The organism is Coprococcus sp. AF51-11b1, assembly GCF_027682785.1.
GTDB lineage: Bacteria > Bacillota > Clostridia > Lachnospirales > Lachnospiraceae > Allocoprococcus > Allocoprococcus comes.
The window spans coordinates 57,672-115,342 of record NZ_JAQCZB010000015.1; the positions used below are offsets into that span (position 1 = coordinate 57,672).

The following is a 57,671-nucleotide window of genomic DNA, read 5'->3' on the forward strand; positions in this document are numbered from 1 at the left end:
GATCACTCCAACCTTTGTTCCTTCCATATTTTCCAGCAAATTCCGGAGGATCGTCGTCTTGCCGGATCCCAGAAATCCCGTCAAAAAATACAATTTAATCTTACTCATGATTCATTTCTCCTTTTTCTATACTGCAACTGCACCCTGATTTGCTCTGCTGCCGCTGCAACTTATTTTTCTTCCTTTTCTGTATTACAATTGCAATTTAAAAGCCCTGCATAATCTCCCGGGATCATCAGCCGCCCAACCGTCTTGTAAACCTCATTCATCACATCCAGATCCAGAGAATACTGCATCCATTTTCCTTCCTTGCGTGCCTTTACGATTCCCAGATCACACATCAGCTTCATATCATGCGATAAGGTCGGCTGTGTAATATGGAATTCCTCCAGGATCTTACAGGCACATAATTCTCCTTCGGATAACATGTCGATGATCTTCAGGCGTTTCGGATCCGACATCACTTTGAATATACGGGCATATTTTTCATAGTCTATCTGCATTTCCTTCGTAAATCGCTCCTTCCTCATATCCGGCGGGTAGCAAATTCATATGCCTTTTCGTGCAAGCACGAATGATATTTAAATTCGCCCCACTACTTTTGATAATATTACGGATTGCTCCGCAGCGTTGCTGCTCCCGCAATCCTTCGTCCATTCGGAATCCGCTGATTTACTTTGTGAATCGCTCCTTCCTCATGGCCGGCGGGTAGCAAATTCATATGCCTTTTCGTGCAAGCACGAACGGCATATGAGTTTGCTACCCTATATTATCACATTAAACCCATACCCCACAATGATGATTCCGATACACACGATTCCAATGAATGTTCCGAGTAACTTTTTCTTAATCGCTTTGGACAGCATTACCATAGATGGAAGGGAAAGTGTAGTCACTCCCATCATAAAGGATAAAATCGTTCCAAGTCCTGCCCCTTTTGCGAGCAGGCTTTCTGCAACCGGGATGGTTCCGAAAATATCTGCATACATCGGAACGCCTACTGCTGTCGCCAGTGGCACGGCGTACCAGGTCTGTTTTCCAAGAATGCTTCGGACGATATGCTCTGGGATCAGATTGTGGATAGCTGCCCCGATGATGACTCCGACAACGATATACGGAGCTACCTTTTTGACGGTAGCCACAACCTGATTTTTTGCATAATCCATACGGTCTGCTATTGTAAGCGACGGCGAAGCTACCTCCACATTCGGCGCCTGCCGGATAAAATCTGCTACCTGGTCTTCCATATGCAGCCGCTCAATGATCGTTCCCCCTATAACAGCTATGACAAGTCCAACAATCACATAAGCAAATGCGATCTTCCCTCCAAAGACACTCATCAGAAGAATCAGAGATCCCAGATCCACCATCGGAGATGAAATCAGAAACGAGAAAGTAACTCCCAGCGGCAATCCCGCACTGGTGAATCCCATAAAGATCGGAATCGATGAGCAGGAGCAGAACGGAGTCACTGTTCCAAGAAGTGCTCCGATCAGATTCGCCCAGATTCCATGAAATCTTCCCATAATCTTTTTGCTTTTCTCTGGCGGAAAATAGCTTTGAATATAGGATATCACAAAGATCAGCACCGCAAGTAGCACAAAAATTTTTATGATATCATACAGGAAAAAGTGAAGAAATTCTCCTGGAAACCTCCCCTCTCCAAATCCGGCTTTAACAAGAAGTTTTCCGATCAGATCTTTCAGCCAGTGCATTCCAAGAATCTGGTCCTGAAAGAAATCCCATCCGTTTTTTATGATTTTCATTCTCTCTCCCTTCCCATAGAAATATAGAAATATTTCTATATATTTTTCATTTTTTAACCGGTGCAATCTATTTCTCACACCGGTTTTCTAACTGCATCTTACTCTTCATATAGAATTTTGTCAATATGTTCCCGCTTTTTTCTAATTTATCCCCTTCGCATTTGGATAGATTTTCTTCATCTTTGCGTCATCATAATGTGCATCCGCCCACTTCTGGACGGCATTTGTCGCCTGCACACCATTTCCTCTCTCATCATATCTTACCAGTGCCACACAGGATACCAGAATGTTGCAAACCATAAATCCCAGTAAAATCCAGGTCAAAATCTTTCCTGCAACTGCCGGTATTTTTTCTATCCATTTTTCCACAGGTGGAAATAATATTTTAAACCACACAACCGCAGCAATTCCCCAGAAAAAGCAGTAAAGCAGATTGATTCGACCTCCCAGGTTAAACGGGATCTTACTGTAATCCCAGAACACTTTTCCAAATACAAGTTCCGTAAACACACTGCAGAAATACTCATAAGCACCACCAAGCAATGTTCCTGTAAGGAAAAGAAAACGATCCCCTTTATCCTTATATTTATACAAAAGTGCTGTGACAAGCGCAATTGCAAGCCCCCAGACAATGCTGAACGGTCCCCAGACCACACTGCTTCTGCTCATCCATACTCCAGCCGTCACACGACAGAAAATCGTTTCTGTGATATCTCCCAGAAAAGCACCGATCATAAACAGCATCACGATCTTATAAAAGCCGCACCCTTTTGCAAATACCTTTTCTTCGTTCTCTTCCCGGATTTCCTCTTCAATTTTTCTTGCCTTTGGATATGCTTTTTTCAGACGCTTTTCCAGACTTCCGGCAATCTTTCCCGCAATTTTTGTGCTGATCTTATCCATCCCGGCATCCGTTGCGATCCAGCGCTCCGGCTTCTTACTCTTTCCGGTAAGAAGCATAAAGGAACCAAAGATATCCACAAAAAGTACACCGATCAGTGTCAGCAGCACAATATGCATCAGAAGCTTCGGCAGAATATGTAATAAAATCAACGTGATCCCATTGCACCATCTCACTGCCAGATAACCGAGCACACCCCAAAATAGTGAAGCCGGAAGACAAATATATCCATCCAGGTTCCATTTGATATTTGAATAATCCCACCATCTTGCCTTGAATGCTTTTTCGATCAGATGTCCACTGACCCATTCTGCAACTGTTGCATAGACCGTTGCAAAGATAAATAGCCAGATTCCCCGAAGTTCCTGTAATCCCACTGTCATCGCAATTGCGGTCAGACCATAGAGAACACAGAACGGTCCATTTACCAGACCTCGGTTAGCAAACTTTCTCTGTTTCAAAGTTGCCGATATCGTTTCCAATACCCAGCCACCAAAAGAATAAATAAAAAAGAGCCACAGTAATTCATATCCAGTATAGTAATTCATAGTCTTCTCCTTTGTAAATTCATGGTATCATCTTATCATGCCAACCATGAACTTACAATTGGGATTTTATCCGTAAAGATATTATATAACACCAATCGTTTTTACAACCGGTTAAACCGGTATCCGACTCCCCATACCGTCTCGATGATCTGCGGATTCCGCATATCCACATCGTCATTTCATTTCTTATAGTCGAAATTCGGACTGCGCCTTCTGTTTTTTTCTGTATATTTATTTGTTTATCTTATATATTTTTCTATTTTTCATTTGTATTCCTAATTTATTTCATATATTTAAAATTATTTTATTTTTTTCAGAATTTTTATTGACATTTTGCATTTTATGAGATATTATAATATCAACAAAACAAAAGGAGGACGGACCACCAGAAACTTAATCTTAACTCCAAAGTCTAAGAAAGTAAGAGGTATGGACCAAAGGACACTTAATTTAAAACTCGGACAAATCTAATGAAAGTAAGAGGTACGGACCAAAAGGAACATAATTTAAAACCAGAACAAAATCTAATGAAAGTAAGAGGTACAGACCACCGGAAACTTAATTTAAAACCAGAACAAATCTAATGAAAGTAAGAGGTATGGACCAAAAGGAACATAATTTAAAACCAGAATAAATCTGATGAAAGCAAGAGGTACAGACCAATGGCAAGATAATTTATACAATATCAAATCAATGAGAGCAAGAGGTGCAGACCAATGGCATAATAATTATTGAAATTTACATAGAAAAAACTATTTGAGATAATAGTTTAAGATAGATAAGAAGTGAATAAGGAGGATAATCCAATGGATGGATCAAATTAAAATCCACTGTAGCTGAAAGATCAGATACAGTGGATTTTTTATGACATATTTTCTGTTCCAAAGTTCAAGAGCGCGCCTGCTGACGCGCTCAATTTCTGCTGATTCATAGTACAGCGGATTCTATGAAGTCTTCCGGTCCATATCCCATACTGCCTTACCATCATCACAGTATTCCAGATCCGGGCATTCCCCCTGTACAAAGGAATAAACCGGTTCTTTTCCTTCATATTCCTGAATGATACCATTTAATTTGGCAAGCATTTTTTCTTTATCACCCGGAAGATGTCCTCTGACTCTCACATGGATAAAGTCATGAAAACCATCATATAAAATATTTGCTCCTGCTTTTTCCGGTGCGATCCTCTCGATCAGATGATATTCTTCCCGAATTGTTTCCAGCTCATCTGCCGGAACAAAAGTACCTTGCCGTATATCTTGATACAACGGAACTTCTTTATGCAGAAACATGGAAAAATTCACTACATGCGCCGGATTGGTCCTGTTCAGGAACTGCGCCAGTGCTTCTGCATTTTCCATTCCTCTTCCTTTTCCTGCGACTCCGGTCATAATATGTGCATCATAAATCAGTCCTGCTTCATGAAGCCTGTCGATTGCCTGATATGCCTGTGCCAGATCATGATCTTTTTTCATAAATTTCAGCACATCATCCAGTCCGCTCTCGATTCCAAGATACAGATGCTTTACCTTTTTTCTGGCAAGCATTTCCAGCTCTTCCTGGCTTTTATGTAAAATACTCGTAACAGTCGCATCCATATTAATCCCTTCACATTCCGGGAAGTAATATGCGATCAGATCCAGAATCTCATACAATTTTTCTGTCTTCAGACCAAATGCATTACCATCCCCCAGAAAGATCTTCTTCGGCTTCCCATGCAGTTCCCGCACTCTCTTTAGTTCCGCTTCAATCTGTTCCATCGGAAGTTCCCGATACTTCAGATGCCGGAATAAATTACAGAATTTACACTGATTATATGAGCATCCAACCATAACCGGAAGCATGAAAGAGCTTCTTTCCATCGGGGCCCGGCAAATCTGTCCTTCGTAATCCATATGTCACACTCCTATGCTTCTACATAATAGACATAATTTTCTTTTCTTGGTTTTGCTGCAGGAAGTTCTGCTGCCGCATATCCAAGTACGCAATGACCGATTCCTTCATAGTCTCCTTCGATTCCCCATTTTTTCAGAAGAGCCTTTCCTTCCTCGGATTCAAATTCTTCTTTTGCCCGGTGGATCCAGCAGCTTCCGATTCCAAGCGAATGCGCTGCATTCATCAGATTTCCCATCACAAGACTTCCATCATAAAGATATGTCGGTCTTGCCTTATCTGCAAGTACAATAAGAACTACCGGTGCACCATAAAACGGATCTGTATCGGTTCCCATAATTTTTGCATTCATTGCTGAAAGCTGATCTCTTGTTGCTTTATCCGTCACTGCCACGATGATCGGTGACTGCATTCCCATTCCCGTTGCCGCATAAGTTCCGGCCTCAATGATCGTATCCAGATCCTCTTTTCTGATCATATCCGGTTTGTATCCACGGACACTTCTGCGTTCTTCCATATTTTTGATTACTTCATTCATAAATTTTCAGCTCCTTTCAAATCTGCTTCTATTGTAGCACGATTTGAAAGGAGCTGTATGTATCTTATTTATTAAATTTTTATATCTGGCTTATTTTTCTTCGCCCCAGACTTCTTCCGCGATTTCTTTTACCAGTGCAAGCTTCTTCCACTGTTCTTCTTCTGTCAGTTTATTTCCGATTTCACAGGAAGCAAATCCACACTGTGGACTCAAATACAGTCTGTCGAGCGGGACATATTTCGCTGCTTCATGGATTCTCTTAATTACGTCTTCTTTATCTTCCAGCTTTGGTGACTTGGTTGTGATCAGACCGAGAACCACTTTTTTATCACCACTTACACTCTTCAACGGCTCAAATCCACCAGAACGTGCATCATCAAATTCCAGATAATATGCACTTACATTTTCACGGGCGAATAAAGCTTCTGCCACACGGTCATATGCACCACTGCTTGCATAAGTAGAATGGAAATTTCCACGGCATACATGAGTGTTGATCACCAGATCCTCCGGCGCTCCCTCAATTGCACGGTTATTGATAGCAAGAAGCTGTTCCATGATTTTCTGAAGTCCTGCTTCGTCCGTTCCGAAAATTGCTGCAGCATGTGGATCTACACACATTCCCCATGAACAGTCATCCAACTGAATGTTTCTACAGCCTGCATCATACAGGTCACGAATAACTTTCTTATATCCATTTGCAATATCTTCTGCCAGTTCTTCCACATCCGGATAATACTGATTGGTATTTGGAAGGGACATCGGCATAATAAACTGTTCCAGGAACTGTGCCGGTGCCGGAATCGTCTGCTTTGCTACTGTATTTTCATCTTCCAGTGCCTTTACAAATTTAAAATGTTCTACAAATGGATGCTGATCTACGAAAATTTTTCCAGTCAAATAAGTATCATCGATCATTGCAGCTTCACCGTGGAACGGAAGTCCGGTCTTAGTCGGCTCATGTCCTACCCCGTTAAATCCCCACATGAAATCAAGATGCCAGGTTGCTCTTCTGAACTCGCCGTCTGTGATCACATGATATCCGGCTTTTTTCTGCTTCTCTACCAGATCAAGAATTGCATCATCCTCAACCTTTGTCAGTTCTTCTTTTGAAATCTTTCCTTCTTCAAAATCTCTTCTTGCTCTTTTCAGTGTTTCCGGTCTTAAAAAACTTCCTACATAATCATAACGAAATGGTGTATTTTTACTCATAATATAACTCTCCTTTTCTCTTTCGTACTGTCTGTCTTTTATGTTTGAAAGTATAGCAGAGTATTCTGCATCTGAAAAATACAAAAAAAATGCAGTTTGCCATAGTTTAAAACTATAGCAATATCAAAAAAATGTTTCACGCTCCCTGCTTCCATGCTACAATATTACCAGGATATCTGGCCAGAAGTATTTTTCGCTAAGATACATTTTCCAGATACTTTTCTGATATCCCAAACCCAAAAACAATATTCTTTATAGAAAGTGAAAAATATGACTCTTCAACAATTAAAATACGTCGTAACTGTTGCTGAAACAGGAACAATTACCGAAGCCGCAAATCGTCTTTATATTTCCCAGCCAAGCCTGACAAACGCAATCCGTGAACTGGAAAAAGAAATGAAGATTACCATTTTTCTCCGGACTAATAAAGGGATCATCCTTTCAAAAGAAGGCGAAGATTTCTTAGGATACGCCAGACAGGTGCTGGAACAGGCCGCTATTCTCGAAGATAAATACAAAGGAACTTCCGGCGGGAAAAAGAAATTCTGTGTATCCACGCAACACTATTCTTTCGCTGTCAATGCCTTTGTCGATCTGATCAAAACCTACGGACAGGATGAATATGATTTCAGTCTCCGCGAAACCCAGACATACGAAATCATCGAAGATGTAGCAAAAATGCGCAGCGAGATTGGAATTCTTTTCTTAAATAATTTTAATGAAACGGTTCTGGAAAAAATTTTAAAATCCAACGGGCTTATTTTTCATCATCTGTTTGTTGCAAAACCACATGTATTTATCAGCAGACGTCACCCTCTCGCCGATCACAAAATAATCACCAATGAAGAACTGGACGATTATCCATATCTTTCCTTTGAACAGGGTGAACACAATTCCTTTTATTTTTCAGAAGAAATCTTTTCTGTATCTGAACGCAAAAAAAATATCCGTGTACGGGATCGTGCCACCTTATTTAATCTTCTGATCGGGCTAAATGGCTACACAGTATGCAGTGGTGTAATTGACAAAAAGTTGAATGGAAAAGATATCATTGCCGTTCCTCTTGCTGACGAAAGTGATATGCGGATTGGGTATATTACACATAAAAAAAGGATGTTAAGCAGATTAGGGACAACTTATCTGGATGCCTTGAAAAAATATCTGCAATAAAAAACTTCTGGAAGCAGTTTTCCTGTTTCCAGAAGTTTTTGTTTTAAAACAAACATACAATTCCATGCACAATAAATGCAGCAACCCATGCAATCACGCACTGAAAGATCACAACACCGATCGCCCATTTACCACCAAGTTCTCTTTTAATAGAAGCAATCGCTGCCACACACGGTGTATACAAAAGACAGAAAATCAAAAGTGCTGCTGCACCGGCTGTATTTATCACCGCTGTCAGTGCTGCTGTTGACCCAAACAAAATCGAAAGAGTGGAGACGACACTCTCTTTTGCCATAAATCCGGAAATCAGTGCCGTTGATATTCTCCAATCACCGAATCCAAGTGGAATGAATACAGGTGCGATCATACCTGCTACCGTTGCAAGGATACTTGTCTGTGAATCTGTCACCATATTCAGATGCAGATCAAAGCTCTGCAGGAACCAGATCACGATCGTTGCACCAAAAATAACGGTAAATGCTCTCTGCAGGAAGTCCTTTGCTTTTTCCCAGAGAAGCTGACCAACATTTTTTGCTCCCGGCATACGATAATTCGGAAGCTCCATAACAAACGGAATAGGTTCTCCTTTGAACATCGTCCCTTTCATTGCAAGTGCAGTAAGGATTCCCATCAGGATTCCGAAGAAATAGAGACCAATCATTACAATTGCACCCTTCCCCGGGAAAAACGCCGCTGTAAAGAATGCATAGATCGGAAGTTTTGCTGAACAACTCATAAACGGAGTCAGCATAATCGTCATTTTACGATCACGCTCTGAAGAAAGTGTCCGGCTCGCCATAACTCCCGGTACTGTACATCCAAATCCGATCAGCATCGGTACAATACTTCTTCCGGAAAGACCAATCTTTCGCAAAAGTTTATCCATAATAAACGCAACCCTTGCCATATATCCACTGTCCTCCAGCATCGAAAGGAAAAAGAACAGTGTAACAATGATCGGCAGGAAACTCAGCACGCTTCCAACCCCCTGAAAGATTCCATCTACAATCAGTGACTTTAATACGCCATTGACTCCTGCCGCATCCAGTGCCTGACTGCAGGCTACAATCACCTGGTCAATTCCCTGTTGCAGAAGATCCTGCAAAAATGCTCCAATCACATTAAATGTGAGCCAGAATACCAGTCCCATAATTGCGATAAATGCCGGAATCCCGGTATATTTTCCTGTCAGAATCTGATCAATCTTCCTGCTTCGCACCCGCTCCCTGCTCTCATGTGGCTTTAAGACCGTATCTTCACAGGCACGCTGGATATAGTTAAAACGCATTCCCGCTACTGCCGATGAACGGTCTACCTTGCATTCTTCTTCCATCTGCAGATTGATATGTTCCAGAAGTTCCTTTTCATTCTGGCTCAGCTTTAATTTTTCCAGGACAAGCTCATCATTCTCTGCCAGTTTACTTGCTGCAAATCTGACCGGGATCCCTGCTTCCTTTGCATGATCTTCAATCAGATGCATGATCGCATGAATGCATCTGTGAACCGCACTTTCCTGACCTTCAGCAGAGCAAAAATCCACTTCCTCCGGTGCTTCCTGATATTTTGCGACATGCAGTGCATGTTCTACCAGTTCGGCAATTCCTTCTCCCTTTGCTGCCGAGATTGGTACAACCGGTACTCCGAGAAATGCTTCCAGCTCATTCACACGCACAGAACCTCCGTTCACACGCATCTCATCCATCATATTCAGCGCAACAACCATTGGGATCTCAAGTTCCATAAGCTGCATCGTCAGATACATATTCCGTTCAATATTGGTTGCATCTACAATATTGATGATTCCTTTCGGTTTATCCTGAAGCAGAAATTCTCTTGTAACAATTTCCTCACTGCTATACGGAGACATAGAATAAATTCCCGGAAGATCGGTAATACGGGTATTGGGATGTTCCTTGATCACACCGTCTTTTCTGTCAACCGTAACACCTGGGAAATTTCCCACATGCTGATTCGATCCGGTCAGCTGGTTGAACAGCGTTGTTTTTCCACAATTCTGATTTCCAACCAATGCAAACGTAAGTGTCGTATTCTCCGGTAACGGATGCTCTGTTTTCTTCTCATGAAAAATGCCTGCTTCTCCATACCCCGGATGCTGTGCATCTCCTAACGGTTGTCTGCCTTCCTTCTTCTTATAATGTGGCTCATGGGCCGGCGTAATTTCAATCTGTCCGGCATCCTCCAGACGGATCGTAAGTTCATAACCATGGATCCTGATCTCAACCGGATCCCCCATCGGCGCATACTTTACAATCGTTACTTCTGTTCCCTGGATCAATCCCATATCCAGAAAATGCTGCCTGAGTGCACCATTTCCTCCTACGGAAAGAATCGTAGCTGTCTTTCCGACTTGTAATTCTTTTAATGTCATTCCTCTATCTGTCTCCTTTGGCAAAACCATTTATTGATAATTTATATCATTATCATATCAGTCCTGTAGGTAGTCATTCAAGAATAACATTCGTTTTTTCTAACTAATTTCATCGTCTGCAAATTGTTTTATTCCGTAGCCTCTCTAAACCGGTACCCTACTCCGATTTCTGTCAGAATAAATCTGCAATTTCCGGGATCCTTTTCTATCTTCCTTCGCAGTGCTGCCATAAATACCCTCAGGTTGGCTGCTTCTACTCCCTGTGCACTGCCCCAGATCTGACCGAGAATATAATTATGTGTCAGTACCTTTCCCCTGTTGTCGATCAATAGTTTCAAAATTTTATATTCCATCGGAGTCAGATGAACTGCTTTCCCATCTATCGATACCTGATGTTTTTCCCAGTCCACTTTCAGATAATCACACTGAAAGATTTTTTCTTTCTTTTCCTCCGGAATCTGGTTACTCTTTCTGAGCGCCACACGGATTCTGGCCAGCAGTTCGCCCATATAAAACGGTTTTGTCACATAATCATCTGCCCCCAGATCCAGTGCCTGTATTTTTTCTTCCTCTTCCTGTCTTGCACTGACCACAATGATCGGTATCTTCGAGATTTCTCTTACATTTTTTATAATCTCAATCCCGTCACCATCCGGAAGTCCAAGATCCAGAATGATCATATCTGGTCTGTTTGCATAGAACAGTGCATTTGCTTCTCCACATGTCTTCGCAATCACATAATCATAGTCTTCTTTCTTAAGACTCATCGAGATAAAGTTAATAATATATTTATCGTCTTCCACAATTAAAATTTTATGCTTATCTGCCATCTGTACTTACCTGCCTTGCCTCCAACCAGAACATGAACCTTGCTCCGCCTTCTTTTCTGTTCTCTGCACAAATATTTCCACCATGTGCATTTACTACCGCTTTACATATAGCCAATCCCAGTCCGATTCCTCTTTGTCTGTCCCCTTTTTCGTCTGACCTTGTAACAAATTCGTCAAAAATATTTTCTTTCAGATCTTCCTGAATCCCGTCTCCGTCATCTTCTACACTGATCCACACTTTCCCTGCATCATATCTGGCTTCTATACAGATCCATCCATTTTCCCCTGTATGCTTCATCGCATTATCCAGAAGATTGACCAGCACCTGGACCATCAGTTTTCCATCTACATTTACAACAATCAGCTCCGACGGAAGTTTAATTTCAAACCTCCTCTTTTCCCGGAGTCCTATGATATGTGATACGGCTTCATAGATCAGATCATCCACTACTTCCTGGTTTTTCCGGATCTCAAATTCTTCACTTTCCAGCTTTGTCATATTCAAAATATTTTCCATCAGGCGCATCAGCCATACAGACTGCTCCTGTATCTCTCCTGCCAGTTCCTTTCTGACTCTGGCATCCAACTCATCCGCCTCTTTTAAGAGTCCTGCAGCTCCCATAATTCCGGTCAAAGGTGTCCTGAAATCATGGGATATACTTCTCAGCATATTGCTTTTCAGCTTTTCTCTTTCCATCTGTGCCCTTGTTTCCTCTGCAATACGCACCTGATTATGAAATCGTACCATAATACTTGCAGAAATGAATCCTGTGATAAGGAAAAATACCAGACGTACCACATCATTCTGATCCGTCATCGCAAATGTATGCACCGGCACTGTAAAAAAATAATTAAACAGCAACACACTGCATACAGAAGCCATCATTCCATACAGATAACCGGTAGTTGTAACTGTTATGACCAGTACACCCACAATATAGATCATCAGAATATTTTCTTTTCGAATTCCATAACTCTGGAGAAAAAAAGACAAAAATGTTGCAACCGCCATGATCGCAATCGACTGCACCATATATTTTACTCTCTTTTTTGTCATTTTCTTTCCCCCATCATTCATCATTTTATACTTGCAAGCAGACGGTCAATATCCTTTGTAAGACCTACTACAAGCAGATGATCCTTCTCATGCATCACATAATCCGCTCTCGGAAGGACCACCAGCTCTGTATTTTTCTTTATTCCAAATACAGTTATATGATAGTTTGCCCTTATATCCGCTTCTTCTATCGTCCGCCCGATCCATGCAGCCTTCGGCTGGATTTCAAAAATCGAATAATCCTTACTGAGTTCAAAATAGTCAAAAACATGATTTGCACTGTATTTTACAGCCAGTCGCTCTGCAATATCCCGATCCGGATAAAAAACTTCATCCGCTCCATTTCTCAATAAGAATTTTGCATGGATATCCCTGTTTGCCTTACTGACAACATGTTTAGCTCCAAGCTCTTTTACCAGGCTTGTTATCTCCAGACTGCTCTGGAAATTTGATCCGATGCACACAAAGCAAAGATCGAAATTTCCTACTCCAAGACTTCTTAATACTTCTTCATTTGTACAGTCCCCTACCCGTACTGCTGTTGCGTATTCCAACAAATCCGGTGTCTTTTTTTCATCTTTATCGATGACCATTACCTCATTTCCCCGATTTGCCATATCCATACACAGATGATGGCCAAATCTTCCAAGTCCAATAATCAATACTGATTTCATTTTTCTACTCCTTATTCTATCCTATCGTAATTTCTTCTACCGGTTTCCGGATCGGTGCTTCATGTCTGTGCCCTTTCAATGAAAGCGCAAATGTCAGACTTCCTATTCTTCCGCAAAACATCAGAAATACCAGCATCATTCTTGATGCCATGCATACATCTCTTGTGATTCCCGCAGACATTCCCACTGTTCCCATTGCAGAAAAGACTTCAAACATCACATCCGCCAAAGAAAACGGCTGCATAATTTCCATGAAGATCGTTCCTGTTAGTATAAGGAACAAATTCGTACACATTACAACACTGGCCTTTCTGATCGCAGTTTCATCCAGTCTTCTGTTAAATACATTACAACCGGCTGCTTCCATCAGATTTGCACGCACAAATACAATAAGAACCACTACGGTTGTCGTCTTAATTCCACCTGCTGTAGATCCCGGGCTTCCTCCTATGAACATCAGAATCATAGTAACAAGTTTACTGCCTTCCGTCAACGCTCCTGTATCGGTTGTATTAAATCCTGCCGTTCTGGCTGTCACCGAGTGAAATAAAGAACAGAGTATCTGTTCTTTCACAGGCATCCCTGCCAGTACATTATTTTTTTCCAGTATCAGGAATAAAACTGCTCCTCCTATAATCAGAAAACCTGTTGTTGATAATACAATCTTTGTATGCAGATGATATTTTTTCCATTGAAATTTTTTCACAGACAGATCATCCCACACCAAAAAACCGATTCCACCGATTATAATCAGCAGCATGATCACTGTATTTACCAGCCAGTCATCCGAATATCTGATCAGTGACTGATAGGCACCATTTTCTCCCATAAGGTCAAACCCGGCGTTGCAAAAGGCTGATATAGAATGAAAGATCCCGTACCAGATTCCTCTTCCTATTCCGAATTCCGGAATAAACCGGATCATCAGCAATACAGCTCCAATGCTTTCAAAAAAAAGTGTTCCTTTTATAATCTTCTTCGTAAGCTTTACAATTCCACCAATTTGAATACTATTGATACTCTCCTGCAAAATTCCACGGACTTTAAGCCCTATCTTTCTTCTTAACAGAATCGCCACACAGACACCAATTGTCATAAATCCCATACCGCCGATCTGGATCAGGATCAAAATGATAAGCTGTCCAAAAAAAGACCAGTGCAGATATGTATCCTGTACAACCAGCCCAGTCACACAGGATGCGGATGTCGAGGTAAATAATGCATCTGCAAAAGATGTCATATTTCCATCCCTTGATGAAACCGGAAGCATTAAGAGAATACTTCCCAAAAGGATCAACAACAAATACCCGACAACAATCATCTGTGTCTGTGTCATCTTTTTATATATTACTGTCATTTGTTTCGTTTCCTTTCTCCTCTATATCTTTCTTCCTCTCTCTCTTTTTTATCCTTCTTCAGAAAAATGTCGAGTTCACGCATCAGATGCAATCCGGCGATCAGCAGAAAGCTCAGGATCCCTGTAAATAAAATAATACTCTCAATCTCGAACATAACCTTTCCTTCCTCTCACTGTTTTTCCTCTCCTGTTTTGTAAATCAATGATAGTATTTTTAGTATAAAGATTGTATAAAGATTCCTGATTTTATGTAAATATTCCGTTATGATTTCCTGCTGAAAAATGGGATTAGGAATTTCATTAAATAGAAAGAATGTGCATCTCCGGCACGCAGTGCCTTTTGTTTCATAGGAAGTTCCTTCGGGATTTTCTATGAAGCAAAAAACGGGCACTTTGCAGTTCTTTCTGCAAAGCGTCCGCCTTTTTTACAAAATCTTTTTATTCAACTGCTGCTTCTTCCTCATCTGTTTCCGGAACATCATTATGAACGGCAGCCACACCTGCTACATCTGCTTCCGGATCTGTGATCAGTTTGACATCTTTATCCTTTGCGATGTCAAGGTCTTTGACTTTAATGGTTTCTCCAACCTTCAAATCTCCAACATCAACAATTACTTTTTCAACAAGTGCAGATGGAAGTGCTTTGTATTCAATTTCATCAAGCAGTTCCTCCACAACACCTGTGACAACCTTTGACTGATTGTGGATCACAACTTCTGCTACAGAATGTACCATTTCTCCACTTACCAGTGCCTGAAAATCTATTTCAAGTACTTTTGAACCCATAGAATCATAATCGACTTCTTTTACCAGCACATCCATCTGCTCTCCGTCCAAATCCAACATGATCTGGCTTCCTTTGCCATTAGCTTTCAGGAACTTTTCCGCTTCTTTCTGTGTCATCTGTACCGGAATGGAGCCTTCAATCTCACGTCCGAATACATTGCCGGTTACATAACCTTCTCTTCTGAGTTTTTTGGCTTTTGTCTGCATGTTTCTTTTTTCAGCTTTTAAAGTATTCATTTATCTTTTCCTCCAATCACTGACTTCTGGTAAAGTACCTATTTCCTTGTTACAGCTGTATTATAACACTCATGGATTATCAAGATTAACCAAAATCGCATCTTTTTTGATCAATATTTTTGCTGTTTTTCAAACTTTTTTCTTTGTTTTGTGCAATTTTTTATTTTTCAGTCCTTATAGATTTCCATAATTTTTCATATTTTCAGCTTTTTATTGTTCCAGATATTCTTTGATCCTGTCGATATTATACAAAGGAATATTTGTCATCCATTCCTGTTCCCGGTAATCTGACATTGACGTTCTTACGGCATATTTAGGCTTATATTTTTCACAGAACGCTTTCAGGCTTTTTGCCCTCAAATTTTCCTCCGCTTTCACTTCCAACGGAATAATCGAAGTTCTTCCCTGCTCTTTGTACCTTATGAATCAGTCCACAGTCTAAAAGCCATTGTATTGCCAGCTCAAAATCTTTTGCCCTTGATCCTTTTCTCACCTGTCCATAGATATATTTTTTATTTTTCTTCGCCAGCTGCATCGGAATCGAATTCCATACAAGATTCAGTCTTGGAACCAATGAAGTCTCGGCGTGTTTTGAAAAATCCTGTTGATAATAATTCAACAGGTTCTTCTGTATCTCTCTGACCTGATTAAAATCCTTCGTTTCTACATACGTCTGTACTACTTCCGGCATGCCACCTACATAATAATATTCGCGTAATCGGTCTATATATTTAGATTTGAATGTTGTCACCATATCGGTATCCGTTCCCTGAAGAATATTTACGAAGCGTTCCTCTCCTAATGCGCACAAAAATTCCTGAAATGTCAATGGATAAAGATCCATAAACTCTACCTTTCCGACCGGAAAAGAAGTTCCTTTATGCAATGCCACACCCAAAAGAGAACCTGCTGCCACAATTGCATATTCACCTGCAAAATGCTATACTCGGATAAGAAATGTTAATGAAAAGAGGTTTGATTATGAGAGCATATGAACGACTTTTAAATTATGTAGTAGTCCGTACTCCAAGTGATGAACACAGTACGACTTCTCCTTCTTCCCAGTGTCAGTTCGACCTGGCACGTATTCTGGCAGATGAGATGACTGCCCTCGGGATTTCTGACGTAAGTCTGGATGAATTCTGCTATGTATATGGAAAGATTCCTGCCACACCGGGATATGAGAATAAACCATCTATCGGATTTATCGCACACATGGATACCGTTTCCGATTACTGTGACCATGACATCATCCCGGTCGTACACAAGAACTACGATGGCGGTGATCTGCCGCTTGGCACAAGTGGACGTACCCTTACCGTAAAAGTTTTCCCGCATCTTCCATCTCTTGCCGGACGCACCCTGATCACAACAGACGGTACAACTGTTCTTGGTGCCGATGATAAAGCCGGAGTTGCCGAGATCATGACCATGGCCGAAGCACTGATCAAAGAAAATATTCCTCATGGACCGGTCTCAATCGCTTTTACACCAGATGAAGAAGTCGGTGGTGGAACTGATCATTTTAATGTGGAAAAATTTGGTGCACAGTTTGCCTACACTCTGGATGGCGATACCGAAGGAGAAATTCAGTATGAAAACTTCAATGCATGCAAGGCAGATTTTGAAATTACCGGCTTTGCTGTGCATCCGGGTTCCAGCAAGGATACGATGATCAATGCGTGCCTGGTTGCTGCTGAAATCAATAACATGCTCCCAGGACTTGAAATCCCGCGTGAAACGGAGGATTATGAAGGATTCTACCATCTGACCGGTATGAGTGGAGATGTGGCAAAAGCAGAGCTTCATTATATTGTAAGAGATCATGACAAGAATCTGTTTGAAGCCAGAAAAGAAACTCTTCGCCATATCGAAAAAAATCTCAATGAAAAATGGGGAGAAGGCACTGTGAAGCTTATGATTACTGACCAGTACCAGAATATGGCTGAGATTATTGCCGGATGCATGCATCTGATTGAGAATGCAAAGAAAGCCTGTGAAAATGCGGGTGTTGCACCGCTTGTGCTTCCGATCCGTGGCGGCACAGACGGATGCCAGCTCAGCTTTATGGGACTTCCTTGCCCGAACCTTGGAACAGGGGGACATGCATTCCATGGACCATATGAACACATCACGGCAGAGGGAATGGACAAGGCTGTGGATATCGCAGTTGAGCTTGTGAAATTATACGCGGAGATGTAAAGGGTTGTATTTCGTCTTTAATCCGATTTAACAAGTAAACAAATATTTTAAGCAAAACCGGAGTTGACGCATATCACTAAAATCTATGCGACAACTCCGGTTTCTTAAATTTGAAAATATTCTTTTATCTGTCCCAGTATTATCCCCATCAGCTTTGTCCTTGCTTCTACACTCGCCCATGCTACATGTGGTGTAATCAGCAGTTTTTTGCTGTCTTTTATTTTTCGCAGCGGATTCGTCTCACTCATCGGCTCCTGACAAAGTACGTCAAGTCCGGCTGCAGCTATCTCGTCATTTTCCAGTGCCTCATACAGATCCTGCTCGATTACGATCGGACCACGTCCGAGATTCAGGAAAATACAGGTTTTTTTCATTTTTGCAAATGCTGCTTTATCCATTAAGCCCTCTGTATGTTCATTTAACGGTGCATGAATGGATATAATGTCAGATTTTGCAAGCAATGTATCCAGATCTACCTGTTCGTAACCTTCCTGCGCCGAACGCCCTGATGCAGAGTAATAAATAATCTGTGCTCCAAATGCTTTTGCGATATCCGCAACTCTCCGTCCAATTGTTCCCAGACCTATGATCCCCCACGTTTTGCCACTGATCTCCGTAAAATGCTCTGCAAAATGCGTAAATATTGTATCATTGATGTAACGCTCTTCTTTTACATAATCATCGTAATAACGTATCTTTTCCAGCAGATAGAGAAGCATTGCAAAAGTGTGCTGTGCCACCGTTTCTGTCGAATAGCCAGCTACATTTCTCCATGCAACTCCTCTTTTTTCCAGATATTCTTTATCCAAATTGTTGGTCCCCGTTGCCGTCACACATACCAGCTTTAAATTCTCTGCTTTTCCAATCGTCTGTTCATTGACCTGTACTTTATTTAAAATAATCACATCTGCATCCTGAACTCTTTCCGGTACTTCTTCTGATGTAGAAAAATCGTATTTTACGACTTCACCTAACCTGTCAAATCCAGAAAGATCAATATCTTCTCCAATTGTTTTTACATCCAAAAAAACTATTTTCATAATCTGTTCCTCACTTTATCACTGTAATTTGCAACTTTTTCTGTTCATTATCATAACAAATTTATTTTACGAATACAACCTAAACAACCGTTGACATCCTTATCCTATGGCGCGTATACTAAAGAAATGAAGAGCATTTGCGATTATATCCAGATATAATTAGCAGGTGTTTTTTTTGGTCTTTCTGGCAAGCCTTTGCTTTTTATAAATCACATTCCATCAACATCAAGGAGGTTATTATCATGAATCAGAACAAAGCTTTGGAACTTACAAAAGATATCGCAACTGACATTATCGGAGGAATCCTGATCGCTGTCGGTGTCTATAATTTTGCTGCCGCCGCAAAATTTCCGATGGTAGGGGTAAACGGAATCGCCCTGATCTTTTACCAGTTGTTTGGACTGCCGATCGGTACTGTTGCCTTGATCCTTAACATCCCGATCGCCATCTGTTGTTTTCGGCTTCTGGGACGCAGATTTTTCCTGAATTCAGTCCGGACGATCATTATTACTTCCATAATCATGGACGTGATCGCACCGCTGTTCCCGGTTTATCAGGGTGACAGACTTCTTTCTGCCATCTGCTGCGGTGTCCTTTCCGGACTTGGTTATGCAATGATCTATATGCGTGATTCTTCAACCGGCGGCTCTGACTTTATCATGATGTCGATCAAAGCACTGAACCCTCACCTTTCCCTTGGAAATATTGCATTTGCACTGGATGCAGTAATTGTGATCCTCGGAACCGTAATTGTATCCCGTGACGTGGACAGTCTGATCTACGGTCTGATCGTCAGCTATCTGCTCTCTCTTGTTATGGATAAAGTTATGTACGGAATTGATGAAGGAAAGCTTGCCCTGATCGTAACCGATCCCGAGCACAGCACTGAAATCTGCTTTAAAATCGATGAGGTTCTCGGACGCGGCTCTACAATTTTAAATGGTATGGGAAGTTATTCCAAAGATGATAAGCACATCATAATGTGCGCCTGCAACAATAAGCAGATGTACGGAATCCGCAAGCTGATCAAAACGATTGATCCAAAGTCCTTCCTTGTAATCATGGAATCGAATGATGTAGTGGGTGAAGGATTTAAAGATGAGTAAATTGCGGTCAGCTTTTTCAGACAGCTAAGCAAATCATCCGTATCACTTGTTGGACACTTTGCATCAAAAATAGAATTTCTGATAATAAAAACCGGAGGCTCATGTGTCTTTTTACACAAGCCTCCGGTTTTTCTATAATCTGCCAAGCCAATACTTCGCTTTTATACACACTCTGATTCCCTGTCCTTTTTAAGTCCGGCTCTTCCTATGAATTCAGATCTTCTGTGATTGATTTAAGGTTCATGAAGTTTGTCAGATAATCTGCTGTACCAGTCTTCGCATCTGTTCCGGACATGTTAAATCCACCAAATGGATGCTGAAGTACAACTGCTGCTGTAGATTTTCTGTTAAAGTATAAGTTACCTACCTGGAATTCTACTTTTGCTCTCTGGATATTTTCACGTGTCTCACTGTATACAGATCCTGTCAGACCATATTCTGTCTGGTTTGCTACATCAAGTGCTTCATCAAAAGAATCTACTTTGATAACAGCAAGGACTGGTCCAAAGATTTCTTCATTGGCAATTCTTGCATCTCTCTTGATATCGCGGATTACAGTAGGATCAATATAATATCCTTCTGCGTCACTGTATGTACCACCGAATACAACATTTCCTTCTTTACGTCCGATCTCGATGTAATTGGTAATGCTGTTATAAGCGCCCTGGTTGATAACCGGTCCCATCGCTGCATTGCTTTCGCCCGATCCCTGGTTCGCCTTCAGTTCTGCTGCGCATTTTACAACTTCATCTACAAACTCATCATATACATCTGCCAGAACAATTGCTCTTGAGCATGCAGAGCATTTCTGTCCCTGGAATGTAAATGCAGAGCTTGCAACTCCATTTGCTGCTTTCTTGATGTCTGCTGTTGAATCTACGATAATTGCATTCTTTCCACCCATCTCAGCCACAACACGTTTGATCCATCTCTGTCCGTCAGCGATCTTGGCTGCATGTTCATTGATTCTGCATCCAACTGCTTTTGATCCTGTGAAGTTTACAAATCTTGTAAGCGGATGTTCTACGATGAAGTCACCAATCTCTGATCCTGATCCAGGAATGTAACTTACTACGTCAGCCGGAATACCGGCTTTCTGGCAGAGTTCTACGAATTTGTATGCAACGATCGGAGCGTCTGAAGATGGTTTGCAGCAGATCGTGTTACCGGTAACAACTGCAGATACGATCATTCCACCAAACAGTGAGAGTGGAAAGTTCCATGGAGAAACAGCCACACCTACACCGAGCGGGATGTAAACGCATTTTGTAAGTTCATCTGTAGGAACCAGCTCTTTTCCTTTTTCCAGATTCTGGATATGCATTACATAAGAATTGATAAAGTCAAGCTGTTCGCAAAGTTCTCCGTCAGCTTCTCCCCAGTTCTTTCCACTTTCAAGGACATTCCATGCATCCATGATGAAACGGTTCTCGATCAGAAGTGCTGCAAGTCTTCTTAATACACGTACTCTTTCTTCTACAGATGTCAGGCTCCATTTTTTGAATGCTTCGTAAGATGCCTTGATTGCCTCATCAGCCTGTTCTTTGCTGCATGAGCATGCATATCCGAGTACTTCCTTTGTAGCCGGTGATACAGAAGCGATCTTCTTTTCTGTCTCAACTTTTTTTCCACCGATGATCAGCGGGTAAACAGCACCTGCTTCTGCATGAGCCTGTTTGAATGCTTCTTCTATTTTCTTTTTATTTTCTTCCAATGTGAAATCAACTTCTACTGCGTTTTTAAATCCTGTAAGCATGTACTTATGTCCTCCTTGAACTATGGTCTATAAATTGTTTATTATTGTAACAGCAAATTTTCTCCACGTCAATATGTTAAAGTAAAAAAATGTATTTTCGTATACAATTATACCGTTTATATTTAACAAATAACTTGCATATTTTCGTTCTATTGACATTTTATCTCAATTGATATAAGATATTATTTAAATGGTTCTTTTTAGAACCATTTTTTTCAAGTGACTGCGCTCGGCGCGAGAATGTGTCAAGGCACATTCTTTTTTATTAAAAAACGGAGGTGTATGGATGAACATTACATATCTGCTTGTATTAATGCAGCGAATTGGTAAAATGCATGAACAGAAGTTGAAAGAATTATGCCGCCAGTATGATCTCTCGCTGATCGAGGCTAAGATCATTGCTTTCTTACATAATAACCCCACAAAAGATACCGCAGGTGATATCGCCGAGCTACGGATGCTCTCTAAAGGGAATGTATCCCAGGCAGTTGATCTTTTATGTCAGAAGGGGCTTCTTTCAAAAACAGCAGACCAGACGGATCGCAGGAAAACGCATCTTTCCCTGCTGCCATCATGCGAAAATATTACCGGAGCAATCGACACGTTCCAGTCTGCTTTTTACCACAATCTGTTTGACGGATTTTCATTAGAAGAATTCCAGATGTTCGCCTCGCTGAATGAACGTCTGGCATCCAACGTAGCAACTATTTATCACAAAGGAGATTATTAGACATGAACAAAGACAAAGATTTTCTGGGTACTGAACCCGTCGGAAAGCTGATGTTCCGGCTGGCGCTTCCGACGATCACCGCACAGCTCATCAATATGCTGTACAACATTATTGACCGTATTTACATCGGACACATTCCTGGTAATGGGGCACTTGCCCTTACCGGAGTCGGCGTATGTATGCCACTGATTATGATCATTTCCGCTTTTGCCGCACTGGTTGGAGGCGGTGGTGCACCGCATGCTTCGATTGCAATGGGAAAAAATGATCTTAATACTGCAGAACATATTCTGGGTAACTGCTTTTTCCTGCAGATTCTGATTTCTATAATCCTGACAGTCATCCTGCTGTTTGGTAACCGTACTTTTCTTCTTGCCTTCGGTGCCAGTGAAAATACAATTGAATACGCTGTAAATTATATGAACATTTACGCTGTCGGCACTATTTTCGTCCAGCTTACCCTTGGCATGAATATGTTTATCACCACACAGGGCTTTGCCAAAACAGGTATGCTCTCTGTTCTGATCGGAGCAGTGATGAACATTGTTCTGGATCCGCTGTTTATCTTTGCATTCCATCTGGGTGTCAGAGGTGCTGCGCTTGCCACAATTCTGTCACAGGCAGTCTCCTGCATCTGGGTTCTTTCTTTCCTTTGCGGAAAAAAGACGATCCTGCACATCCGGAAAAAGAATCTCATCCTGAAACCGGAGATTATTCTTCCTTGTGTCGCTCTCGGGCTTGCCACATTTATCATGCAGGCTAGTGAGAGTATCATCTCTGTATGTTTCAACTCTTCTCTGCTGAAATATGGAGGAGATATCGCAGTTGGTGCCATGACGATCCTTACCAGTGTCATGCAGTTCGCAATGCTGCCACTGCAGGGTCTTGGACAGGGTGCACAACCAGTCCTGAGCTATAATTACGGTGCAAAAAACAGAGATCGTGTAAAAAAAGCTTTCAGGCTTCTTTTAACAGCAAGCCTCTGTTATTCCACAATTCTGTGGGCATTTATTATGCTCTTCCCTCAGGTGTTTGCAGAAATGTTTACTTCCGATTCTGCACTGCTTGGTTTTACTAAATCAGCACTCCGGATTTACTGTGCCTGCCTGCTGCTTTTCGGAATCCAGATCGCATGCCAGATGGCATTTACATCATTCGGAAAAGCAAAGGCTTCGATTGCTGTCGCTGTTACACGTAAATTTATCCTGTTGCTGCCACTAATCTATCTGCTGCCGCATATTCTGACCGGTAACAAGACCAATGCAGTGTATATGGCTGAACCGATTGCAGACTTCCTGGCTGTATCCTTCACGACGGTTTTGTTTACGTTTCAGTTTAGGAAAGTGTTGAAAGAACTTGAGGGGTAGTCGCAAGAGGGCATAAAAAATAATCCCTGGTAGCTGCTAAGTTGCACGAACCATTCCAACGAGCCTTTCAAAGCATCAATTGTGTCAGCAATGGCTTCCACAATTGATTAAGTCTCGTTTCCATCGTGCAAAGACGCATCTACCAGGGATTATTTTTTATTTACGTTGTTGACTGAGTTTTACTTCTTTGACTGGGTGTTGAACTGGAGCCGTAAATCATTGTTTTATATTTTCAAATGGATTTACACTTTACCTCAATTAGGCTTCCTGACCATCAGCGATTTTGGATGTTTCTTTTTCTGGGAATAATAATGTGAAAATCTTTCTTACCAGTGGACCGGCGAAGCAGAGCTGCCAGAAGAATGCCATCGGGAAGTTGATTGCTGTGGTCTGGAACCAGACGGATATGAACTGGGTTCCCGCATTCTTGAAGAGCAGGGTTGCTGCAAGGCTCATAAGTGGACACATTCCGATGATGGATACTACGGAAATGGCGATCACCAGGTGAAAGTTATTATCTCTTTCCAGATTAACAATGGAAAATGCTTTTTTCTTTGCAAATGGTCCGATCAGGAAAAAATCAAGGATGAATGCAATTGGTCCCATAATGACCAGCTCGTGGAATGCATTTAAAAATACCTGGTTGTTCATTCCTCCTACGTTGAGAGCAATGTTGTAACAGATCATGGTATAAACCATCACGAACACCATGATAATTGTGAAAATAACGTCTTGAAATTTGTTTTTTGGCATAAAAATATCCTCCTTCATAATAAGCGTAACAGAAAATGTGTTGTTCGTTCATCATTCCGGAGGAATGTATCGTTTCCAATATAACCGAGATTCTATTCTTTTTTCTATATGGCATATGCCAGACAACGCCATATCAGCAAGGTTTATAATACCTCAACTCTTTAAAAACAGTCAAGTATTTTTTCAGATACATTGAATCATTTTTATCTCTTTTTTCCAAATAAAGAACTCCATACCGTCAGGATCGCTCCTGCAAAAAGAGCCAGATCCGAGAGATTAAAAGTGATATCCGAGAGTTTCCTGTTCTTTGTTTTCAGAGACAGATAATCGACCACATAACCTCTTTTGAAACGGTCATAAGTATTACCAACTGCTCCGCCCAGCATCAGCGATGTTCCAAGCTTTGCCAGTTTGCGTCCCGGTTCTTTCCAAAGAAGGTGCTCCCAGAAAAACAGGATTCCAAGTGCTGCCGCCGACATGCCTTTTACCAGCTTTGGTCTGGAATCCAGATGATTCATCATCAGACCTTTGTTGTGGACTTTGCGGTAGATTCCTTTTCCTTTCCAAATCCGGCGTTCTTCCCCGTCTCTTACATTTTCTTCAGTATATTTTTTAATTCCAAGATCGACCCCGGCAACAAAAGCTCCGGTTAAAATGCTCAGGATTTCCATAATTATTCTCCTTTGATGCGCGCGATTTCCTGCTCGCATACCTCTGTCTGTTCTTCACGCTTTTCGATTGCTTCGCAGAGTGCGATAAAATCGGTATCTACCACTTCCCCCTGTTTGAAACGCTCATATACCAATCGTCCGATCTCTGTCATATCCCGCTCGCTGTCTCGCTTCAGACCATAGATCTCATTTTTCTTTTTCTGGATATCGATCGTATCTCCTGCCTTCTTTCCAAGATCATCCACGGTATCTGAAATCCGCTTTCCTATTGTATCAAAAAAATCACTCATTTACTTTTTCCCCTTTCGCATCTGCGTATTTTTCAGAACCGCCTGATCTGCTCAAAAGTACGGTAAAGGTTCAATGCTCCATATCCCCATTCCTGGTTCGGATAATTCATGTCTGTCTTCCGTGAAGCTCCCAATATCAGCAGATTCTTCATCTGTGATGCATCCAGATTCACTCCATGCCTATCCAGCCACTCCATAAAAAGTGCCAGTGCTCCGGAAGTGATCCCAACTGCTATACTGGAACCAGATCTTGCAACAAACTGCCCCCTTAAATTGATCCCTGTCACATTGATCCCCGGCGCAGCAAAATCCGGTTTGATTCTGTTATCTCTAGTATAACCTCTTCCCGAACTGACTGCAATGCTATTTTCCTTTCCATTATAGTACGCTGCACAGACCACCGCCCCGGTATCCCCTGGTTCCATCACCGTATATTCCGGATTTGCACGGATAAAATAGACATTTCCCGTCAGAAACTCTTCCATTGGAAGCCAGATATGAAAGATTCCATTCCCCAGCTCCAGTGTTTCCGGTATAATCTTCCAGATTCCGCTTCCCGGTCTTTCAAACTGAAAAAATGCCAGCTGCGCCCCGGTCGTCTCTACCAGAACCCGGTAATTAAATATTACCCTGGTCTGCTCGAATACAAACACATACTCTCCTATTCCCCGTTTGAGCGAGATCGGTCCTACTGTCTGTCCTGTTGGAGATGCAATAGAAAGAGCCAGAAGATTCGGAAGTTCTGTCCATAGTTCCATCACAAAACCTCTGGTATTATTCCCTACATTAATCTCGACCGGCAGATTATTTTCCTGTTCCAGAATTCCCAGATAATGATGCCTTTTATCTGCCTCGTTGCCACTTCCGGTCACAATCCCGATTCCTTCGCTCGCCGCTACATTTTGCAGATACTCTGACAGGATTGAATATCCTCCATGTCCTCCAAAGCTTGTTCCAACTGCCAGACAGATCACCAATGGTCTTTTCAGCTCTTCTTGTACCTTCTGCAGATAAAAAACCGCCGCTACCAGATCATTTTCCTGATAGCATCCGGCATCCCGGTCTACAAAATAGTACTCCCGTAAATATTCTTTTGCCTCTTTCAGCTTCACGATCACCATCTCTGCCTCCGGCGCTGCCCCGATAAACAAATTCTCCGGATTTGCCCCTCCGCATGCCACACTTGCAACAAAAGTGCCATGTCCGTCCGTATCAAATGACGGAACGGTTTCCTTGGGATTCTCACTTAGGATTGCCTGATTGATTTGTTCCTTCGTATATTCACTTCCATATCCGATTTCCCGTGGCGCTGTTCCACTTTGTTCTTCCTGATCCCAGATTCGCTGGATCCTGGTCGAACCATCCAGATTCCGGAAAATGGGATCCAGATAGTTGATCCCAGTATCAATGATCCCAACCAGAACTCCTTCACCACTCAGTTCCAGACCAGGTATATTCTGAACCGCAGCAATTCCCGCCTGCTGGATTGCTGCCATATCCAGTGTTGTATAACACTTCGGAACCATTGTATAAGGATAATCGGCAAGTGACTTTTTTCTGTCTTCACTCTGGTCAATATAAAAAAGCTCAAAACCGTATTTCAACGGTATCCGGCATCCGTTTTCCAAAGGAAAGTTTTTCCCAAGAGCACCGGTATCCCTCATCATAAAATCCCTGTATTCTTCTGACAGGATCTTTTCTTTACATTCTTCCTGTAGCATAAAAATCCCTCATATACTTTCTTTTGGAAAATATATGAGGGATTTTTCTTTCTTATTACTATGATACTGGACGGTTACGCATTTTGCACTCCATATCCATTCTTTATTCGGTACGTTTCTTTTCAATATCCTCGTAGAAGGAAGTCACTTCTTTTCCTTTTTCCAGGGTACTTACATTCGGACCGCTCTTGAATACGATCTTCAGAAGAATTGGTGTGATGATCGTTGTGATCACTACCACGATGATAACCGGTCCGAGGAAATTGCCGCCCAGCATACCGAGTGCTTCTCCCTTGCTGGCAACGATCAGCGCAACCTCACCACGGGAGATCATTCCGACACCGATTCGTGCACACTGATAATTCTTATATCCACACATCTTCGCACCAAGGGCACAGCCAACGATCTTTGTCAGGATCGCAACAATGGTAAGCGCCACTGCAAAGCCTACAATTGCAGCACTCATCTTCGGAAGTTCTACCTTCAGCCCGATACTTGCGAAAAATACCGGTGAAAGCAGCATATAAGACATGGTATCAAATTTCTTCAACACGAAATCAGATTTACTTGTATTGGAAATGATCAGTCCGGCGATAAATGCACCGGTGATATCTGCAACACCGAAGAATTTCTCTGCCACATAAGCCATCAACAGACAGAATACAAATGCCATAATCGCATGACGTCTGAGTCCCTTTTCCGCCTGATCTGTCCACTTTTTAAATATCTTGTAAAAGATCAGTCCGATCACACCTGCAAATGCGAAGAATGCAACGATCTTCAGTAATACAACTGAAATCTTTACTGATTCATCTGCCATACTTGTTACCAGTGTCAGTGCAATGATACCAAGCACGTCATCAATGATCGCAGCTCCAAGAATCGCATTTCCGGATTTGGTTTTTAATTTACCAAGTTCTTTTAATGTCTCTACCGTAATACTTACGGAAGTTGCTGTCAGGATAACACCGATAAAGATATTCTGCAGAAATACGCTGCAGGATGCATCGGATGTGATCACACCCGGACGGTTAAAGAACATTGCAGTCGCATAACCGCCGATCAGTGGAACGATAACACCTATCAGTGCAATAACGAAGGATGCTTTTCCGCTTGCCTTCAATTCCTGTATATCAGTTTCCAGACCTGCACAGAACATTAGCACGATAACACCGATCTCCGCAACGTTATGTATAAAACTTGTCTCTGTCAGGATTCCAAGCATCGCCGGCCCTAGAAGAACTCCTGCAAGAAGTGCTCCTACAACCTGTGGCATCTGTACCTTTCTGGTCGCAAGACCAAGTGCTTTAGTACAAAGTAAAATAATTGCAAGATCCAGTAAATACTTATAAGTCTCCATTCTCTCTCACTCCTGTTTATATCTTGTTTTTTTAGACACATTGTCTAATGTACACCTTTTAATACAATTTTTCAACAAAAAAATACCCGTAAATCTTAAATTTACGGATATTTCCCATTCTATTTTTGTATGATCGCCATGTTTTTTTGATATATGAAGGTTATGATGTTGGGGCAAAAGGTATTTTGACCCCTTTGATACCAGATTGCTACGTGCTTTGCACTCTCGCAATCCTCAGGTTATTGTTATACTTAGTGATGCTCAAGCCTTGGTACAGACTGGCTTCTCAGCTCGATCAGCGGTCCTCCGGTTCCTTCGATATATGCCTCCGTGATCGTCACTTCCCCGATGCTGTCATCCTTCGGAATCTCATACATAATATCCAGCATGAATTCTTCAATGATCGCACGCAGTGCACGGGCTCCGGTATCCTTCTTCATTGCCTTTCTTGCGATCGCATGAAGTGCACCATCATCGAATTTCAGATTGACCTCATCCAGTGCCAGAAGCTTCTGATACTGCTTGAGGATCGCATTTTTCGGCTCTTTTAATATCTGAACCATCATCTCTTCATCCAGTCCCTGAAGCGTAAATACGATCGGGAGACGTCCCAGAAATTCCGGAATCATTCCGAAGTTACGCAGATCTTCTGTCGTCACCTTCTCCAGTATTTTCTTATCATGATCATATTTGTCTTTCAGATCCGCTCCAAACCCGATAGAAGAATTCTTCATCAGTCTTTCCTTGATGATCTGCTCAAGATCCGGGAACGCACCGCCACAGATAAAAAGAATATTCTTTGTATTGACTGTAGTGAGCGGAACCATCGCATTCTTACTATTGGCTCCTACCGGCACTTCCACTTCGCTGCCTTCTAACAGCTTTAACATTCCCTGCTGTACGGATTCTCCGCTGACATCTCTCTGGCTGGTATTCTTCTTCTTCGCAATCTTGTCGATCTCATCGATAAAGATAATTCCCTGTTCCGCCTTATCTACGTCGTTGTCCGCAGCTGCAAGGAGCTTTGATACTACACTTTCAATATCATCCCCTATGTAGCCGGCCTCGGTAAGAGAGGTCGCATCTGTAATTGCAAGCGGCACATCCAAAAGTTTTGCCAGTGTCTTTACCAGATACGTCTTTCCAGAGCCGGTAGGTCCGATCATCAGCATATTGGATTTCTCAATTTCAATCTCATCCATTGTATCCGTTGCCACTCTTTTATAATGATTGTATACAGCAACCGACATTACCTTCTTGGCGTATTCCTGTCCTACTACATATTCATCCAGTTTCGCTTTGATCTTATGCGGAGCAGGAATATCCTTGATATTCAGGATCGGTTCTTTTTCTTCTTCCGGCTTTTTCTTTTTCACACGCTGGCTCTTCGGGATCTGTGCATCCATGTCTCCAAATCCCATCATCGGTCCCATGTTCATAAACTGGCTGTAATCCATCCCGCCAAAATTCATATTGTTCATTGCATCAAAGCTTTTTTGCATACAGTCCGGACACACGCAGATATTGTTCGGAAGATCGATCATCTTTCCGGTCACACTCTCCGGTCTGTGACAGATGAAGCAGACCTTTTCATAGCGATCTTCGTTATTTTCTTTTTTGTCTGTATTTTCTACCTCACCGGTTACTTTCTCAACTGTCTTGTCCTTCTGGTCATTTTCTGCCATTGGCTGGTCCTCCTTTTCTCGGTCGTATTCAGACAGATTCCTCTGTCCTTCTTATTCGATTTCCACCCCTGCAAGTTCTATAAACTCTTCCTCTGAAATGATCGGCACTCCAAGTTCTTTCGCCTTTCTGTTCTTGGAAGAAGCAGACTCTACATCATTGTTGATCAGATAATTTGTCTTCTTCGTTACAGATCCGGTCACTTTTCCACCCATCTTCTCAACCAGTTCTTTTACCTCATTCCGGTTTGCAAAATGATTCACGCTGCCAGTGACAACGAAACTCATACCTGCAAACTTCTGTTCTTCTGCCATCTCTTCCGGCTGGATCTCCAGTTCTCCGAGAAGGAGCTTAAATTCCTTTTTTCTTTCCTCTGATATAAAATATTTTACAAATGCCGCCGCAAGCACCGGACCTACCCCCTGGATATTACTCAGTTCTTCTTCCGATGCTCCTGTCATTTTTTCCACATCATTTTTAAAATGGCGGCAGATCAGTTTTGCATTTGCGAGACCGATTCCTGCAATCCCAAGTCCATATACCACTTTAGCAAGTGTTGTGCTTCTCGCCTTATCCACGCTTGCGATCAGGTTCGCATAGGATTTTTCTCCAAAGCCTTCCATCGTCTGAATTTCTTCCTGATAGGAATCCAGATGGAAGATATCTCTGTATTTGTGAATGAATCCTCTCGCAATAAATTTCTCCAGTGTCGCCTCAGAAAGCCCGTCAATATTGAGTGCATCCCTGCTGACAAACAATGCAAAGGATTTGATTCTTTTTGCCTGACACATCGGATTTGTGCAATACAACGACTTTGCATCATTCATCTGACGGATCTCCGTAGCTCCACCACAAACCGGACAGACTTTCGGGATCTCAATATTATCACTGCCGGTCAGATTCTTTGCAATCTGCGGAATGATCATATTCGCCTTATAGACTTCGATCGTATCCCCGATTCCCAGATGCAGCTCCTCCATAATACTTAAATTGTGTACACTTGCACGGCTTACCGTTGTTCCTTCCAGCTCTACCGGTTCAAAGATCGCTACCGGATTAATAAGCCCTGTTCTTGATGGACTCCATTCAATTTCCAGAAGGTGCGTCTCGCGGATCTCATCTGCCCATTTGAAAGCGAAAGAATCACGTGGGAATTTTGCCGTTCTCCCAAGCGACTGCCCATACGCAATGTCATCATATACAAGAACCAGACCATCTGACGGAAAATCATTTTCTACGATCTTTTCTGCAAAAAATGCAACCTTCTCATCCAGTTCTTCCCTTGTCACCAGATAATGCTCCACCACATCAAATCCCTGATGTTCCAGCCAGTCAAGCTGTTCTTTTCTGGAATTGTGGAAATCCACATTTTCTGCACGTACCAGGGTAAATGCATAGAATTTTACGTTTCTCTGTGCCGTGATCTTGTTGTTCAGCTGGCGGACAGAACCACTGCACAGATTCCGTGGATTCTTATATTTTGCATCCACGTCAGCAATTTCTTCATTGATCCGCTCAAAATCTTTGTAACCGATCACCGCTTCCCCTCGCAGGATCAGTTCTCCTTTATACGGAATATGAAGCGGCACGTTTTTAAATACTTTCGCATTGTTGGTAATGACCTCACCGACTTCCCCATTTCCTCTTGTAACTGCCTTAAAAAGTTCGCCGTCACGATAGGTCAAAACGATCGTCAGACCATCCATCTTCCATGAGATCACAGCCATCTGGTCTCCGACAAATTCCTTCAGCCTTGCCACTTCTTTTGTCTTGTCAAGAGAAAGCATCGGTGACTCATGACGTTCTTTCGGAAGCTCACTTAATACTTCATATCCTACATTCACCGTCGGACTGGAAGCCATAACGGTTCCCAGCTCTTCTTCCAGACCTTTCAGTTCATCATACAGCGCATCATACTCATAATTGCTCATAATTTCCTGCGCATCCTGATAATAAGCTTTTCCGGCTTTATTCAGAAGCTCTACCAGCTCCTGCATCCTTTTCATCTTATCCATATCCAAATCCACACTTTTAATTATTGTTCCACGGTGTCGGCTCTGACTTTGAATCCCTGATCAGCTCATAGAGTTCATTCAGTTCCTGATCCGTAACCTTCCGGTATTCTCCCGGCTTTAAATTACCAAGTTCGATATTCATGATCCGCACTCTCCGCAGCTCCTTTACCTCGTAGCCAAGTGCCTCACACATCCGGCGGATCTGCCGGTTGAGTCCCTGTGTCAGAATGATCTTAAATTTATATTTTCCAAGCTTTTCTACCTGGCATGGTCTTGTGACAGTATCCAGGATCGGGACACCGCCTGCCATCTCCTTGAGAAATTCATCTGTCACGGGCTTATCAACTGTAACTTTATATTCTTTTTCATGTTTATTTGCCGCACGCATCATCCGGTTGATAATGTCGCCGTTGTTCGTCATCAGAAGCAGCCCTTCCGAATCCTTATCCAGACGTCCTACATAAGTAATCCGTACCGGATAGTTAAGGAAACGTACAATACTGTCTCTCTCCCGTCTTTCCTCAGTACAGACAATTCCACGCGGCTTATTGACCGCAAGCACGATCATCTCTTCCTGTCTGGATACCTGCTTTTTCCCAATCCGGACAACCTGCCACGGCTCTACCTTCATTCCGGTCTCTGCACGCACACCGTCAACCGTCACCTGTCCGGCTGCTATCAGTTTATCCGCTTCCCTTCTGGAACATACACCAGCTTCACTTAAATATTTGTTCAGCCGGACCGGTCCTTTATTTTCCGTGTCCAGAAACTGCTTTTCTATTTTATTTGCCATGTTTTTCTCCTGTTAATTCTCATCCAGTACCCCCGCCAGCATCCGATCTTCAAAGAATGTATTGGCATTATACAGGAACAGCACATCATCAAACTGTTTATCTGACATCACAGAACTTAATTTACCGGTATAATAACGAGGGTCGATCACAACGATTTCCCGGTAATACGGAGCCAGAAGCGGAAGAAAACAGTTTGCATATGAATCTTTGAACACCAGAAGTCTGCGTTTTTCTGTCTGTGTTGACTGGATATCGATCATTGCATGATTTCCACCGAAGAATACGGAATATTGATCTCTCTCATCCAGTTTGGATGAATCATACATAGAAGCACTCTTTTTCTGTTCTTCCACATAATTGACTGCAACCTGTGGTGCATCCGCACTCTTTGGCAGATAAATATAGATTGGTTCCTTATAATCTGTCTCATATCCACTCTTTGCGGATAACGTTCCGTTAAAAGAATCCGATACCGCATAGGCTTTCATCTTAATTTCTTCACTCTTATCCAGTCCAAGCTGTGTCTTTGCTCCCTGGAATGCATACCATGCACCAAGAGAAGTCCAGTGATGATCCGTGTGATAATAAATTGCTTCATCCTTGTGAGCATCCAGTACTTTTTCTGCATCGATCCAGTCATAAGAATCTCCAAGTTCTGCCTTTACACGGCTGATCTGTCTGCTCTGACTGGCAGTCACCGCAAATGCCGGAAGCTTGTCCTCCATAACATTTGCCGCATTCGGAACCAGCATCATATGCATCTGGATATCCGGATAACGCTCTTTAAAATTCTTCATTGCATCCAGATTCTCTTTCAGATCACTTTCATCTGCCACAGCAACATCTTCCATCAGATAATGATCCTTTCCTTTGAAAACACCACCTTCTTCTGTCCTCCCCGCCACACTGTCCGCAAATGTCTTGATTCTTACCCAGGTATCTCTTCCTGCAAACTGATCCGATACATACTCCTCGTACTGCTCCATAAACCTTCCGGAAGCAATTCCGGAAAGAGAAATTTCCGGTTTCTGCGCCAGCATACGCATTTCTTTTTCTGACATCTGCCTGTCTTTATGCATAAGGTTTACTCCGCAGCTGAGAATAAGGACTCCCAGAAATAAAAACGCACATACTGCCTGGATCTGTTTTTTCCCTCCTGGCAGAAAATACTTTGTTCTGTTTTTTTGTTTATTATTCTTTCCTTCTACCATTGTCTTTCCTTAAAATCTAAAATATAAAAATGGATTGTAACTTTCTGTCACCAGATATGCCACACACAGCACAAACAGTCCTGTCATCAGGCAGCCTGCCAGAACCGTATGCGGTCTTTCCTCATTAAATACCAGCCGCTTTCCGAGCAGATGCATAAACGGTGTACTTCCTATGATCCCTGCCACCCAGAAGAGCCAGTTTCGCATGATCAGGTACAATGCCTGGCTGTCCATAAATCCGGTTGCACCCTGTCCGAACATATTGCCGATCCAGGTAAGTGCACTTCCGAGTGTCGGGCTGAAGAACAGTACCCAGCCGAGCATGACCAGAATCATTGTGTAAAGTGTCTGGACTGCCTCCGGCAGCTTTGCAAGTATTTTTCCTGTAAAATATTTTTCAGTAATGAGGATCACTCCGTAGAAGAGCCCCCATACTACAAAGTTCCAGCTTGCCCCATGCCAGAGACCGGTCAGGAACCATACGATCAGAAGATTCAGTAAATGCCGCGGAACCGTTACCCTGTTTCCTCCAAGCGGAATATACACATACTCGCGGAACCATGATCCCAGCGAAATATGCCATCTTCTCCAGAACTCGGTAACACTTTTGGAAATATACGGATAATTGAAGTTCTGCATAAACTCAAATCCGAACATCTTTCCAAGTCCGACTGCCATGTCCGAATAACCGCTGAAATCGAAATAAATCTGGAAAGTGTAGGCAAGACATCCAAGCCATGCAGTCACTACTGACATTCCATCCATCGCCGCGATATTTTCATAAATCGAACCAATCGTATTCGCCAGAAGCACCTTCTTTGCCAGTCCTATCACAAAGAACCAGGCACCGTATCCAAACTTCGTCAGTGATTCCTTTCTTTCACGCAGTTGTCTCTCCACATCTGCATACTGTACGATCGGACCTGCGATCAGCTGTGGGAACATTGTAACATAGGTTCCGAAATCAATCAGATTTACCTGTACGTCTACATTTCCCCTATATACATCAATGATGTAAGACAATGTCTGGAAAGTATAGAAAGAAATTCCGATTGGGAGCTCCAGTTTTCTATATGGAATATAGAACGGAAGGATCGCATTTAAATTTGTCACGATAAATCCGTAATATTTGAAAAATCCAAGAATAAACAGGTTTACAACGATCGTAAAGATCAGACTGCGCACCTGCGATTTTCTTCCTGCTTTTAATGCAATGTCCATTCCGCAAAAATAATTGAACAGAATGGAAATCAGCATCAGGAAGATATAGACCGGCTCTCCCCACGCATAAAATATGAGGGAAGCGATCAAAAGTACCACATTTTTTACCTTACGCGGCACCAAATAATATACCAACAGTGTAATTGGCAAAAATGTAAACAAAAATACCAGACTACTAAATAACATAACTTTTTCGTTTCCTTTTATCTACTTCAGGCTCTTTGTAAACGCCTTTTCTACAGTTTCAGCTTTTGGTGAAATAACAAAAAGCACGTATGTACCTTTCGTCTTAATGATCGAAGCATCCAGAAGCTTTACCTGCTCGGCCCCATATCCTTCAAAATTATCGAGCTGTGTCTTTTTTCGCTGTTCTGCGGCTTTCTCAACTGCCTCTGCCTCATTCTCGTCCTTTGTTTTCACCAGAAGGAGCTCGTTGACTCCCATTGTTTCATTCGTATAATACAGTGTTATATCTTCATAATCCTTTGGATTGATCCCATAGAATCTCTTGATCTCCTGGGTTCCGGCAAGTGTCATGTTCTTGTCATCTGCCGCATCCACAACCGCTTTCTGTACATCTGCAAACGGTGTATCGCTGTCTCCCTTAGACTGAAAGATCAGACCGATATAGATAAGCAAAATAATTACCATCCCAGCTCTGATATTACGCAGAACTGTGAATTCCCCTTTTTTCTTTGTCATATTCCGGCCACCTCCGCCATATGTTCTGCCCAGATTGGATAATACTCCGCCTTCATATGCTCGCCATCCTGCTCATAATACTCATCTTTTACGATCTCTGTATTATCGATAAATGTAATTCCTTCTTCATCACACATTGCTTTAAGTGCGGTATTATAATCCGGAATCTTGGCATAAACCGGCTCTTCTTCTTCTTTTTGAGCGGAAACAGGAAGAACACAGTTGATATAGAGCACTGCATCGGGCATCTGCTCACGCACATTTGCAAGTACCGCTTTGTATTTTTCAATAAATGCATCTGTATCTCCATCTGTTCCGGAAATGTCATTCAGTCCAAGTGCCAGAAAGAGGACTTCCGGCTTTAACTCTGCTGCTGTCCTGATCAGATCACCGGTCTGATCAAGGTGCATTCCTTTTTCCGCTACAACCTTAGAAGTATCAAGCACATCATATACGGTAAAACCGGTTGTGATCGAATCTCCGAGAATCACCGCATGCGCAAATTTTTCGGACAACGGACGGTTCTGCCAGTCCTCTGTCGCCTGTTTTTCTTCTTTCTCAATATTTGAAATTTTGGTCTCCACCTCAGATACATCTGCTTTTTCCAGCTTCTTGATTGCTTTTACTCCTGCTGATGTATTCACCTTATCTGTTCCAAGATGCGAAAGACCAATACTTACGATTACAGTCAGTACAACAACCGTTCCTGCAATTTCCATCAGAATTTTTTTTCTTCTTTCTTCTGCCTGATTTTCTTTCTCCATCGTTCTTTTCTTCATGCTATGCATCCTATCTTTTATTAAAATATGAGTTTCATTTTCATTGAATCATGTGATAAATACTCTAACCTATTCATTTTACTTTCTTCTATTATAAAAGTCAAATCTTTAATAATGCCAAAATCACCAAATGTGCAGGGTAAAACACGTAAAAAAAATACTTTTTCACAAGAAAATGTTTCTGTGATTTTTTTCCGTTATAAAATACCAAAACACAGCCTCCCGCTGCCAGTACTGCAATCATTGCCCCTGCTCCAGCTGCGATTCCTGCAACTCCCGGAAGTTCTGCTGTCACCGTAATCCCCAGAACAAGTGCTGCAATAAAAAAAGCCTTTTTCCGGCGCTTTGGATCCTCTCCTGCCCGGTAAAACCAAAGCGTATACAATGGAGCCAGAATTGCCCAGTCACAAATACTGCTTACTGCTATAATTCCCAATACAACCAGACTTTTCTTTCCCGGATCTGATATTTTTTCCTCTGCGATCATCAGACACAGGCACAGAAAAAGTGTAAATATCATATTTAAAGTATACCACGGTGCCAGATGATTCCGCGCAAATGCCAGATAATACGGAAGCTGTGAAATGACAGCAAAGATCAGCAGTCTTCCGGCATATTTTTTTACTGACCTTGTATAACGGTATCCTTCAACCAGAAACCAGCACATGACCGGTGCTGTAAAATAACCGATATCCTTTAGTGCTTCGCAGGCAAAGGTTCCTGGTTGCAGAAATATATTTGCAACGTGATTGAGCAGCATAGTAAACACTGCAATGTATTTGATCTGATCCCGGTTTAATTCTATTTTCATCTTGTTATCCATCCTTTTTCTTTCCCGTATTGTATCAAATTCTTATGCATATCTCAAGATTTATGCTATACTGATACTATTACACTGATGACGGGAGGAAGTCTATGCTTATTTTTTCTCTGGATACAAAAAAATGCATGAACGCACTTTTACTGCATCCTGCATTTGATTCCTTTTTATTTATTGAAGGAGATATCACAACTTTTAATACCTTTCAATTTAACGGACGACTGAAAAAAGATTTCTTCAGTGCTGAAGAAAAAGAAGCTCTGGATGACCGGGAATATGCTCTCTGGAAGGAACTTCGCGAGTTTTGCCTTTCTCTGATCAAAGGAAAGCGTACTCCGCTGGGATTTCATTTTGTTCTTTCTATGTCAGCACCAAATATTGCACGGCTTCTCGAACAGGAACATCTTTCATTTGCTCCGGCAGATGTGCAGGGACTGTACCTGAATTTTAAATATGACGGGACAAAACTTAGCTGTACGACAGGAACATCTATGAACCTGTTCACGCTGGACAAATCACTGGAGCAGGCATGGGACAAGATGGCGCAGCGGATTTTTGCGAAGTACGAGATTCCGTTTGAGGTTGAGTAAAATTTTGAAAATAATGATGAGACAAAGAGCATAAAATACTGTATGCGGTATTTTATGCTCTTTGTCTTTCTACCTCGTTGGCAAAATTCTTACACAATACCTCAACTCGGAATTGCAAGAGGACGGTCGGCGGGTTCCGGAAAATCCGGAACCTTGGACCTGGTTCTGGGTAAATTCAGATATATGTTCCGTTTCTTATACGTGGGTAATGATTCCTGTCAGTAATTCCTGGAATTGCTCAGCCACCCGGTCGGCGGTTTGTTGAACTTCCTGGTGGTTCAAATGTTGTGATGTCATGCCGGCGGCGAGGTTGGTGATACAGGAGATGCCACAGACTTCGATTCCCATGTGGCGGGCAGCGATCGTCTCGCAGGCGGTGCTCATGCCTACGGCATCAGCCCCACAGGTGCGGTACATACGGATTTCTGCCGGAGTTTCATAAGATGGACCGGTAAGCTGAAGGTATACACCTTCTTTCAGAGGAATGCCGAGTTTTTGGGCTTCTTTCTTTATGATCTGCTGCATCCGTTTACTATAGGCTTCACTCATATCCGGAAAACGGGTTCCAAGTTCTTCGACATTGGCACCGATCAGTGGATTAGGGATTCCACTCATAATCTGGTCTGTGATGAGCATGAGATCGCCCGGATGGAATCCGGTATTGATTCCGCCTGATGCATTGGTAAGAATCAGCTTCTTTGCGCCTAACATTCCCATCAGCCGCACCGGAAGCACCACATCTGTTACCGGATACCCTTCATAATAATGCACACGTCCCTGCATGATCACAACCGGAACTTCTTTTACATAACCAAATACAAATTGTCCTTTATGTCCCACCACTGTCGACACCGGAAAACCTTCAATTTCTGTATATGGAATGATCTGTTCTATCTTGATTTTTGATGCGTATTCGCCAAGACCGGAGCCCAGAATCACTGCCACTTCCGGTTTAAAATTCGTTTTTTGGAGAATGCTTTTCCGGCATATTTCCAGCTTTTCATAAATTTCATTGCTCATACAGAATTCCTCTTTTCTATTATTCTTCAGAGTCAATCCTCTCTGTTTGTAGTTTCTTTATTTCAGCATTTTGCAAATTTTATCTTTTATAGAATCATCGGCAAATGCAGTATCAATTGCATTTTTCATCATCAGAAGGATTTCTTCGTCCCGGATTCCATAATTTTTCTGAATAAATTCCAGTTCTTTCGTAAGGCTGGTGTTACTTACCGTTCGGTTATCTGTGTTGACCGATACTTTTAACCCTGCATCCAGAAATTCCCGCATCGGATATTCCGCCATGCTGTTTACAGATTTGGTCTGTAAATTGCTGATCGGACACATCTCGATACCAATACCTGCTTTTTTGACCATTTTCCGGATCTCCTGGTTGCCACGCATCGCGATCCCATGCCCGATCCTTCCAGCTCCCACGTTTATCGAATCTATGACATTCTGTGGATTTCCACATTCTCCGGCATGGAGTGTAAATGGCATTCCCATCTTCTTTGTCTCTGTAAAAATATCCATAAATTCAGACATCGGATACAATGCTTCTGCTCCTGCAAGATCTGCTGCACAAACTCCGGATCCCAGATATTCTCTTGCCGTCTTGATCATCCGCATATTATCCTCAGTGCTGTGATGCCGCATTGCACAGACGATCACACCATACTCGATTCCAAAATCTTTTTTCCCCTGCTCCATTCCGCTGATTACTGCTTCGATCACCTTCCGGCTGTCCATCTTTTTTGTCTCTGACAGAAGTGGAGCAAAACGGATCTCCGCATAACAGACATTTTCTTCGTTCATCTGGGAGAGCAGATCATACGCAGCTCCGGAAAGTCCCTCTTCATCCATAATACATCTGCCGGGAAGGTCAAATTTTTCCAGATATTCATTCAGACTTGTACAGTTTTCTGAAACACTGAGTTCTTCAGGTCTTACAGTTCTTCCAAGCCTTTTTTCAATAAATGGTCTGCTAAGAGAACCGTCCAGATGACAGTGAAGCTCAATCTTCGATAATTCTTTCAAGGTTTCCTGTGTCATTTTTCATTCCTTCTCTTTTTCCTTTTCTTCAAAAATCTTCTATTAGAGTCTAAGTCCTTTTTCATTCTGTAAGATTGGATGGTCCGAAACCTTTTGGCAACATTTCTTTCAAGGTATAGATATCATAATGCTTTGCATCTACTGCAAGAATGATCTGAAATGTCTCCGGATCGCAGAATTCCATCATGACCTGCCTGCATACTCCGCACGGCGGTGCATACTCTGTCACAACACCGCCCTTTCCTCCTACAATACAGATTGCATCAAATTCTTTTACTCCTTCGCTGACTGCCTTGAAAAATGCGGTACGCTCCGCACAGTTTGTCGGTGTATAAGCCGCATTTTCAATATTGCATCCCGTATATATCCGTCCATTCTTTCCAAGCAGCGCAGCTCCCACTTTAAAGTCAGAATAAGGGGTATAAGAATATGCGAGCTGAGAAAGCGCGATTTCTATCATTTTTTTAATTTGTTCTTTTTTCATTCTCTTTTTTCCTGCTTTTTCTTGCTAAATAAGTTCATTCAGAATCGAATGCCCGATCGTTCCTTCCGGCATTTTTACACCAAAATTATCTGTGACCGTTGCCCCGATCACCGCAAAGGTATTTTTCTCCATAATCACGCCACCCTCATCCATCTTTTTGGAATACGCCAAAAACGGTACATATTCCCGTGTATGATCGGTTCCTGTGTAGGTCGGATCGTTTCCATGATCGGCGGTAATAATAAGAAGATCATCCTCCCGCAGATCATCCAGCAAAATTCCAAGATTTTTATCAAATCTCTCAATCTCATGTCCGTAGCCAACCGGATCGCGCCGGTGTCCCCACTGTGCATCAAAATCAACCAGATTTACAAAGCACAGTCCGTCAAAATCTTTTTTGCAAATCTCAATGGTCTGCTCCATTCCATGCACGGAGCTGTTGGAATGATACGATTCTGTGATTCCTTCCCCGCAAAAGATATCATGGATCTTTCCGACTGCGATCACATCCTTTCCCGCATCTTTCAGTGCGTCAAGTGCAGTCTTTCCGGTCGGCTCAAGTGCATAATCCCTGCGGTTGCTGGTTCTTTTAAATTCACCTTTTTTCTTTCCTACATACGGTCTTGCAATGACTCGTCCCACGCGCCATTCATCCTTCATCGTGATCTCTCTTGCGATCTCACAACACCGGTACAGATTTGCCAGATCAAATGTCTCTTCATTTCCACAAATCTGCAATACAGAATCCGCAGAGGTATAGACAATCATTGCACCTGTTTCAATTTCTTCTTCCCCAAGTTCTTCAATGATCTTTGTTCCGCTCTCACTACGGTTTCCAATCACTTTTTTCCCGCAACGTTTTTCCAGTTCTGTGATCAGTTCCGGTGGAAATCCATGTTCGGTAAAGGTTTTAAATGGTTTTTCTGTATAAATTCCCATCATTTCCCAGTGTCCGGTCATCGTATCTTTTCCGTTACTCGCCTCTTTCAGTCTGGTAATTTTTCCAACCGGATTCTCGATTCCATACATCTTTCCCCCGGTATGCAGATTCAGCATACCAAGCTTCTGAAGATTTGGAATCTCCAGTGTTCCCATTCTGTCTAAAATATGACCAAATGTATCTACATCCCTGTCACCGAATTTCTCAGAATCAGGCATTGCGCCAATTCCGAGCGAATCCAGAACGATCACAAAGATTCGTTTATATATTGTTTCTTTCATTTACCGCTCCTCTTTGATCAACTTTCTGATGGCTTCCACTGCCACCTGTACTGCCATATCTGTATCATGTACTACCGGATTTTCAAGTCCCAGTTTTTCTCTTTCCTGATTTGCCATTACAAGGAAACACGCACCCACGCGTACATGAAGCTTTGCTGCCACAATGTAAAGTGCTGCCGTCTCCATCTCTGATGCCAGACATCCCAGTTTCTTCCAGGCTTCCCATTTATTGATCAGTTCATAACCTGCCGGCATCATCTCCGGCTCATGCTGTCCGTAAAATGCATCTTTTGACTGTACCACTCCGGTATAAAATTCACAGTCCTTTTCCTTCGCAGCACTGACCAGTGCGTTCACCACCATAAGGTCTGCCACTGCCGGATATTCGATCGGCGCATATTCTTTGCTAGTCCCTTCCATTCTGACGGCACCCGTAGCAACTACTATATCCCCACTTTTTACTTCCGGCTGTATCCCACCGCAGGTTCCAATCCGTACAAACGTATCAGCTCCACATCTGGCTAATTCTTCCATCGCAATTGCTGCTGATGGTCCCCCAATTCCGGTAGATGTGACACTTACCTTTACGCCATCTAAAGTTCCTGTATAAGTGATAAATTCCCGGTTATCCGCAATCATCACCGGATCTTCAAAATACTGTGCTATTTTTTTGCAGCGCTTTGGATCTCCCGGGAGAATGACATAACGGCCGACTTCCCCGTTGGCCACCTGAATATGATATTGTCTGCTTATATCCTTTGAATAATTCTTCATCGTATCCACCGCCTCTCTTTTGTTATATTATACTATAAAAGACCAGGAAGTTCACCAACACTTTGTGGAAAGTATTTCCAAATACAGCAAAAAAGCCTGACCATTCAGACTTTTTCGCATAAGCGAAAATGGAAATCTGAATGGCTCAGGCTTTTCCGGGTATCTACAGCAAGATTATTTTGCCAGTTTCATCATAATTTCATTACTGCGTTTCACAAATTCTGTCATCTCTTCCGGGCTGAGTGGCTTGTGTGCCAGCATTGCCAGGTCATATAACTGATGGCAGAACATTTCTGTATTTTCGCCATCTTTATGTGCTACAACATATTCTACCAGCGGATGATTTGCATTCAGGATCAGGGTTGCATTGGTTCCGAACATAGACGGATCCATGCCTGACATTCCATACATCTTCATCATTTCCTGCATACGGCGTGATTCTTCGGAAAGTGTAATCATAGATGCCACATTTTCATCTTTCATCTTTTCCACTTTTACTTCCAGTTTGTCATTGCCAAGTGCTTTGCGGAAGATTTCGACCAGACTGTCAGTTTTTTCTTTGAATGCTTCTTTTTCTTCTTCAGATACATCTTCTTTGAAGTGATCAGTCAGATCTGCATCGATTCTCTGGAACTTGATATGTTCGTTCTTCTGTTCCATCTGAGTAATAAATGGAGAATCAATATTATGTGACAAGATCACTGCGTCCAGTCCCTCTTTTTTGAACATATTGATATACTGGCTCTGCTGCTGTTCATCTGTTACATAGTAGATTGTTGTCTTCTCTGTTTCTTTCTTTTCTGCTGACTGCTCTGCATTTTCACCCTCGGTCTTTTCCTCCGGTTCTGCTTTTCCGCCATTTTTTTCGATGCATTCTTTGAGTGTCATATACTTGTGATCCAGGTTCTTGAACAGAACATAATCGCTCATCTTCTCGCAGAATTTTTCATCTTTCAGGCAGCCGAATTTGATAAATGGGCTGATGTCATCCCAGTATTTCTCATAGTTTTCTTTATCTGTCTTGCACATTCCTGAAAGCTTGTCAGCAACTTTCTTGGAAATGTATTCGGAGATCTTCTGTACGAATCCATCATTCTGCAGTGCGCTTCGTGATACGTTAAGCGGCAGATCCGGACAATCAATGACTCCTTTTAATACCATCAGGAATTCCGGAATAACTTCTTTGATATTGTCTGCGATAAATACCTGATTGTTGTACAATTTGATGGTTCCTTCAATAGAATCGTATTCGGTATTGATCTTAGGGAAGTACAGAATACCCTTTAAGTTGAATGGATAATCCATGTTCAGATGAATCCAGAACAGAGGTTCTTTGTAATCCATAAATACTTTCCGGTAGAAATCAATATAATCTTCTTTGCTGCATTCGTTTGGATGCTTTGTCCACAGCGGTGCCGGATCACTGATCGATACCGGGCGTTTCACGATCTTTGCTTTGTCGGATGCCGGTGAAACTTCAACCATTTCTTTTTCACCGTTCTCATTTTCTTTCTCTTCCATCTTGGCGTCTTCATGGATATGTTCAACAACCGTATCGGTATCCAGGACTTCATCCTCCGGGATCGTCTCATATTCCGGTTCTGCATTTGCTTTGGATACAAAAATCTCTACCGGCATGAATGAACAGTATTTCTCAAGGACTTCGCGGATTCTGTATTCATTTGAAAATTCTACACAATCTTCATTCAGGAATAAGGTGATTTCAGAACCAACTTCCTCTTTATCCCCTTCTTCCATCTCATACTCTGTACCGCCTTCACTTACCCAGTGTACCGGTTTTGCACCTTCTTTATAAGAAAGGGTATCAATATGAACTTCATCAGCTACCATGAAGGCAGAGTAGAATCCAAGACCAAAGTGTCCGATCATATCGTCCTCTGTTGTCTTATCTTTGTATTTGTTCAGGAATTCGGTTGCTCCTGAAAATGCGATCTGTGTGATATATTCTTCTACTTCATCAGCAGTCATACCAAGACCATTATCGATGAATTTCAAAGTCTTCTCTTCCGGGTTTACAATAACCTGGATCTTTCCTTTATAATCATCCGGAAGTGTATATTCTCCCATCATGTCCAGCTTCTTTAATTTTGTGATCGCGTCGCATCCATTGGAAACAAGCTCTCTTGCGAAAATATCATGATCAGAATATACCCATTTCTTGATAATCGGGAAAATATTTTCGCTGCTGATTGAAAGACTACCTTTTTTTGCTGCCATTTTTATCACTCCTAAATTTCATATTCTATCTTTTTACGGTTTCAAATACCGTATTTTTCTGTCTATGAAATATCTTAATACCCTGATTTCTAAATGTCAATAGAAAATTAGCACTCTTTTGGCAAGAGTGCTAATAATTCTGTGAAGAATATAAACTTTCTGTGAAATATATTTTCCGATTCTTTGTGTACCGTCTATAAGAAATCTTTGACATACACTTGCAAAAGCTTTTACTCCACGCTCTTCAAAGATTCCACCATATCGATCTTCTTCAGCTTGTAGAACATTACCCAGTTTACAAATAAAGAAAATGCTACAGTAAACAAGAAACTGTACAGATAACTCTGCCAGTGTATCTGACGTCCGAACATCGCTTCTTCCACCTCAACCGTCAGGATGATATACCGGTGAAGCAGATTACCAAGCACCATACCCACAACCGATCCAATGATCGTCAGCAGGATATTCTCTCTGTATACATAAGAGGCAACCTCTCCGTCGTAGAATCCCAGAACCTTCAAGGTTGCAAGCTCTCTCTGACGCTCGGTGATGTTGATATTGTTCAGATTGTACAGTACCACAAATGCCAGCATTCCGGCAGATACGATCAGTACCACGATGACCAGATTCAGGCTTCGCAGCATGTCATCCAGCCTTCCTTCAATACTGCTGGTATAACTTACATTCAGTACTCCATCCATCGACAGAAGCTTTGTTCCGATCTTCTCGATCTGATCATCCTTTCCGTCCTTTACACTGTAGATGATCGTGTTATATTCTGCCGGTACACCATATAATTCCTCGTATTTTTCCGGTGACAGATACAGGTAATGGCTCATATAGTTCTCGCAGATGGCGCCAACCGTCACCGTCTGGTCTCCCCTGTCCTCGTCCTCGATCGTAAGCTCATCTCCCACCTTTACATTCAGAAGGGATGCCATTTTCTCAGTCAGAATCACTTCGTCTTTTTTCAGTGAATAAACCTCGTCCTTATTGGTCCTGCTGTGGAAGCTTAAAAAGTCCTCAATCTTTTCATTATCCGATGGCACCATCAGATAAAGTGTCTTTTTACCGGATGCAGATTTTACATCGGTCTTCTGCATCCGCGCTTCGATCGTCTCTTTTATATCTGCATTCTGATCCAGATAATCATGGAGCTGTTGTCTGTTCTCTTCGGATATGTCGTTACTCATGTAGGTTGCCGCATCATAGAACTGCACCTTCTCATACTGCAGGCTGACGATCTCATAGATACAGTCCTTCAGTCCGAATCCGACTACCATCAGTGCCATACAGCCTCCGATTCCGAAAATGGTCATAAAGAATCGCTTCTTATACCGGATCAGATTCCGCACGGTCGATTTCCATGTAAAATTCAGATGCTTCCAGATAATTCCGATCCGCTCCAGAAGAATCCGCTTCCCCTGCTTCGGTGCTGCCGGACGCATCAGCTCTGCCGGTTCTGCTGCCAGCTCTTTGTAGCAGGATGCGATCGTAGCGATCAGTGTGCAGGCAACTGCGATTCCCGAAGCCTGGAGTGCATAGCTCATATGGTACGGTACCAGGATCGCCGGCAGATGCTTATACAGGATCATATAAGCATAAATAATGATAAACGGCAGGATCTTTTCCCCGGCCAGTACTCCGAAAATACTTCCGCCAAGCGTTGCAATCAGAGCATAACCAATGTATTTCCCTGCAATTGCAGCTTTTCCGTAACCGAGTGCCTTCATCGTTCCGATCTGGACTCTCTGCTCCTCTACCATTCGTGTCATCGTCGTCAGACTGATCAGTGCTGCCACCAGGAAGAAGAGTACCGGAAATACTTTTCCAATGGAACGCATCCGGTCTGCATTATCTCCGTATCCTTGATATTCCGTCAGTGCATCCTCTCTCGTCTGCACATACCACTTCGGATTTTCGATTTTTTTGATCTCAGCCTTTGCGTCTGCGATCTTCTGCCTTGCATCCGTCAGCTGCTTCTCTCCATCTGTAATCTTTGCCTGTCCGTCCGTGATCTGTTCTTCCGCTTCTTTTGCTGCCTGCTCATATTTACTCCGGCCATCCGCAAGCTCCTGTTCACCGGATGCAAGTTGTGCTTTACTTGCATTTAAAGTGTCCTCTTTTTCATTCAGAAATGCCCATGCAGACAGGATCTGTGCTTTTCCGTCCGTAATCTGCGATTTTGTGCTGTCAAGCTGGGATCTGGCTGCTGCGATCTGACTCTTGCCGTCTGTAATCTGTCTGCCTGCACTTAACAGCTCTTCTTCCTGTGCGGCAAGTGTCTGCTCCTGCTGAAGAAGTGCCGTCTCTTTTGCATCCAGATCTGCTTTTTGCTCAGTCAGGTCAGTGATCTGTGCCTCCAGGTCTGCTTCTGTGGCAAAACCTGCCTGGTTCATCTGCACTAGCAAGTCCTTCTTTTTACCTTCAAGTGGTGCTTTCTGCTCCTGTATACCAGCAAGCTTTGCTTCCAGTCCCTTTCGGACTCCACTCCAGCTTTCCAGATATACTCGCTGCTCTGGCGTTCTATCAGGCTCTGAGATCTTTGTGTATTCCTGATATAATGAATCTCCATCATTTATCTGCTTCTGCAATTCCGCAATCTCCGAATCACACTGACTGATTTCATCTTCAATCCCAGCCAGTTCGTCTTTCAGCCGATTAAGCGGTGCAAGTCCCTCGTCCAACCGTTTCTTCTCATCCGCGATCTGTGACTTTCCTGCTGGAATCTGTTCCTTCCCCGCCGTAATGATCGGCATATATTTCGAGTAATTACTCAGATAAACCTGTTCCGCATCTGCAAGCTCCTGTTCTTTCTGATCCAACTGTGCTTTTCCGGATTCATACTGTGCCTCCACCGAATCAAGCTGTGCCTGCTTATCATTCAGCTGCGCTTTTGCATCGGCAAGCTGTGTCTCGCCGTCTGCGATCTGCTGCTTTGCAGACGCAAGCTCCGCTTCTCCATCCGTAAGCTGCTGCTTTGCTTTTTCCAGTTCTTCGGCTGCCTTGCTTTTCCCACTCTCCAGCTCTTTTTTCGCATCCTCCAGTTCCTGCGATTTTTCATTCACTGTCTTCTCTGAATCAGCAAGCTTTTCATTTGCCTCATCTACGATTTCCTGTTTGCGAACTGCACAGCGTTCTTCTTCGATTGCACTCACGGCTTCCTTTGCTGCATCCGACAGATTATTGTATTCATCAGTAAATGCCGTTTTCTCTTCTGCACCGCTCACCTTCACATAAGCTTCCGTATAAACATCCATGTCAAAAGAAGCTTTATCCACTACAACAAATCCACTGATCTCTCCGGTTCCGATCGTACTGCTTCCTCTTCCAAATGAAATATACAGCGGACTGTTCCCGATCCCGACAATCTTATATGTATCTGTAACCAGTGAATCCGTCAACGCCTCTCCATCGCCGGAATGGAAAGTTACCGTGTCGCCAACCTTCAGGTCTGTATAGCTCAGAAAATCTTCATCCACCAGACATTCTCCGGCTTTTTCCGGCAGCCTGCCTTCCACAACCGAAACCTGATTAAAATTCTTCTGCATACTCAGCATATGGACAACCTTTTCATTGTCTCCAACCGGGCAAAGCACGTCTTTGCTGTATCCGCCTTCTACAGCTTCAATTCCTGATACCTTTCCAATTGCTTTGATATCCGCTTTGGTAAGTCCCATGGTTCCCATTACCTTCAGATCCATCAGCTCTGAATCATCGAAATACTGATCTGCAGTGATCCGCATACTTGGCTCTGATGCACGGATTCCCGAATAAAATGCGACACCCAATGCCACGATAAAAAAGATTGATACAAACCGTCCCATCGTCTTTTTTATTTCTATTATAAAGTCTTTGCGTAAAATATTTTTCTTCATCGGTCTTTACGTCCACCTACCATTCAATCGTCTCTACCGGAACCGGTCTTTCATTCAGCTTCATGCTTCCGACTTTTCCATTCTTCATTTTAATTACACGATCTGCCATCGGCGTGATCGCTGAGTTGTGTGTGATCAGGATCACTGTCATCCCTCGTTCACGGCACATATCCTGTAAAAGCTTCAATATTGCCTTACCGGTATTGTAATCCAGCGCCCCTGTCGGCTCATCACACAAAAGAAGCTTCGGGTTCTTTGCCAGTGCACGCGCAATCGATACCCTCTGCTGCTCCCCACCGGAAAGCTGTGCCGGGAAATTCTTCATACGGTCTGCCAGTCCCACTTCCCTAAGAACCATCTCCGCATCCAGCGGATCCTTACAGATCTGCAGTGCCAGCTCTACATTTTCAAGCGCCGTCAGGTTCGGAATCAGGTTATAAAACTGGAATACAAATCCAATATCATCCCTTCTATAGGAAGTAAGCTGCCTCGGCGAATACTTTACAATATTCTTTCCATCGATCCAGACCTCTCCACTTGTTGCCGTATCCATTCCCCCCAGAATGTTAAGCACTGTCGTTTTTCCCGCACCACTTGGGCCTACCACAACTGCAAATTCACCTTTTTTTATCTGAAAATCAATTCCATCTGCTGCGGCAATCTCAACTTCACCCATACGGTAAATCTTACGAACATCCCGCATTTCAACAAACTCTTTCATCATCTTTCCCCTTATCTGTAAAATTTTCTGCTTTTTTTAATTTTAACATATTGGAAAAGCAAATCAAATATGAAGTCGTAAGATTATAAAACTTTCACATTTTCCATTTTTTGCACCGTTTTTGGCTATATTGCACAATTTTACAGTATCATTTTTGTAACATTTGTCTTTTCTGCGAATTTACAGAAGAGCATACACATGGTATTATAATATCAAGTTAAGGATAACACTTAACGAAACCAAATAAGACGTTTTCAGTATTTTGATACTTTTTATTTTCATTTCTCCTTTAATGAAATTACAGAAAAAGAGCTTACGACATTTCCCCCGATCATATGTCGCAAGCTCTTTTTCCATTATCTGAATCTTTCCGGCATTCACCAACAGTATCCTCCTCTGTTTTTCCCACCCTGCTTCCGGAATATACTTTCAAAAATTACAGTTTTCCTTGTAACTTTCTGTAACTTCTTGTTAATTATTAGACATTATATATTTTTACCGTTAAAATTTCCTTTTTTTACATTCTTTTGTCAATCTTGTTTTGCACCTCGTTATTTTGCACAATTTTATTTTAACTTTGCAGTTCTTTTAGTTTTTTTTGCGAATATACAAAACTCCCTGCAAATGCTATTATAAAAACAAGTTAAGGATAACACTTAACCGAACAAAATAAGACGTTTTCAGTATTTTGATACTTTTTATTTTCATTTCTCCTTTAATGAAATTATTGGAAAAAGAGTTTACGACATTTCCCCCGATCATATGTCGTAAGCTCTTTTTCTATTCCAGGATTTTCATATCGTTCTCCTCATGTTCGAAAAATTTTTTATATTGACATTTATAATAAGCATTCATAATTCCTTCTTGAAAACACATTTGTTCTTATACAAAAATCATTTGCACTCATTTTTTTTGCATTTATGCAAGTTTTATTATCAATTTCCAAATTCCAAATAACCTTTTGTATAAATTGATTTTACCCCTGTTATTTTGCACAATTTTATTTTTCAAAGCTTTTTTCTTTTGTTTTTTTTGCGAATATACAAATTCCAAGCCTCTTGGTATTATAATATCAGCTTGAAGATAACAACTAGATAAGAATTCCTCGGTGGGGCGGCATCTTAGTCAGTCACAATTGCCCCACTTGATTAGGAATCAAAACCAAATAAGACGTTTTCAGTATTTTGATACTTTTTATTTTCATTTCTCCTTTAATGAAATTACAGAAAAAAGAGTTTACGACATTTCCCCCGATCATATGTCGTAAGCTCTTTTTTCATTCTACCCAACTCTTTTTCCATATATATTTTGCAGGATAAAAATCCCACTTTATTTCATCCGCTAACTAAATTATCCAAAACTTCTTTCTTATAAACTTTTACCACGTTTCCAGGCGTCAGCATTCATTTTTCCGCCTCTCTTCTGTAGATCGCTACATGTTCTGTCAAAAGAAAATGGAAATGTCAACACGGCATTTCCATTTTCTTTCAAAGCTATTTTTCTGTCTTTATACATTTTCTTGCAAGAATACAGATCACGATGGTAATGACCATATCCGGGAGTGTATTTCCAAGCGGAATATCCACATTCATCAGAATACGGTAAAGTATAAAACCGATCACCCAGATTACACCATTCATGACATCCAGAGATACTTCCAGGCTGTCCTTTCTCTTCAGAATGAAGAAATCCGCAATCTGGATTGCGATCATCGGCGCGAATACAGAACCGATCAGGTACAGGAAATCGGTAATGTTGTCCATCGGATAAATGATTGCTCCGATCATTCCGATCACAGTTACAACAATTGCTGCATATTTCCCATTGATTTTTGAAAATACTGACTCTGACGAAATTCCTGCTGAGTAAGCATCCAGGAAGGTTGTCGTAACGGTAGAAAATACAATGATCAGAAGTCCTGCTATTCCAAGTCCAGCTTTTACCATGATACTTGCAATATCAGACTCTCCTGTGTAAATTGCAGCGTTCATACCGATCACGTACATCCAACAACTGACAACTCCATAAACAACGGTGCTGACTGCGGTTGCTTTTACCGGTTCTTTTGCTTCTCTTGTATAGTCACTGATCAGTGGCAACCAGGAAAGTGGCATGGCAACAGAAAGCTCTACTGCTGCACCAAACGTCATGGCATCTCCGCCTGCGCCTGCTACCGATCCGTCACCAAAGATCACTCTGCTGAGTACCAGTGTCAGGATAAATAAAGCAGCCATTGCAACCGTATTGATCTTGCCAAGATTTGTGATTCCGATCACAATCCATAAGATGATCAGTGCACCGATCACCAGACACCATACCCATCTGCCGGTATGAAGAACACCATTTGCTGCAAGTGCCCCATCATAAATCATAATCGCTGTCCAGCCAACCAGCTGCAGCACATTCAGGAAGGAGAAGAAGATTCCTCCCTTCTCGCCAAAACTCATTTTTACTGTTTCCATTGCACTTCGTCTGGTTTTTCCACCAATTACTCCGGCAAGGAAAAGCATCATGCATCCTATGATATGACCAATAATAATCGCCAGAACTCCTTTTCCGAATCCAAGCGGCGCAAAGTAAGTACCGGTCAGGATCTCTGCAAGGGACACGCCTGCCCCAAACCAGATCAGTCCATTTTCAAAGATAGAGGTTCTCTTTTCATTCATACTTCTATTCCTCCACTTTGCTTTCTGTATATTCATTTTTAATTGCAAATCCGTGATTCATCGGACCACTGCCCTTACCAAGATCCAGCATTGCTGCAAGTGCTCCGAAAATATATTTCTTCGCACGTTCTACTGACTCATCCAAATCATATTCTTTTGCAAGATTTGATGCGATCGCACTGGATAAAGTACATCCTGTTCCGTGCGTGTTCGGATTGTCGATCCGCTCTCCGTAGAACCACTTATATCCACCATCTCTCCACAGCAGATCATTGGCATCGTTCAGTTGATGTCCGCCCTTACAAAGAACTGCACAGTGATATTTGGTGCCGATCTCTTCTGCTGCTCTTATCATATCCGCCTGCGACTGGATTTTCATACCTGCAAGCACTTCTGCTTCCGGGATATTCGGAGTCAGAACGGTTGCCATCGGAAGCAGGCAGCTCTTCAGCGCATCAATCGCTTCCTCGCTGATCAGTCTTGCTCCACTTGTCGCTACCATAACCGGATCAACTACAATATTTTTCGCATCATATTCTTTTAATTTGTCTGCGATCTTTGTGATCAGACCACTTGAAGATACCATTCCAATCTTCACTGCATCCGGGTAAATATCCGTGAAAATATTATCCAGCTGTTCTCCTAGGAATTCCGGCGTTACCTCCATAATTCCGGTAACTCCGGTTGTATTCTGTGCAGTAAGAGCCGTAATTGCGCTCATAGCATAGACTCCGTTACTGATCATTGTTTTGATATCTGCCTGGATACCTGCTCCTCCGCTTGAATCGCTTCCTGCAATTGTAAGTGCTGTTCTCATTTGACTCTCTTCCTCTCTTTTTCCATAATTGTCCTAAATATTTTGTATAAAAAGAATGTGCCTTGGCACATTTTCGCGCCGAGCACGGTCGCTTGCGACATTCTTCATCTTCGTGCGAGTGCGCATCTCCGGCACGCAGTGCCTTTTATTTCATAGGAAGTTCCTTCGGAATTTCCTATGAATCCTATGAAATAAAAGAAACACCTGTCATGCACAAGTGTCTCTGAAAAAATCAATATGACTTCCTGCAACGGCATGATCCGTATCAGGTAAAAAGGAGCGATGCTCTTTTGCTTCCTCTCAGTCTGTCTTTCACCGGCTCCCTCCGTCTTTATTATTCTGTCTCTCCAAGTGTTGTCTGCTTTGCAACTCCTGTTAGACTCTCTCTGGTTCTGGATAAGCCTCTCCAAAAGTTTCAACAGTCACTTTTTTCATCTTCTGTTCTTCCAGCGGTCTGTCACTGTAGTCTGTTGCCGTCTCAGCAATTTTATTTACAACATCCATACCTTCTGTAACTTTACCAAAAGCTGCATATGCGCCGTCAAGATGTGGTGAAGTCTTATGCATGATGAAAAACTGTGATCCTGCCGAATCCGGATGCATTGCACGCGCCATAGAAAGAACGCCCGGTTCATGCTTCAGATCATTTGCAAAACCGTTCTGCTTAAATTCTCCTTTGATACTGTATCCAGGGCCACCCATTCCGGTTCCATTCGGGCATCCACCCTGGATCATGAATCCACTGATGACACGGTGGAAGATCAGTCCATCATAAAATCCCTTATTTACAAGAGATACAAAGTTATTTACTGTATTCGGTGCGATTTCCGGATATAATTCCGCTTTGATCACATCGCCATTTGCCATTTCAAATGTTACTACTGGATTTGCCATTTTATACAATCTCCTTTTCATTGATTTCTCTACCTATTGTAACGGAACTTTTCCCGTCCGTAAATAGTTTTTAGAAAGTCTTTATACATTTTCCAGACGATATCCGATCACCAGAAACCAGTGCCAGATAAAATCCTCAAACTTCTCTTTATTCTTATGCCGGAGCATCAGATGCTTTCTCCTCCGGTTTCAGTGTCGATAAAAACACAGCAGCCAGAATGATAACACCACCAAGGCACTCTCTGAAACTTGGAACTTCTTTCAGAAACAGAAATGCGCTTAAAGTCCCATACACCGGTTCCAGTCCGGATAAAATTCCGGCAATCCTTACCTTCACAGTCCGAAGTCCACTGATAAATAAAGAATGTGCAACTGCTGTAAAAATAATTCCAAGCATCATCAATACGCCTGCATCTGCAAGTGTAATCACCGGCTTCAACACAAACATCATCGGGATCAACACGATCGTTGCAGTTCCCTGTTCATAAAGCGACACCAGTGTTGCCGGATATCTGCTGGAAAAACGGCGATTCATCAGTGACAATATTGCATAGGTAAATGCACTCAGAAGTCCCCACAGAACTCCCTGTGTAATCTGATTATCCATCTGAAATGCGGGTACGATAAAGAATACTCCGACCAGCATCATCAGTGTACAAAACACATCCGATTTCTTCAGTTTTTCATGGAACAGGTATGGCTCCAGAAAAATAACAAATATCGGAAAAGTTGATACCGTAAGCGTACCAACTGCAACCGTCGAACTCTGGATCGACTGCATATAACTACTCCAGTGTATTGCTAAAACTGCACCTGCTCCGACCATCCACAAATAATCACTTTTCTCCTCCAGGCGAATTTTCTGCTTTTTTAAACGCAGAAAAATCCAGAGGAAAATAGATGAAAAAAATACCCTTCCAAGCACGATGATCACTGCAGGCAGATCTACCAGCTTGGCAAACAGTCCGACAAAACCAAACAATGCCACAGCAACATGTACTGAAATTAAACCTTTTCTCTGACTCTCTTTCATATAAAAACCTTTCTCTATTCAGGCTGGTCTACCCGGAAATGTTCCATTAAAATCGGCATATATTCCTTACTGTATTCTCCAAGCGAATAATTTCCCCTATTCAGACACCAGTCTGATACCAGTGCCCGCTCACAGAGTGAATAATACTTGGTAATCTCCTGGATACTCTTCTCTCTGCTGATCTGATTTCGCACATGCCCCTCTTCTATGATCCTGCTGATCAGCTTGTAATAAGTACGGTTCTGATCCAGAAGATTCCTGTCTCCCTTGGCAATCAATTGTGTTGAATATAAGGATGATAACAATGCTACATCAATCTTTTGCTCCATAAATGAATGCGACCGGTAATTGAGATACATCAGTTTATCAAAACTGTTCATTTCCGGATCCAGTTCATCTTCAAGCTTTGCATAATTCTCATCCAGAATAGTTGACAATGTATCAAGCAGAGAATCTTTGCTGCTGAAATAATAATAGAACGATCCTTTTGATGTCTCAGAAAGACGAATGATATCATCTACTGTTGTATCATCATATCCTTTTTCATAGAACAATTCCCATGCGGCATCTACAATCCGCCGCTTTACATTCTGTTTTGCTGCCATCTATCTACCTCCTATGGTATCATGTTCCACGCGGAGCGTTTTTTATTATCAGGAAAGACCTTTCTTAATAGATAAAAAAAGACCGGCTGCGTCATACGCCCCGGTCCTTCTCAGGTTTACGTGGACATGTTTTTCCCCGTAAACAAGTATATCGTATCTACATTCCTTTTGCAACATCAACACATGCCTTCATTGCATCAATGACCGCACTTCTGAATCCGTGTTCTTCCAATACACCTACGGCTTCAATCGTTGTTCCTGCCGGTGAGCATACCATGTCTTTGAGTTCTCCCGGATGCTTTCCTGTTTCAAGAACCATCTTCGCACTTCCAAGAACTGCCTGTGCTGCAAATTTGTATGCCTGTGCTCTCGGCATTCCCTCTGCAACAGCAGCATCTGCCATTGCTTCGATAAACATAAATACATATGCCGGTGAACTTCCGCTTACTGCAACAACTGCATCCATCATATGCTCTGCCACAACTTCTACTTTACCAAATGCAGAAAGAATCTTGCATGCATAATCAAGTTCTTCTTTTGTTACATGTTCATTCGGTGTGGCAGCTGTCATACCTTCTCCAACCATAGCCGGAGTGTTCGGCATTGTACGAACAATCTTAACATCTTTTCCAAACTGTTCGGCAAGCCATGCAAGTGTCTTTCCTGGTGCGATCGTGATAATAAGCTGTTCCGGTCTTACCAGATCTTTTACTTCCTGAATGACATCTGCATAAAACTGTGGTTTTACAGAAAAAATAACAACTTCTGACTTTTCAATTACTTCTTTATTGCTATCAGTAACATTGATTCCATAAAGTTCTTTTACTTTTTCGCGACCTGGTGCAAAAAGATCTGCTCCGATGATTTCTTCCGGTTTGAATACGTTACTTTTAATAACGCCTCCCATAATTGCTCCTGCCATATTACCTGTTCCGATAAATCCTAATTTCATAGTCTTTCTCCTCCTGATGAACTTAAAACCTTATATATTTTCGTTTTTAATTTGTATACAATCATTTAATTTGTATACAAATTTCTTTCTGCATTCAATGTATCACTTTCTCTGTTTAAAGTCAACATTTTCACAATAGAAAGTGCCGTTTTTCGTCGAAAATACATGCACCATTGTATACAATCATCAGTCTGTACTCTTATATTAAACGCAACTATACATATACCTAATTTTATTTTTTACAAACCCCGTTTTAATGTGTTATACTTAATATATGCACCAGACAGAGGGGGATTTCACATGGCTGAAAAAAAGAAATCACTTGCCGATCAGGCTTATGAAATTATCAAAAATAACATTATGAATCTGACTTATCCACCAGGAATGCCTCTTACCGAAGCACTTCTGACAGAAGAGCTCGGTATGAGCCGTAATCCGGTACGCACTGCACTCAAAATGCTGCAGTCTGAAGGTCTGATCGTTACCGATTATTATAAATCCATGACTGTAAAAGAAATCACCGATAAAGATATCAATGAACTTTATCAGCTCCGCGAACTCTTAGAGGGTAGTGCATTTAAACTGATCTTTGAAAGTGGAAAAGCGGAAGAATATTCCTATCGAATTGAAGAAAAAGTGGTACATATGTGTGCGGTTGCTTCCGATGTTTACAAGTGGGAGCTTGCTGATACGCAGATGCATCTGGAAATTGTCAGCATTTTCAATAATGACCGGATCACCAAATTCTATGAATCCAATTTATCAGAGCTGGTAAGAGTGGGTATGTATTCGCTGAAAAACGGCATGCGGATCGTTCCAACGAATGAGAATTTGAAAAAAATGGTTAAATATATGCGTAAAAATGATTATGAGCGGGCTTTTGCAATCCTGAAAAAAGACCATTTTATGCAGGGAAAAGACAGCGCCATGAAAGAAGAACTGAAAAACGAGTAATTTTCATTTATAAGATATTAAAGGAAGTGCTAACACATGATGAAACTAGAAACTCCAATTGGAGAATTTACTACTGACTCTTATAAAATTCCTGCGGAAGACACTTTGGCTGTGTCTCCTGAAATCATTTCGTTCTCTTCTGATGATTACAAAATCATCACCATCGATCAATTTATCCAAATTGGTACAGATGTCTATACCCCTCTTTTACATCAA

General features: G+C 42.1%; 52 protein-coding genes (2 of these 52 cut by a window edge). 8 read left to right on the forward strand and 44 right to left on the reverse strand.

Going from position 1 to position 57,671, the window contains the following annotated elements:
* From PGY05_RS14195 to PGY05_RS14225, 7 genes are all read right to left on the reverse strand, one after another.
* Positions 1-108 carry the 5' portion of a CobW family GTP-binding protein gene (locus tag PGY05_RS14195; RefSeq protein ID WP_270476182.1) on the reverse strand. 825 nt of this gene lie to the left of the window's left edge, so the window shows 108 of its 933 coding nt (coding positions 1-108); the start codon lies at positions 106-108; its stop codon lies off the left edge, out of view.
* Between the two features lie 62 nt (positions 109-170).
* Positions 171-530 carry an ArsR/SmtB family transcription factor gene (locus PGY05_RS14200; RefSeq protein WP_330673027.1) on the reverse strand — a complete coding sequence of 120 codons (360 nt, stop codon included), beginning with the start codon at positions 528-530 and terminating at the stop codon, positions 171-173.
* 234 nt (positions 531-764) lie between these two features.
* Complete coding sequence (locus PGY05_RS14205) at positions 765-1,766, reverse strand: permease (protein WP_270476183.1); 1,002 nt, start codon at positions 1,764-1,766, stop codon at positions 765-767.
* A 141-nt stretch (positions 1,767-1,907) separates the two neighbouring features.
* Positions 1,908-3,215 (reverse strand): putative ABC transporter permease, encoded by a 1,308-nt coding sequence (locus PGY05_RS14210; protein ID WP_270476184.1) that lies wholly within the window; start codon positions 3,213-3,215, stop codon positions 1,908-1,910.
* Between the two features lie 944 nt (positions 3,216-4,159).
* A complete protein-coding gene (locus PGY05_RS14215; RefSeq protein ID WP_055297537.1) occupies positions 4,160-5,110 on the reverse strand; it encodes a radical SAM protein in 951 nt (316 codons plus the stop codon).
* A gap of 11 nt (positions 5,111-5,121) precedes the next feature.
* Entirely contained in the window at positions 5,122-5,646 is a 525-nt protein-coding gene (locus tag PGY05_RS14220; RefSeq protein ID WP_022220868.1) for a nitroreductase, read from the reverse strand.
* 90 nt (positions 5,647-5,736) lie between these two features.
* Positions 5,737-6,858 (reverse strand): 5-methyltetrahydropteroyltriglutamate--homocysteine S-methyltransferase, encoded by a 1,122-nt coding sequence (locus PGY05_RS14225; protein WP_270476185.1) that lies wholly within the window; start codon positions 6,856-6,858, stop codon positions 5,737-5,739.
* A gap of 270 nt (positions 6,859-7,128) precedes the next feature.
* On the opposite strand from PGY05_RS14225, the gene PGY05_RS14230 reads away from it, so the two are divergent.
* Positions 7,129-8,028, forward strand: coding sequence for a LysR family transcriptional regulator (locus PGY05_RS14230; RefSeq protein ID WP_270476186.1), 900 nt, complete (start codon positions 7,129-7,131; stop codon positions 8,026-8,028).
* Positions 8,029-8,071: 43 nt separating this feature from the next.
* Here the strand turns inward: PGY05_RS14230 and feoB are convergent, their stop codons facing one another.
* From feoB to PGY05_RS14270, 8 genes are all read right to left on the reverse strand, one after another.
* Positions 8,072-10,417, reverse strand: coding sequence for a ferrous iron transport protein B (feoB, locus tag PGY05_RS14235; RefSeq protein ID WP_270476187.1), 2,346 nt, complete (start codon positions 10,415-10,417; stop codon positions 8,072-8,074).
* A 128-nt stretch (positions 10,418-10,545) separates the two neighbouring features.
* The gene (locus PGY05_RS14240) at positions 10,546-11,247 is read right to left on the reverse strand and encodes a response regulator (protein ID WP_173690322.1); all 702 of its coding nucleotides are present in this window, start codon (positions 11,245-11,247) and stop codon (positions 10,546-10,548) included.
* Entirely contained in the window at positions 11,237-12,304 is a 1,068-nt protein-coding gene (locus PGY05_RS14245) for a sensor histidine kinase (protein ID WP_242856267.1), read from the reverse strand. The genes PGY05_RS14240 and PGY05_RS14245 overlap by 11 nt, the downstream gene beginning before the upstream one ends.
* A 20-nt stretch (positions 12,305-12,324) precedes the next feature.
* A complete protein-coding gene (locus PGY05_RS14250; RefSeq protein WP_055158396.1) occupies positions 12,325-12,978 on the reverse strand; it encodes a potassium channel family protein in 654 nt (217 codons plus the stop codon).
* Between the two features lie 16 nt (positions 12,979-12,994).
* Complete coding sequence (locus PGY05_RS14255; RefSeq protein WP_055158398.1) at positions 12,995-14,335, reverse strand: TrkH family potassium uptake protein; 1,341 nt, start codon at positions 14,333-14,335, stop codon at positions 12,995-12,997.
* The gene (locus PGY05_RS14260; protein ID WP_008374277.1) at positions 14,332-14,490 is read right to left on the reverse strand and encodes a hypothetical protein; all 159 of its coding nucleotides are present in this window, start codon (positions 14,488-14,490) and stop codon (positions 14,332-14,334) included. The genes PGY05_RS14255 and PGY05_RS14260 overlap by 4 nt, the downstream gene beginning before the upstream one ends.
* Before the next feature lie 283 nt (positions 14,491-14,773).
* Entirely contained in the window at positions 14,774-15,358 is a 585-nt protein-coding gene (locus tag PGY05_RS14265; protein WP_008374273.1) for a 50S ribosomal protein L25, read from the reverse strand.
* A gap of 328 nt (positions 15,359-15,686) precedes the next feature.
* Positions 15,687-16,274 (reverse strand): ATP-binding protein, encoded by a 588-nt coding sequence (locus tag PGY05_RS14270; RefSeq protein ID WP_055261398.1) that lies wholly within the window; start codon positions 16,272-16,274, stop codon positions 15,687-15,689.
* A 65-nt stretch (positions 16,275-16,339) separates the two neighbouring features.
* On the opposite strand from PGY05_RS14270, the gene pepT reads away from it, so the two are divergent.
* The gene (gene pepT / locus PGY05_RS14275) at positions 16,340-17,560 is read left to right on the forward strand and encodes a peptidase T (protein WP_173686910.1); all 1,221 of its coding nucleotides are present in this window, start codon (positions 16,340-16,342) and stop codon (positions 17,558-17,560) included.
* Between the two features lie 104 nt (positions 17,561-17,664).
* Here pepT and PGY05_RS14280 read toward each other — a convergent pair whose 3' ends face one another.
* Entirely contained in the window at positions 17,665-18,600 is a 936-nt protein-coding gene (locus tag PGY05_RS14280) for a D-2-hydroxyacid dehydrogenase (RefSeq protein WP_055158404.1), read from the reverse strand.
* Positions 18,601-18,842: 242 nt separating this feature from the next.
* Between PGY05_RS14280 and PGY05_RS14285 the strand changes: the two genes are divergently transcribed.
* On the forward strand, positions 18,843-19,706 hold the full coding sequence (locus PGY05_RS14285; protein WP_022220861.1) for a YitT family protein: 864 nt from the start codon (positions 18,843-18,845) through the stop codon (positions 19,704-19,706).
* A 205-nt stretch (positions 19,707-19,911) separates the two neighbouring features.
* Here PGY05_RS14285 and PGY05_RS14290 read toward each other — a convergent pair whose 3' ends face one another.
* A complete protein-coding gene (locus PGY05_RS14290) occupies positions 19,912-21,462 on the reverse strand; it encodes an L-glutamate gamma-semialdehyde dehydrogenase (protein ID WP_008374262.1) in 1,551 nt (516 codons plus the stop codon).
* 286 nt (positions 21,463-21,748) lie between these two features.
* Here PGY05_RS14290 and PGY05_RS14295 point away from each other — a divergent pair, with 286 nt between their 5' ends.
* Together PGY05_RS14295 and PGY05_RS14300 are read left to right on the forward strand one after the other, a co-directional pair.
* Positions 21,749-22,192 carry a MarR family winged helix-turn-helix transcriptional regulator gene (locus PGY05_RS14295; RefSeq protein ID WP_270476188.1) on the forward strand — a complete coding sequence of 148 codons (444 nt, stop codon included), beginning with the start codon at positions 21,749-21,751 and terminating at the stop codon, positions 22,190-22,192.
* Between the two features lie 2 nt (positions 22,193-22,194).
* On the forward strand, positions 22,195-23,559 hold the full coding sequence (locus tag PGY05_RS14300) for an MATE family efflux transporter (RefSeq protein ID WP_022220860.1): 1,365 nt from the start codon (positions 22,195-22,197) through the stop codon (positions 23,557-23,559).
* A gap of 258 nt (positions 23,560-23,817) precedes the next feature.
* Here the strand turns inward: PGY05_RS14300 and PGY05_RS14305 are convergent, their stop codons facing one another.
* The 13 genes from PGY05_RS14305 to PGY05_RS14365 all read right to left on the reverse strand — a co-directional run bounded on the left by PGY05_RS14305 (position 23,818) and on the right by PGY05_RS14365 (position 37,570).
* Positions 23,818-24,312, reverse strand: a complete 495-nt coding sequence (locus PGY05_RS14305; RefSeq protein WP_117824172.1) for a DUF2798 domain-containing protein — start codon at positions 24,310-24,312, stop codon at positions 23,818-23,820.
* A 203-nt stretch (positions 24,313-24,515) separates the two neighbouring features.
* Positions 24,516-24,983, reverse strand: coding sequence for a signal peptidase II (locus PGY05_RS14310; protein WP_173699709.1), 468 nt, complete (start codon positions 24,981-24,983; stop codon positions 24,516-24,518).
* Positions 24,984-24,985: 2 nt separating this feature from the next.
* Positions 24,986-25,273, reverse strand: coding sequence for a hypothetical protein (locus PGY05_RS14315; RefSeq protein WP_022220857.1), 288 nt, complete (start codon positions 25,271-25,273; stop codon positions 24,986-24,988).
* 32 nt (positions 25,274-25,305) lie between these two features.
* Positions 25,306-26,994, reverse strand: a complete 1,689-nt coding sequence (locus tag PGY05_RS14320) for a S8 family peptidase (RefSeq protein WP_022220856.1) — start codon at positions 26,992-26,994, stop codon at positions 25,306-25,308.
* Between the two features lie 103 nt (positions 26,995-27,097).
* Positions 27,098-28,354: a cation:proton antiporter gene (locus PGY05_RS14325; RefSeq protein ID WP_270476189.1), complete on the reverse strand. Its 1,257-nt coding sequence runs from the start codon at positions 28,352-28,354 to the stop codon at positions 27,098-27,100.
* Between the two features lie 251 nt (positions 28,355-28,605).
* Entirely contained in the window at positions 28,606-30,039 is a 1,434-nt protein-coding gene (gene clpX / locus PGY05_RS14330; protein WP_055158510.1) for an ATP-dependent Clp protease ATP-binding subunit ClpX, read from the reverse strand.
* 51 nt (positions 30,040-30,090) lie between these two features.
* Positions 30,091-32,052, reverse strand: a complete 1,962-nt coding sequence (ligA, locus tag PGY05_RS14335; protein ID WP_055158507.1) for an NAD-dependent DNA ligase LigA — start codon at positions 32,050-32,052, stop codon at positions 30,091-30,093.
* A gap of 16 nt (positions 32,053-32,068) precedes the next feature.
* A complete protein-coding gene (locus PGY05_RS14340; protein WP_022220852.1) occupies positions 32,069-32,845 on the reverse strand; it encodes a pseudouridine synthase in 777 nt (258 codons plus the stop codon).
* A 12-nt stretch (positions 32,846-32,857) separates the two neighbouring features.
* Positions 32,858-33,907 (reverse strand): DHHW family protein, encoded by a 1,050-nt coding sequence (locus PGY05_RS14345; protein WP_270476192.1) that lies wholly within the window; start codon positions 33,905-33,907, stop codon positions 32,858-32,860.
* Between the two features lie 159 nt (positions 33,908-34,066).
* Positions 34,067-35,464 (reverse strand): MBOAT family O-acyltransferase, encoded by a 1,398-nt coding sequence (locus PGY05_RS14350; protein ID WP_022220850.1) that lies wholly within the window; start codon positions 35,462-35,464, stop codon positions 34,067-34,069.
* A 21-nt stretch (positions 35,465-35,485) separates the two neighbouring features.
* Complete coding sequence (locus PGY05_RS14355; RefSeq protein ID WP_022220849.1) at positions 35,486-35,980, reverse strand: DUF4358 domain-containing protein; 495 nt, start codon at positions 35,978-35,980, stop codon at positions 35,486-35,488.
* The gene (locus PGY05_RS14360) at positions 35,977-36,759 is read right to left on the reverse strand and encodes a GDSL-type esterase/lipase family protein (RefSeq protein ID WP_022220848.1); all 783 of its coding nucleotides are present in this window, start codon (positions 36,757-36,759) and stop codon (positions 35,977-35,979) included. The genes PGY05_RS14355 and PGY05_RS14360 overlap by 4 nt, the downstream gene beginning before the upstream one ends.
* Before the next feature lie 100 nt (positions 36,760-36,859).
* The gene (locus tag PGY05_RS14365) at positions 36,860-37,570 is read right to left on the reverse strand and encodes a TraX family protein (RefSeq protein WP_055158504.1); all 711 of its coding nucleotides are present in this window, start codon (positions 37,568-37,570) and stop codon (positions 36,860-36,862) included.
* 104 nt (positions 37,571-37,674) lie between these two features.
* Here PGY05_RS14365 and PGY05_RS14370 point away from each other — a divergent pair, with 104 nt between their 5' ends.
* Positions 37,675-38,169: a DUF5721 family protein gene (locus tag PGY05_RS14370; RefSeq protein ID WP_022220846.1), complete on the forward strand. Its 495-nt coding sequence runs from the start codon at positions 37,675-37,677 to the stop codon at positions 38,167-38,169.
* 195 nt (positions 38,170-38,364) lie between these two features.
* Here the strand turns inward: PGY05_RS14370 and PGY05_RS14375 are convergent, their stop codons facing one another.
* From PGY05_RS14375 to proC, 14 genes are all read right to left on the reverse strand, one after another.
* Positions 38,365-39,189 (reverse strand): purine-nucleoside phosphorylase, encoded by an 825-nt coding sequence (locus tag PGY05_RS14375; RefSeq protein ID WP_173686904.1) that lies wholly within the window; start codon positions 39,187-39,189, stop codon positions 38,365-38,367.
* 57 nt (positions 39,190-39,246) lie between these two features.
* Entirely contained in the window at positions 39,247-40,218 is a 972-nt protein-coding gene (gene add, locus PGY05_RS14380) for an adenosine deaminase (RefSeq protein ID WP_270476193.1), read from the reverse strand.
* A gap of 61 nt (positions 40,219-40,279) precedes the next feature.
* Positions 40,280-40,702 (reverse strand): cytidine deaminase, encoded by a 423-nt coding sequence (locus tag PGY05_RS14385; protein WP_055249114.1) that lies wholly within the window; start codon positions 40,700-40,702, stop codon positions 40,280-40,282.
* 24 nt (positions 40,703-40,726) lie between these two features.
* The gene (locus tag PGY05_RS14390) at positions 40,727-41,923 is read right to left on the reverse strand and encodes a phosphopentomutase (protein ID WP_270476194.1); all 1,197 of its coding nucleotides are present in this window, start codon (positions 41,921-41,923) and stop codon (positions 40,727-40,729) included.
* Positions 41,924-42,697 (reverse strand): uridine phosphorylase, encoded by a 774-nt coding sequence (gene udp, locus PGY05_RS14395; RefSeq protein WP_022220841.1) that lies wholly within the window; start codon positions 42,695-42,697, stop codon positions 41,924-41,926. It abuts the gene before it with no gap.
* A 174-nt stretch (positions 42,698-42,871) separates the two neighbouring features.
* Entirely contained in the window at positions 42,872-44,935 is a 2,064-nt protein-coding gene (gene htpG, locus PGY05_RS14400; RefSeq protein ID WP_022220840.1) for a molecular chaperone HtpG, read from the reverse strand.
* 230 nt (positions 44,936-45,165) lie between these two features.
* Entirely contained in the window at positions 45,166-48,813 is a 3,648-nt protein-coding gene (locus tag PGY05_RS14405) for an FtsX-like permease family protein (RefSeq protein ID WP_270476195.1), read from the reverse strand.
* 16 nt (positions 48,814-48,829) lie between these two features.
* The gene (locus PGY05_RS14410; protein ID WP_022220838.1) at positions 48,830-49,534 is read right to left on the reverse strand and encodes an ABC transporter ATP-binding protein; all 705 of its coding nucleotides are present in this window, start codon (positions 49,532-49,534) and stop codon (positions 48,830-48,832) included.
* Between the two features lie 1,493 nt (positions 49,535-51,027).
* Positions 51,028-52,200 (reverse strand): putative hydroxymethylpyrimidine transporter CytX, encoded by a 1,173-nt coding sequence (gene cytX, locus PGY05_RS14415; RefSeq protein WP_022220836.1) that lies wholly within the window; start codon positions 52,198-52,200, stop codon positions 51,028-51,030.
* Between the two features lie 4 nt (positions 52,201-52,204).
* Complete coding sequence (thiD, locus tag PGY05_RS14420; protein ID WP_270476196.1) at positions 52,205-53,017, reverse strand: bifunctional hydroxymethylpyrimidine kinase/phosphomethylpyrimidine kinase; 813 nt, start codon at positions 53,015-53,017, stop codon at positions 52,205-52,207.
* A 375-nt stretch (positions 53,018-53,392) separates the two neighbouring features.
* Complete coding sequence (locus PGY05_RS14425) at positions 53,393-53,911, reverse strand: peptidylprolyl isomerase (RefSeq protein WP_195510152.1); 519 nt, start codon at positions 53,909-53,911, stop codon at positions 53,393-53,395.
* Between the two features lie 154 nt (positions 53,912-54,065).
* Positions 54,066-54,944, reverse strand: a complete 879-nt coding sequence (locus tag PGY05_RS14430) for a DMT family transporter (RefSeq protein WP_022220833.1) — start codon at positions 54,942-54,944, stop codon at positions 54,066-54,068.
* Positions 54,945-54,958: 14 nt separating this feature from the next.
* The gene (locus tag PGY05_RS14435) at positions 54,959-55,549 is read right to left on the reverse strand and encodes a TetR/AcrR family transcriptional regulator (protein WP_022220832.1); all 591 of its coding nucleotides are present in this window, start codon (positions 55,547-55,549) and stop codon (positions 54,959-54,961) included.
* A 157-nt stretch (positions 55,550-55,706) separates the two neighbouring features.
* Positions 55,707-56,501: a pyrroline-5-carboxylate reductase gene (proC, locus tag PGY05_RS14440; RefSeq protein WP_055158317.1), complete on the reverse strand. Its 795-nt coding sequence runs from the start codon at positions 56,499-56,501 to the stop codon at positions 55,707-55,709.
* 300 nt (positions 56,502-56,801) lie between these two features.
* On the opposite strand from proC, the gene PGY05_RS14445 reads away from it, so the two are divergent.
* A complete protein-coding gene (locus PGY05_RS14445) occupies positions 56,802-57,455 on the forward strand; it encodes a GntR family transcriptional regulator (protein WP_270476199.1) in 654 nt (217 codons plus the stop codon).
* Positions 57,456-57,491: 36 nt separating this feature from the next.
* On the forward strand, positions 57,492-57,671 hold the start of the coding sequence (locus PGY05_RS14450; RefSeq protein WP_270476201.1) for a hypothetical protein. It continues 204 nt past the right edge of the window; only the first 180 of its 384 coding nucleotides appear in the window; its start codon is at positions 57,492-57,494; its stop codon lies off the right edge, out of view.

Bases quoted from the DNA above. Each gene is read 5' to 3' on its own strand.
- udp (WP_022220841.1), bottom strand. From the start codon at position 42,697: ATGAAGAATTATTCAAAGGATATAAGCAGACAATATCATATTCAGGTG.
- PGY05_RS14365 (WP_055158504.1), bottom strand. From the start codon at position 37,570: ATGAAAATAGAATTAAACCGGGATCAGATCAAATACATTGCAGTGTTT.
- PGY05_RS14390 (WP_270476194.1), bottom strand. From the start codon at position 41,923: ATGAAAGAAACAATATATAAACGAATCTTTGTGATCGTTCTGGATTCG.
- htpG (WP_022220840.1), bottom strand. From the start codon at position 44,935: ATGGCAGCAAAAAAAGGTAGTCTTTCAATCAGCAGCGAAAATATTTTC.
- PGY05_RS14285 (WP_022220861.1), top strand. From the start codon at position 18,843: ATGAATCAGAACAAAGCTTTGGAACTTACAAAAGATATCGCAACTGAC.
- PGY05_RS14350 (WP_022220850.1), bottom strand. From the start codon at position 35,464: ATGTTATTTAGTAGTCTGGTATTTTTGTTTACATTTTTGCCAATTACA.
- PGY05_RS14360 (WP_022220848.1), bottom strand. From the start codon at position 36,759: ATGAAGAAAAGAACGATGGAGAAAGAAAATCAGGCAGAAGAAAGAAGA.
- add (WP_270476193.1), bottom strand. From the start codon at position 40,218: ATGACACAGGAAACCTTGAAAGAATTATCGAAGATTGAGCTTCACTGT.
- PGY05_RS14355 (WP_022220849.1), bottom strand. From the start codon at position 35,980: ATGACAAAGAAAAAAGGGGAATTCACAGTTCTGCGTAATATCAGAGCT.
- PGY05_RS14205 (WP_270476183.1), bottom strand. From the start codon at position 1,766: ATGAAAATCATAAAAAACGGATGGGATTTCTTTCAGGACCAGATTCTT.
- PGY05_RS14370 (WP_022220846.1), top strand. From the start codon at position 37,675: ATGCTTATTTTTTCTCTGGATACAAAAAAATGCATGAACGCACTTTTA.
- PGY05_RS14220 (WP_022220868.1), bottom strand. From the start codon at position 5,646: ATGAATGAAGTAATCAAAAATATGGAAGAACGCAGAAGTGTCCGTGGA.
- PGY05_RS14230 (WP_270476186.1), top strand. From the start codon at position 7,129: ATGACTCTTCAACAATTAAAATACGTCGTAACTGTTGCTGAAACAGGA.
- PGY05_RS14385 (WP_055249114.1), bottom strand. From the start codon at position 40,702: ATGAAAAAAGAACAAATTAAAAAAATGATAGAAATCGCGCTTTCTCAG.
- PGY05_RS14200 (WP_330673027.1), bottom strand. From the start codon at position 530: ATGAGGAAGGAGCGATTTACGAAGGAAATGCAGATAGACTATGAAAAA.
- PGY05_RS14245 (WP_242856267.1), bottom strand. From the start codon at position 12,304: ATGACAAAAAAGAGAGTAAAATATATGGTGCAGTCGATTGCGATCATG.
- PGY05_RS14295 (WP_270476188.1), top strand. From the start codon at position 21,749: ATGAACATTACATATCTGCTTGTATTAATGCAGCGAATTGGTAAAATG.
- PGY05_RS14225 (WP_270476185.1), bottom strand. From the start codon at position 6,858: ATGAGTAAAAATACACCATTTCGTTATGATTATGTAGGAAGTTTTTTA.
- PGY05_RS14265 (WP_008374273.1), bottom strand. From the start codon at position 15,358: ATGAATACTTTAAAAGCTGAAAAAAGAAACATGCAGACAAAAGCCAAA.
- cytX (WP_022220836.1), bottom strand. From the start codon at position 52,200: ATGAATGAAAAGAGAACCTCTATCTTTGAAAATGGACTGATCTGGTTT.
- feoB (WP_270476187.1), bottom strand. From the start codon at position 10,417: ATGACATTAAAAGAATTACAAGTCGGAAAGACAGCTACGATTCTTTCC.
- PGY05_RS14430 (WP_022220833.1), bottom strand. From the start codon at position 54,944: ATGAAAGAGAGTCAGAGAAAAGGTTTAATTTCAGTACATGTTGCTGTG.
- PGY05_RS14290 (WP_008374262.1), bottom strand. From the start codon at position 21,462: ATGCTTACAGGATTTAAAAACGCAGTAGAAGTTGATTTCACATTGGAA.
- PGY05_RS14345 (WP_270476192.1), bottom strand. From the start codon at position 33,907: ATGTCAGAAAAAGAAATGCGTATGCTGGCGCAGAAACCGGAAATTTCT.
- PGY05_RS14250 (WP_055158396.1), bottom strand. From the start codon at position 12,978: ATGAAATCAGTATTGATTATTGGACTTGGAAGATTTGGCCATCATCTG.
- PGY05_RS14410 (WP_022220838.1), bottom strand. From the start codon at position 49,534: ATGAAAGAGTTTGTTGAAATGCGGGATGTTCGTAAGATTTACCGTATG.
- PGY05_RS14300 (WP_022220860.1), top strand. From the start codon at position 22,195: ATGAACAAAGACAAAGATTTTCTGGGTACTGAACCCGTCGGAAAGCTG.
- PGY05_RS14375 (WP_173686904.1), bottom strand. From the start codon at position 39,189: ATGAGCAATGAAATTTATGAAAAGCTGGAAATATGCCGGAAAAGCATT.
- pepT (WP_173686910.1), top strand. From the start codon at position 16,340: ATGAGAGCATATGAACGACTTTTAAATTATGTAGTAGTCCGTACTCCA.
- PGY05_RS14445 (WP_270476199.1), top strand. From the start codon at position 56,802: ATGGCTGAAAAAAAGAAATCACTTGCCGATCAGGCTTATGAAATTATC.
- PGY05_RS14215 (WP_055297537.1), bottom strand. From the start codon at position 5,110: ATGGATTACGAAGGACAGATTTGCCGGGCCCCGATGGAAAGAAGCTCT.
- PGY05_RS14325 (WP_270476189.1), bottom strand. From the start codon at position 28,354: ATGGAGACTTATAAGTATTTACTGGATCTTGCAATTATTTTACTTTGT.
- PGY05_RS14310 (WP_173699709.1), bottom strand. From the start codon at position 24,983: ATGGAAATCCTGAGCATTTTAACCGGAGCTTTTGTTGCCGGGGTCGAT.
- thiD (WP_270476196.1), bottom strand. From the start codon at position 53,017: ATGAGAACAGCACTTACAATTGCAGGAAGCGATTCAAGCGGAGGAGCA.
- PGY05_RS14255 (WP_055158398.1), bottom strand. From the start codon at position 14,335: ATGACAGTAATATATAAAAAGATGACACAGACACAGATGATTGTTGTC.
- clpX (WP_055158510.1), bottom strand. From the start codon at position 30,039: ATGGCAGAAAATGACCAGAAGGACAAGACAGTTGAGAAAGTAACCGGT.
- PGY05_RS14340 (WP_022220852.1), bottom strand. From the start codon at position 32,845: ATGGCAAATAAAATAGAAAAGCAGTTTCTGGACACGGAAAATAAAGGA.
- PGY05_RS14425 (WP_195510152.1), bottom strand. From the start codon at position 53,911: ATGGCAAATCCAGTAGTAACATTTGAAATGGCAAATGGCGATGTGATC.
- PGY05_RS14320 (WP_022220856.1), bottom strand. From the start codon at position 26,994: ATGCTACAGGAAGAATGTAAAGAAAAGATCCTGTCAGAAGAATACAGG.
- PGY05_RS14405 (WP_270476195.1), bottom strand. From the start codon at position 48,813: ATGAAGAAAAATATTTTACGCAAAGACTTTATAATAGAAATAAAAAAG.
- PGY05_RS14210 (WP_270476184.1), bottom strand. From the start codon at position 3,215: ATGAATTACTATACTGGATATGAATTACTGTGGCTCTTTTTTATTTAT.
- PGY05_RS14280 (WP_055158404.1), bottom strand. From the start codon at position 18,600: ATGAAAATAGTTTTTTTGGATGTAAAAACAATTGGAGAAGATATTGAT.
- PGY05_RS14435 (WP_022220832.1), bottom strand. From the start codon at position 55,549: ATGGCAGCAAAACAGAATGTAAAGCGGCGGATTGTAGATGCCGCATGG.
- PGY05_RS14315 (WP_022220857.1), bottom strand. From the start codon at position 25,273: ATGAGTGATTTTTTTGATACAATAGGAAAGCGGATTTCAGATACCGTG.
- ligA (WP_055158507.1), bottom strand. From the start codon at position 32,052: ATGGATAAGATGAAAAGGATGCAGGAGCTGGTAGAGCTTCTGAATAAA.
- PGY05_RS14240 (WP_173690322.1), bottom strand. From the start codon at position 11,247: ATGGCAGATAAGCATAAAATTTTAATTGTGGAAGACGATAAATATATT.
- PGY05_RS14305 (WP_117824172.1), bottom strand. From the start codon at position 24,312: ATGCCAAAAAACAAATTTCAAGACGTTATTTTCACAATTATCATGGTG.
- proC (WP_055158317.1), bottom strand. From the start codon at position 56,501: ATGAAATTAGGATTTATCGGAACAGGTAATATGGCAGGAGCAATTATG.
- PGY05_RS14260 (WP_008374277.1), bottom strand. From the start codon at position 14,490: ATGTTCGAGATTGAGAGTATTATTTTATTTACAGGGATCCTGAGCTTT.